The sequence below is a fragment of the Methanolobus tindarius DSM 2278 genome, from assembly GCF_000504205.1.
GTDB classification, from domain to species: domain Archaea; phylum Halobacteriota; class Methanosarcinia; order Methanosarcinales; family Methanosarcinaceae; genus Methanolobus; species Methanolobus tindarius.
Map to the genome: position 1 here is coordinate 1960831 of NZ_AZAJ01000001.1, position 57671 is coordinate 2018501.

58 protein-coding genes (2 of these 58 only partly in view) are annotated in these 57671 nt (G+C 39.6%); 21 read left to right on the forward strand and 37 right to left on the reverse strand.

The window, feature by feature from the left end; all coding sequences use genetic code 11:
- The 5 genes from METTI_RS09470 to METTI_RS09490 form a co-directional block, all read right to left on the reverse strand.
- A protein-coding gene (locus tag METTI_RS09470; protein ID WP_245596108.1) for a sensor histidine kinase crosses the window boundary here: on the reverse strand, positions 1–745 show its 5' portion. Its footprint begins 728 nt before the window's first position; 745 of the gene's 1473 nt are visible here — the first part of the coding sequence; its start codon is at positions 743–745; its stop codon lies beyond the left edge, outside the window.
- Positions 746–999: 254 nt separating this feature from the next.
- Positions 1000–1338, reverse strand: a complete 339-nt coding sequence (locus tag METTI_RS09475) for a P-II family nitrogen regulator (protein ID WP_023845599.1) — start codon at positions 1336–1338, stop codon at positions 1000–1002.
- A 6-nt stretch (positions 1339–1344) separates the two neighbouring features.
- The gene (locus METTI_RS09480; protein WP_023845600.1) at positions 1345–2760 is read right to left on the reverse strand and encodes an ammonium transporter; all 1416 of its coding nucleotides are present in this window, start codon (positions 2758–2760) and stop codon (positions 1345–1347) included.
- Positions 2761–3191: 431 nt separating this feature from the next.
- Entirely contained in the window at positions 3192–4166 is a 975-nt protein-coding gene (locus METTI_RS09485; RefSeq protein ID WP_023845601.1) for a DUF128 domain-containing protein, read from the reverse strand.
- A gap of 95 nt (positions 4167–4261) precedes the next feature.
- Positions 4262–5941: an ABC1 kinase family protein gene (locus METTI_RS09490; RefSeq protein WP_023845602.1), complete on the reverse strand. Its 1680-nt coding sequence runs from the start codon at positions 5939–5941 to the stop codon at positions 4262–4264.
- A gap of 218 nt (positions 5942–6159) precedes the next feature.
- Here METTI_RS09490 and METTI_RS09495 point away from each other — a divergent pair, with 218 nt between their 5' ends.
- On the forward strand, positions 6160–6429 hold the full coding sequence (locus METTI_RS09495; protein ID WP_023845603.1) for a DUF3303 domain-containing protein: 270 nt from the start codon (positions 6160–6162) through the stop codon (positions 6427–6429).
- A gap of 30 nt (positions 6430–6459) precedes the next feature.
- Here the strand turns inward: METTI_RS09495 and METTI_RS09500 are convergent, their stop codons facing one another.
- The 5 genes from METTI_RS09500 to METTI_RS09520 all read right to left on the reverse strand — a co-directional run bounded on the left by METTI_RS09500 (position 6460) and on the right by METTI_RS09520 (position 10259).
- Positions 6460–7071: a hypothetical protein gene (locus tag METTI_RS09500; protein WP_023845604.1), complete on the reverse strand. Its 612-nt coding sequence runs from the start codon at positions 7069–7071 to the stop codon at positions 6460–6462.
- Between the two features lie 14 nt (positions 7072–7085).
- Positions 7086–7430, reverse strand: coding sequence for a phasin family protein (locus METTI_RS09505; protein WP_023845605.1), 345 nt, complete (start codon positions 7428–7430; stop codon positions 7086–7088).
- Between the two features lie 116 nt (positions 7431–7546).
- Entirely contained in the window at positions 7547–9268 is a 1722-nt protein-coding gene (locus tag METTI_RS09510) for an ATP-binding cassette domain-containing protein (RefSeq protein WP_023845606.1), read from the reverse strand.
- 89 nt (positions 9269–9357) lie between these two features.
- A complete protein-coding gene (locus METTI_RS09515) occupies positions 9358–10101 on the reverse strand; it encodes a geranylgeranylglyceryl/heptaprenylglyceryl phosphate synthase (RefSeq protein ID WP_023845607.1) in 744 nt (247 codons plus the stop codon).
- 8 nt (positions 10102–10109) lie between these two features.
- The gene (locus METTI_RS09520) at positions 10110–10259 is read right to left on the reverse strand and encodes a 50S ribosomal protein L40e (protein WP_023845608.1); all 150 of its coding nucleotides are present in this window, start codon (positions 10257–10259) and stop codon (positions 10110–10112) included.
- A 209-nt stretch (positions 10260–10468) separates the two neighbouring features.
- On the opposite strand from METTI_RS09520, the gene METTI_RS16110 reads away from it, so the two are divergent.
- Positions 10469–11134, forward strand: coding sequence for a helix-turn-helix domain-containing protein (locus METTI_RS16110; protein WP_023845609.1), 666 nt, complete (start codon positions 10469–10471; stop codon positions 11132–11134).
- Positions 11135–11215: 81 nt separating this feature from the next.
- Here the strand turns inward: METTI_RS16110 and METTI_RS09535 are convergent, their stop codons facing one another.
- The 4 genes from METTI_RS09535 to gatC all read right to left on the reverse strand — a co-directional run bounded on the left by METTI_RS09535 (position 11216) and on the right by gatC (position 14711).
- Positions 11216–11482 (reverse strand): DUF3795 domain-containing protein, encoded by a 267-nt coding sequence (locus METTI_RS09535; RefSeq protein ID WP_048135347.1) that lies wholly within the window; start codon positions 11480–11482, stop codon positions 11216–11218.
- A gap of 89 nt (positions 11483–11571) precedes the next feature.
- Positions 11572–12993, reverse strand: a complete 1422-nt coding sequence (gene gatB / locus METTI_RS09540) for an Asp-tRNA(Asn)/Glu-tRNA(Gln) amidotransferase subunit GatB (RefSeq protein WP_023845611.1) — start codon at positions 12991–12993, stop codon at positions 11572–11574.
- Positions 12993–14420, reverse strand: coding sequence for an Asp-tRNA(Asn)/Glu-tRNA(Gln) amidotransferase subunit GatA (gatA, locus tag METTI_RS09545; RefSeq protein WP_023845612.1), 1428 nt, complete (start codon positions 14418–14420; stop codon positions 12993–12995). The genes gatB and gatA overlap by 1 nt, the downstream gene beginning before the upstream one ends.
- Before the next feature lie 9 nt (positions 14421–14429).
- Positions 14430–14711: an Asp-tRNA(Asn)/Glu-tRNA(Gln) amidotransferase subunit GatC gene (gene gatC, locus METTI_RS09550; protein ID WP_023845613.1), complete on the reverse strand. Its 282-nt coding sequence runs from the start codon at positions 14709–14711 to the stop codon at positions 14430–14432.
- Between the two features lie 256 nt (positions 14712–14967).
- Here gatC and METTI_RS09555 point away from each other — a divergent pair, with 256 nt between their 5' ends.
- Positions 14968–15300: a YkvA family protein gene (locus tag METTI_RS09555; RefSeq protein WP_023845614.1), complete on the forward strand. Its 333-nt coding sequence runs from the start codon at positions 14968–14970 to the stop codon at positions 15298–15300.
- Between the two features lie 59 nt (positions 15301–15359).
- Positions 15360–16055 carry a class I SAM-dependent methyltransferase gene (locus METTI_RS09560; protein WP_023845615.1) on the forward strand — a complete coding sequence of 232 codons (696 nt, stop codon included), beginning with the start codon at positions 15360–15362 and terminating at the stop codon, positions 16053–16055.
- Here the strand turns inward: METTI_RS09560 and METTI_RS09565 are convergent.
- Positions 16049–16930, reverse strand: a complete 882-nt coding sequence (locus METTI_RS09565; RefSeq protein WP_023845616.1) for a transglutaminase domain-containing protein — start codon at positions 16928–16930, stop codon at positions 16049–16051. The two genes, METTI_RS09560 and METTI_RS09565, sit on opposite strands and share 7 nt — an antisense overlap.
- Before the next feature lie 94 nt (positions 16931–17024).
- Here METTI_RS09565 and METTI_RS16010 point away from each other — a divergent pair, with 94 nt between their 5' ends.
- Positions 17025–17297, forward strand: a complete 273-nt coding sequence (locus tag METTI_RS16010; RefSeq protein ID WP_211232190.1) for a class I SAM-dependent methyltransferase — start codon at positions 17025–17027, stop codon at positions 17295–17297.
- Positions 17298–17619: 322 nt separating this feature from the next.
- On the opposite strand, the gene METTI_RS09575 is transcribed toward METTI_RS16010, so the two are convergent.
- Together METTI_RS09575 and METTI_RS09580 are read right to left on the reverse strand one after the other, a co-directional pair.
- Positions 17620–18594, reverse strand: coding sequence for a DUF4435 domain-containing protein (locus METTI_RS09575; RefSeq protein ID WP_023845617.1), 975 nt, complete (start codon positions 18592–18594; stop codon positions 17620–17622).
- On the reverse strand, positions 18585–19994 hold the full coding sequence (locus METTI_RS09580; RefSeq protein WP_023845618.1) for an AAA family ATPase: 1410 nt from the start codon (positions 19992–19994) through the stop codon (positions 18585–18587). The genes METTI_RS09575 and METTI_RS09580 overlap by 10 nt, the downstream gene beginning before the upstream one ends.
- Positions 19995–20552: 558 nt before the next feature.
- On the opposite strand from METTI_RS09580, the gene METTI_RS09585 reads away from it, so the two are divergent.
- Positions 20553–21371, forward strand: a complete 819-nt coding sequence (locus METTI_RS09585) for a nitroreductase family protein (RefSeq protein ID WP_023845619.1) — start codon at positions 20553–20555, stop codon at positions 21369–21371.
- A 127-nt stretch (positions 21372–21498) separates the two neighbouring features.
- On the opposite strand, the gene fae is transcribed toward METTI_RS09585, so the two are convergent.
- Complete coding sequence (fae, locus tag METTI_RS09590) at positions 21499–22002, reverse strand: formaldehyde-activating enzyme (RefSeq protein ID WP_023845620.1); 504 nt, start codon at positions 22000–22002, stop codon at positions 21499–21501.
- A 149-nt stretch (positions 22003–22151) separates the two neighbouring features.
- Here fae and METTI_RS09595 point away from each other — a divergent pair, with 149 nt between their 5' ends.
- Positions 22152–22529, forward strand: coding sequence for a winged helix-turn-helix transcriptional regulator (locus tag METTI_RS09595; protein ID WP_023845621.1), 378 nt, complete (start codon positions 22152–22154; stop codon positions 22527–22529).
- A gap of 127 nt (positions 22530–22656) precedes the next feature.
- Here METTI_RS09595 and METTI_RS09600 read toward each other — a convergent pair whose 3' ends face one another.
- Positions 22657–23463 (reverse strand): methyltransferase domain-containing protein, encoded by an 807-nt coding sequence (locus tag METTI_RS09600; protein WP_023845622.1) that lies wholly within the window; start codon positions 23461–23463, stop codon positions 22657–22659.
- Positions 23464–23510: 47 nt separating this feature from the next.
- Positions 23511–23813: a hypothetical protein gene (locus tag METTI_RS09605; protein WP_023845623.1), complete on the reverse strand. Its 303-nt coding sequence runs from the start codon at positions 23811–23813 to the stop codon at positions 23511–23513.
- A 165-nt stretch (positions 23814–23978) separates the two neighbouring features.
- Here METTI_RS09605 and METTI_RS09610 point away from each other — a divergent pair, with 165 nt between their 5' ends.
- The 3 genes from METTI_RS09610 (at position 23979) to METTI_RS09620 (ending at position 26663) form a co-directional block, all read left to right on the forward strand.
- A complete protein-coding gene (locus METTI_RS09610) occupies positions 23979–24347 on the forward strand; it encodes a transposase (RefSeq protein ID WP_048135209.1) in 369 nt (122 codons plus the stop codon).
- Positions 24348–24349: 2 nt separating this feature from the next.
- A complete protein-coding gene (locus METTI_RS09615) occupies positions 24350–24793 on the forward strand; it encodes a transposase (protein ID WP_245596172.1) in 444 nt (147 codons plus the stop codon).
- A 241-nt stretch (positions 24794–25034) separates the two neighbouring features.
- A complete protein-coding gene (locus METTI_RS09620; protein WP_023845624.1) occupies positions 25035–26663 on the forward strand; it encodes a TolB family protein in 1629 nt (542 codons plus the stop codon).
- A 56-nt stretch (positions 26664–26719) separates the two neighbouring features.
- Here METTI_RS09620 and METTI_RS09625 read toward each other — a convergent pair whose 3' ends face one another.
- Positions 26720–27031, reverse strand: coding sequence for a hypothetical protein (locus tag METTI_RS09625; protein WP_023845625.1), 312 nt, complete (start codon positions 27029–27031; stop codon positions 26720–26722).
- Between the two features lie 60 nt (positions 27032–27091).
- Entirely contained in the window at positions 27092–28252 is a 1161-nt protein-coding gene (locus METTI_RS09630; RefSeq protein WP_023845626.1) for a Coenzyme F420 hydrogenase/dehydrogenase, beta subunit C-terminal domain, read from the reverse strand.
- 256 nt (positions 28253–28508) lie between these two features.
- On the opposite strand from METTI_RS09630, the gene METTI_RS09635 reads away from it, so the two are divergent.
- Positions 28509–29363 (forward strand): 4Fe-4S binding protein, encoded by an 855-nt coding sequence (locus METTI_RS09635; RefSeq protein WP_048135353.1) that lies wholly within the window; start codon positions 28509–28511, stop codon positions 29361–29363.
- 24 nt (positions 29364–29387) lie between these two features.
- Here METTI_RS09635 and METTI_RS15175 read toward each other — a convergent pair whose 3' ends face one another.
- On the reverse strand, positions 29388–32003 hold the full coding sequence (locus METTI_RS15175; RefSeq protein WP_023845628.1) for a PocR ligand-binding domain-containing protein: 2616 nt from the start codon (positions 32001–32003) through the stop codon (positions 29388–29390).
- Positions 32004–32220: 217 nt separating this feature from the next.
- On the opposite strand from METTI_RS15175, the gene METTI_RS09645 reads away from it, so the two are divergent.
- Positions 32221–33204, forward strand: coding sequence for a radical SAM protein (locus METTI_RS09645; protein WP_023845629.1), 984 nt, complete (start codon positions 32221–32223; stop codon positions 33202–33204).
- 7 nt (positions 33205–33211) lie between these two features.
- Here the strand turns inward: METTI_RS09645 and METTI_RS09650 are convergent, their stop codons facing one another.
- From METTI_RS09650 to METTI_RS09670, 5 genes are all read right to left on the reverse strand, one after another.
- Complete coding sequence (locus METTI_RS09650; protein ID WP_023845630.1) at positions 33212–33748, reverse strand: GNAT family N-acetyltransferase; 537 nt, start codon at positions 33746–33748, stop codon at positions 33212–33214.
- 53 nt (positions 33749–33801) lie between these two features.
- The gene (locus METTI_RS09655) at positions 33802–34032 is read right to left on the reverse strand and encodes a hypothetical protein (RefSeq protein WP_023845631.1); all 231 of its coding nucleotides are present in this window, start codon (positions 34030–34032) and stop codon (positions 33802–33804) included.
- A gap of 15 nt (positions 34033–34047) precedes the next feature.
- A complete protein-coding gene (locus METTI_RS09660) occupies positions 34048–36816 on the reverse strand; it encodes a heavy metal translocating P-type ATPase (protein WP_023845632.1) in 2769 nt (922 codons plus the stop codon).
- A 40-nt stretch (positions 36817–36856) separates the two neighbouring features.
- Positions 36857–37066, reverse strand: a complete 210-nt coding sequence (locus METTI_RS09665) for a heavy-metal-associated domain-containing protein (RefSeq protein ID WP_023845633.1) — start codon at positions 37064–37066, stop codon at positions 36857–36859.
- A 75-nt stretch (positions 37067–37141) separates the two neighbouring features.
- Entirely contained in the window at positions 37142–38164 is a 1023-nt protein-coding gene (locus METTI_RS09670; RefSeq protein WP_023845634.1) for a restriction endonuclease, read from the reverse strand.
- Between the two features lie 243 nt (positions 38165–38407).
- Here METTI_RS09670 and trxA point away from each other — a divergent pair, with 243 nt between their 5' ends.
- Positions 38408–38800: a thioredoxin gene (gene trxA / locus METTI_RS09675; RefSeq protein ID WP_023845635.1), complete on the forward strand. Its 393-nt coding sequence runs from the start codon at positions 38408–38410 to the stop codon at positions 38798–38800.
- A gap of 9 nt (positions 38801–38809) precedes the next feature.
- The gene (locus tag METTI_RS09680) at positions 38810–40246 is read left to right on the forward strand and encodes a methanogenesis marker 14 protein (RefSeq protein ID WP_023845636.1); all 1437 of its coding nucleotides are present in this window, start codon (positions 38810–38812) and stop codon (positions 40244–40246) included.
- A gap of 457 nt (positions 40247–40703) precedes the next feature.
- Here the strand turns inward: METTI_RS09680 and polX are convergent, their stop codons facing one another.
- Together polX and METTI_RS09690 are read right to left on the reverse strand one after the other, a co-directional pair.
- Positions 40704–42434 carry a DNA polymerase/3'-5' exonuclease PolX gene (gene polX, locus METTI_RS09685; protein WP_023845637.1) on the reverse strand — a complete coding sequence of 577 codons (1731 nt, stop codon included), beginning with the start codon at positions 42432–42434 and terminating at the stop codon, positions 40704–40706.
- A 14-nt stretch (positions 42435–42448) separates the two neighbouring features.
- Positions 42449–43117, reverse strand: a complete 669-nt coding sequence (locus tag METTI_RS09690) for a DUF166 domain-containing protein (RefSeq protein ID WP_023845638.1) — start codon at positions 43115–43117, stop codon at positions 42449–42451.
- Between the two features lie 156 nt (positions 43118–43273).
- Between METTI_RS09690 and METTI_RS16195 the strand changes: the two genes are divergently transcribed.
- The 4 genes from METTI_RS16195 to METTI_RS09705 all read left to right on the forward strand — a co-directional run bounded on the left by METTI_RS16195 (position 43274) and on the right by METTI_RS09705 (position 44647).
- Positions 43274–43402 carry a hypothetical protein gene (locus METTI_RS16195; RefSeq protein WP_023845639.1) on the forward strand — a complete coding sequence of 43 codons (129 nt, stop codon included), beginning with the start codon at positions 43274–43276 and terminating at the stop codon, positions 43400–43402.
- 68 nt (positions 43403–43470) lie between these two features.
- On the forward strand, positions 43471–44076 hold the full coding sequence (tmk, locus tag METTI_RS09695; RefSeq protein ID WP_048136047.1) for a dTMP kinase: 606 nt from the start codon (positions 43471–43473) through the stop codon (positions 44074–44076).
- A gap of 71 nt (positions 44077–44147) precedes the next feature.
- Positions 44148–44384, forward strand: coding sequence for a DUF7557 family protein (locus METTI_RS09700; protein ID WP_023845641.1), 237 nt, complete (start codon positions 44148–44150; stop codon positions 44382–44384).
- Positions 44384–44647 carry a type II toxin-antitoxin system RelE family toxin gene (locus tag METTI_RS09705; protein ID WP_023845642.1) on the forward strand — a complete coding sequence of 88 codons (264 nt, stop codon included), beginning with the start codon at positions 44384–44386 and terminating at the stop codon, positions 44645–44647. Before METTI_RS09700 ends, METTI_RS09705 begins: the two co-directional genes overlap by 1 nt.
- A 52-nt stretch (positions 44648–44699) precedes the next feature.
- On the opposite strand, the gene METTI_RS09710 is transcribed toward METTI_RS09705, so the two are convergent.
- Both METTI_RS09710 and METTI_RS09715 read right to left on the reverse strand, forming a co-directional pair.
- On the reverse strand, positions 44700–44936 hold the full coding sequence (locus METTI_RS09710; RefSeq protein ID WP_048135356.1) for a hypothetical protein: 237 nt from the start codon (positions 44934–44936) through the stop codon (positions 44700–44702).
- A gap of 150 nt (positions 44937–45086) precedes the next feature.
- Entirely contained in the window at positions 45087–45797 is a 711-nt protein-coding gene (locus METTI_RS09715; RefSeq protein WP_023845644.1) for a HisA/HisF-related TIM barrel protein, read from the reverse strand.
- Positions 45798–45843: 46 nt separating this feature from the next.
- On the opposite strand from METTI_RS09715, the gene METTI_RS09720 reads away from it, so the two are divergent.
- Positions 45844–46542, forward strand: a complete 699-nt coding sequence (locus METTI_RS09720; protein WP_023845645.1) for a (5-formylfuran-3-yl)methyl phosphate synthase — start codon at positions 45844–45846, stop codon at positions 46540–46542.
- Between the two features lie 34 nt (positions 46543–46576).
- On the opposite strand, the gene METTI_RS09725 is transcribed toward METTI_RS09720, so the two are convergent.
- Together METTI_RS09725 and METTI_RS09730 are read right to left on the reverse strand one after the other, a co-directional pair.
- Positions 46577–47572: a hypothetical protein gene (locus METTI_RS09725; RefSeq protein ID WP_023845646.1), complete on the reverse strand. Its 996-nt coding sequence runs from the start codon at positions 47570–47572 to the stop codon at positions 46577–46579.
- A complete protein-coding gene (locus tag METTI_RS09730) occupies positions 47538–47930 on the reverse strand; it encodes a hypothetical protein (RefSeq protein WP_023845647.1) in 393 nt (130 codons plus the stop codon). Before METTI_RS09730 ends, METTI_RS09725 begins: the two co-directional genes overlap by 35 nt.
- A 347-nt stretch (positions 47931–48277) precedes the next feature.
- Between METTI_RS09730 and METTI_RS09735 the strand changes: the two genes are divergently transcribed.
- On the forward strand, positions 48278–50509 hold the full coding sequence (locus METTI_RS09735) for a CDC48 family AAA ATPase (protein WP_023845648.1): 2232 nt from the start codon (positions 48278–48280) through the stop codon (positions 50507–50509).
- Positions 50510–50578: 69 nt separating this feature from the next.
- Here the strand turns inward: METTI_RS09735 and METTI_RS09740 are convergent, their stop codons facing one another.
- From METTI_RS09740 to METTI_RS09750, 3 genes are all read right to left on the reverse strand, one after another.
- Positions 50579–52324 carry a hypothetical protein gene (locus METTI_RS09740; RefSeq protein WP_023845649.1) on the reverse strand — a complete coding sequence of 582 codons (1746 nt, stop codon included), beginning with the start codon at positions 52322–52324 and terminating at the stop codon, positions 50579–50581.
- Positions 52325–52337: 13 nt separating this feature from the next.
- Positions 52338–53471 (reverse strand): nucleoid-associated protein, encoded by a 1134-nt coding sequence (locus tag METTI_RS09745; protein ID WP_169729109.1) that lies wholly within the window; start codon positions 53469–53471, stop codon positions 52338–52340.
- A 112-nt stretch (positions 53472–53583) separates the two neighbouring features.
- Entirely contained in the window at positions 53584–55659 is a 2076-nt protein-coding gene (locus tag METTI_RS09750) for a methyl-accepting chemotaxis protein (RefSeq protein ID WP_169729110.1), read from the reverse strand.
- Positions 55660–56283: 624 nt separating this feature from the next.
- On the opposite strand from METTI_RS09750, the gene METTI_RS15180 reads away from it, so the two are divergent.
- Positions 56284–57671, forward strand: the 5' portion of a protein-coding gene (locus METTI_RS15180; RefSeq protein WP_023845652.1) for a methyl-accepting chemotaxis protein. It continues 664 nt past the right edge of the window; 1388 of the gene's 2052 nt are visible here — the first part of the coding sequence; its start codon is at positions 56284–56286; its stop codon lies beyond the right edge, outside the window.

Genomic DNA, 57671 nt, shown 5'->3' on the forward strand with positions numbered 1-57671 from the left:
TATCTTCTCCTGAAATCAGTATGTTTGTGATATTTCCTTTAGCATCTTTCAGGACTGAATAGTGCCATTTGAAAAGTTTCTCTTTACGTGTAATAGTCATTATAGGATATTCTGAGCATTCAGGTTCATCCATAATGCCATCTAAAAGCCTATCATATTTTTTCTTTACAAGGCTTGCATAACTCTCAGAAACGATAAGATCTATCCAGTCCCTGCTGATAATATTGTTCCTGTTGTATCCAAGGATATCTGCGCCTTTCTGATTGATATGAATGAGTTTGTAGTCTCTGTCCAGGACAGCAATTAATACGCCAACATAATCCAGGTATTCGTATGCTTTATTGCGGTCTTGCAGGAGTAAATCGTGTTGTTCTTTGATACGCAGAAGTGCTGTGATTTTCTTGTCAAGTTCAAACCTGTCAGCAGGTTTCTTCAGGAAATCATCTGCACCGACTTCTATACCTTTTTGGTGGTCATTTCTTGAAGTAAGGGCTGTAAGCATTATAACAGGTATAAAATCAAGTTTATAATCGTGTTTGATGGTCCTGCATACATCAAAACCATCCATTCCCGGCATGACAACATCAAGTAAGATCAGATCCGGCTCTTCCTTTTTCACTATTTTTAGTGCTTCTTCGCCAGTAGAAGCTGCAATTATATCATAATTATCTGTCAGGTATGATGTAAGAACAGCAATGTTGATCTTCTCATCGTCTACTATGAGTATTTTATCCTTCCCCGTCAAAAATATCACGAACAATACATATTGCATATTTATATATTATTCTTTTGATTTTATTTTTGAGAAAAACTATCAAAAAAGCTATTTAAAATTAATTCTTTTTAGGGAAGAGCCCCGAAACTATGGAAGTGCTATATTGTGACAACTGGACTGCAGAATCCTTTTACAATAGGTATATGTTGAATTCCCGGGGCTCACGGTGATTGTTTTAGATTAGTCGTAAAGTTAATGTTAAAAATAAAAAAGGCAGAGAGCACTTAGAGTGCTTCTCCGTCTGTTTCTCCTGTACGGATCCTGATGATCTTGCTTACAGGGGTGATAAAGATTTTACCGTCTCCAATTGATCCGGTTGCTGCAGTCTTCATTACAATGTCTACTACCTTATCGACATCATCTTCACCGACTACCATTTCCATCTTTATTTTTGGCAGCAGATCGACACAGTACTTGCGTCCTCTCCACTGCTGCATTACACCCTTCTGCTTTCCGCGACCTTTTACATCGGTCACTGTGACACTTTCAAATCCAGCTTCATCAAGGGCATCCTTGACTTCATGGATCTTTGTTGGCCTTATGATTGCTTCTATCTTCATCATATAACATCACTCCTTCAGGATCATAAATTCTGGGTATGCACTGATTCCGTGCTCAACTTCATCCAGTCCGGCAATCTCGTGTTCTTCTGATACACGGAGTCCTACTACTACATCGAGTATCTTGAAGATTATGAATGAGATTACAAATGCCCAGAGTATACTGAGTACTACACCTGCAAGCTGAATCATGAACTGTGCGTATCCGCCGTGGAGGAGTCCTGCGCCTTCAGCTGTGTATGCTGCAGTTGCGAGCATTGAACCGTCACCAGTTCCAAGTGCGAAGATACCTACTGCAAGAAGTCCCCAGCTACCACAGTATCCGTGAACTGCGATTGCACCTACAGGGTCATCGACCTTAAGGACATTCTCATTGAACATTACGCCTGCATATACTATTATACCTGCGATAAGTCCGATTACAATTGATGCTCCGTTTGTAACTGAACCACAAGGTGCTGTGATTGCTACAAGACCTGCGAGCATACCGTTAGCAGTAAGTGATGGGTCTGGCTTTCCTGTCTTCATCCAGGTGATGAGCATTACCATGATTGCGCCTGCACCTGCTGCAAGGAATGTGTTAACAATTACAAGGTTTGCAAATGGATCGTTTCCGTCGAGTGTACTACCACCGTTGAATCCTACCCATCCGAATGCCAGTATAAGTGTACCAAGGAATGCGAGTGGAAGACTGTGACCTGGAATTGCCTGTGCCTTTCCGTTCTTGAACTTTCCAATCCTTGGTCCTACAAGTAATACACCTGCAAGTGCTGAGTATCCACCAATTGAGTGTACTACGCCTGATCCTGCAAAGTCGTGGTGTGCTGCACCGAGTGCATCAACAAGGAATCCGCTTGTAAGAATTCCTGAACCGCTCCATACCCAGTGTCCGTATACAGGGTAAATGAGAGCTACCATAGCGATTGTGTAAATAAGATAAGCCTTGAAATCAGTCCTCTCAGCCATTGCACCTGATACGATTGTTGCACCGGTTGCTGCGAAGACCATCTGGAACCACCATCCGTTCCATGTTGCGTTGTCCATTGCGCCCATTAACATGAACTGATCAGTACCGAGAATTCCTGCTGCATCGGCACCGTACATAATTCCCCAGCCAACAAGCCAGTAAACAATGATACCAAGTGAGATTGTCATGAAGTTCTTCATGAGAATGTTAGCAGTGTTCTTTGTTCTGGTAAGACCGATTTCTACCAGAGAGAAACCTGCATGCATCAGGAACACGATTGCACCACAGATCAGGAGCCACATAAATGTGAGTGCTGTCTGAAGATCTGCAATAGCTGCTGCGTTCTCTTCCATTGTTTCAGCGGATGCTGGACCTATAAATACCATAAATATGACGCTCATTAGCAGTAAAACCTGCCAGATCATCTTTGAATTGAGTTTCTGTGATATTCCATACATGAGTAACACCTTTGTTTCGTCTTCTTAGGAAGACGGATGCTATGTGTAGACTTCATACTATTTAAACTATTTGGTTTGTGCAGACAACACTATAGTTTTTAGTACAAATTTTCATAAATAATTCTATAAGTAATGCGCGTTTGTCGCCTAAATTAGCTATGAAAATAGCAAATCCCACACATTATATATTTTTATCACTAAGTAATATAAAAAGAGTTCCCCATTTTTCGTGCAACTTATCCTCATTTGCTATTTATATGGGGCAAGACTTTAATATCGTCAAATTTATAAAAATTTTTAAGGAACAGGTATTTTCCAATAATCCAAAATTGAAAACCAATTATATTAAAAAATCTGATGCAAGTCTGGTAATTTATGCAGTTATAAAATTAACTGCAACAAATAAAAGATAAAGAACAAAACCCCGTTCTTCAAAGTTTCTTCATCTTGCTGTATTCCATAACTGCAGAAACAGGGTGAGTCTCTACATTTATGCCTGCTTCCTCTACAGCGGCAACAGAATTAATTCCAACCATTACAGGGATTCCAATCTTTCCTCTTTCAATAGGTGCGTAGAGGACATCTTCTCCCGGATCTCCTATTGTCAGGTGACCGGAAATGTCGTGTTTGCTTGCAACACTAAGAAGTTCTTCGGCTCTTGTGGCGGCTGATGCAGGGATCTGGCGAACATTAGCAAGCATCTTCCCGTTGCCGGTATCAATAGCTTCAAGAATGGATGTTGCTTTTCTTCTCAGGAAAATCTTGATAGGGTCAATTGATGTCCCACTATATGATATAAGATCCAGGAAACCTGCAGGAGAGTAATCTTCCATTTGCATAAGACCGCCAAAAACCGGTACTACAGGAATTCCATTGTTAAGGAGCAAGCCGTCAAATGTAATACTGCACACGGTTGCAATGGCCACTTTTCCGTCGGGGACGTAAATATCAAGGTCAGTGTCCTCTTCAATAATCCCAACTCTCGGGCTGATAGTGGCACCATGATCCATGGCATACTTTATAATGTCAGTGGCATTGTCAAAGTCATCTTTGTCTATATTGGTAACGTTGACTATCACATTTCCCTTGCCTGTTTCGAGGTCATAATCTGCCTTATAGATCAGCTCTTCTATCCTTGTGATGACAAAACCGAACCTGTCACTGATAAGGGCATCATTGAGTTCCTTCTTTCCACGTTCAGTTATGGTGCGCCCGATGTATCCGTGCTTCTTGGTAAAGCCCCTTTCATCCAGTATCCGCAAATGATACCTGACGGCCCTTTCTCCAATTGCATAACCACGGTTATGGAGCTCATCAGCAATAAGGCGTGCACCTAAAGGCTTGTCGCTTTCATTAATGATGCGCATGATTTCAACAAGCTTTCTTTCAACGTTTGGATCTGTCATTTTTTCACCCGAAGATGTTATTGAAGGACTCTTCAACGGCGTATAGTTATATTTTTGTCTATTTAAGATGTGCGATAAATATTTCTTCTTGCCTCTTATATTCTTCCGGTCCTCAGGATATAAACAACAAGCCACATTCCCAAAAATCCAGCCATGAGAAACCCGATAACTCCAAGCAGGGGGACTCCCCATATGTGTGGCTCCATGCCGGTTTGTATGATAAATGATGAACCAACAATTATGGCTGAAATGATTAGACTGAACGAAAGCCGGTTACTTGCAGCATCTATTTCAGATACGACCCTGTCAAATCCCTGCGGGTCAAAACGCAGTTTAAGGTAGCCTCTTTCAGCAATATCAAGTATATGCCCTATCTGTATGGGTGCTTTGTGAAGTACTCTTGCCCAGTTGCTTGCGTCCCTGAAAGTACTTCCTGCAATGTTAGTAAGTCTTAGTCTGTCTTTTATTGCTTTCTTTGCAAAAGGCTCTGCGATTATTGTCAGGTTGATATCCCTGTCCATAAGGCTTCCAAAACTTTCAGCGGTCATCGCTCCCTTGGAAAGCAGTGCAACATTGGAAGGCACTCTCACCTGGTATTTTCTCAGGAGATTTATCATTTCTTCAAGTATCAATGCAGTATCCAGTTGTCCAAGTGGCCTGCCATAGTACTTGTATATCAATTGATCAATATCTATTTTGAGTGCTGAAAGGTCGGTGTTTTCATCAATTGAACCCAGTTCCCTGAGAAGCTCTATGTAAAGTACTGTATCTCCTCTTGTAAGGGCTATCAGGTCATCGATTAGGAGGTTGCGCATATCCTGGGACAGGAACCCTGCCATGCCAAAGTCAAGAAGTGCAATCCTGCTATCCTTCATTATGAATATATTTCCGGGATGAAGGTCTGCATGGAAAAAACCATCATCGTATATCTGTTTCATGAAAGCTTTCAGGACATCGATTCCAATTTCCCGTCTGTCAACTTCCATGCGGTCAAGTTCTTTAAAATTGCTGCTTTTTACCCCATCAATGAATTCAAGTGTGAGTACTTTTGCACTGGTGCAGTCCCAGTAGACCTTTGGAATGTATATTCTCGGATCATCCCTGAAGTTACGTGCAAAATGATCCGCATTTCTGCCTTCCTGGGTATAATCCATTTCAGCCTTTATGGTGCGTTCAAACTCCTCTACAATTCCAACTGGCTGATAGAGTTTCGCTTCCGGAAGATGTTCTTCTGCAAAAGACGCGATACTGTACATGATGTCCAGGTCTGAATTAATTATTTTCCTGATGCCTGGTCTTTGGACTTTTACAACAACATCTTCGCCACTTATTAGTTTTGCACGATGTACCTGTCCTATTGATGCCGCTGCAATGGGTACCGGTTCAAAATACTGGTAAATATCTTTAATTTCAGAACCAAGTTCTGCTCTGATGAGTTTTTCCACTTCATTCATTTCAAATGGCTGTACATCGTCCTGGAGTTTTGAAAACTCATTTGCATACTCAGGAGGAATAAGATCCTGACGCATGCTGAGTATCTGTCCAAGCTTGATATACGTGGGGCCAAGTTCCTCAAGCATCATCCTTGCTTTCATCGGCCCGGTATCAGTATCCTTGAGAACTTTTTCCTGTCTTCTGATACGCGATCTAAGTGGCCTGAGATTGCGAAGTCCCATTCGGTCAACGATGTAACCAAATTCATATTTTATGAGTGCATCAACTATCTTGCCGTATCTTCTGATCATTGAGTATCTGTGGATCTTTCTCTGTTTCATGAGTCCCTTAACTTCGATTTTTATATTTAGATGTATTATTCAATTGTACTGGCTTTATTATTAAATTATCGCATAATGCAATTTATTACAATATTCTTCCAGGTCATCAGCCACTCCTCTTTTCTTAAATTAAAGGGACAGTTATATAATTGCTGAAATCCGATTATGTTTGCCAGCAATAAACTGGTTAATTAGCCACATAAATGGAGTGAGAAAAGATGTTATTTTTCGATATAAGTACATGGGATCCACAGGATAATGAAAAGGTAATTGAACATTTCAAGAATCTCAGACCACCTGCAGGAATTACTATAATCAACCAGTGGGTAGACCTCAACGGAGGGCGTTATTTCATACTTTACGAGGCTGAAAACAACGAAGCATATGCAGAATTCAATATTCCATGGTCTGATGTCTGCCTGATTGACAGTGTTCCTGTAATGGAATCTACGGATTTCATCAAGCTGATGATTTCAAAGGGATTATAATCCCCTTTTCTTAATTTTTTCCTATCTTCATTATTCTTTATTTCCATCTGACAGGCTAATCACTTTTTCACGATTGCCTACCTTTACTGTGAAATCACCTTCCGGTAAGGTGCAGGTGTCATATTTCTGATGAAAATTACCTGCTTCATCAGCTTTAATTGTCTGGGTTGCCAGGAAATCCAGTCTCACATCTCTTTCCCCTTCTATGGCAGTTCCATTGATGACGATTTCATAATTCCCATGAGGTACATTTTTTTCGTAGAACTGTGCAACTCCATTATCTGCATCGAAACTGCGTTTGAAGTCAACAAACATTCTCACAATAAAATTAAGATCGTGTACTTTCTGAGCCACGACCTGAAAACTATTGCTTCCTCCAGGTATTCCAACTTTATCAAACAGGTGTTCGTATCTGTTATCGCTAACCGGTACGGTTATTGAAAATACAACTGCCATTGTGATTGTTTCCCCTGGCTCTGTCTTTCCTGTAATATCAAGAACATCGCCTGTACAGGGGCTGAGTGGAAAAAAGCTCCACTCCTCCACTATTGCTTCAGGATTTCCTTCCCTGTGTTCAGTGGTTAAAGAATAAAGTGCCTTTGAAAAATTTAAAAAGAGGTTGTTGTCTTTGCTGAAGGGCACTCCTCCTTTTTGGTTTAAAGATCTTTTTCCTTGTCAGAGTCTACAAGTTTGTCTATCTTTGCCTCAAGACTTGAAATTATATCCTTAAGTTCCTTTACCTCATCCTTGGTTGCAACATCTGCCTTGTTTAGGGTTTCCTGAACCTTTGATGAGATCTTCTTCTCAATATCTTCCTTCTGCTTTTTCTGTTCATCCATTACTTCACGGACAAACTTTTTACCTTCTTCCTTTTTGATCTCCCCATTTTCGATAAGATCATCAGTAATGTCCTGAACTTTCTCTTCCGTCAGTGCCCATAAGCCAATTCCAAAAAGACCGACTTTCTTCATGACTTCTGTGATGTCTGTAACGTCTTTCATTTTAAACCTCCAATGATTAATTAGCAGGTGTTAGAATAAAAATCTTGTTCTGAAAAAAGACTACGTCTGGAAAACTGCCAACAAGAAAAAAGGAACTGGCCCGTAGGCCATTGTAATTAATTATCTACAAGTTCGTGCAGGTCATGCTCGAGATATTTTGCATGGCTCATTTCTATGAGCTTCTGGCAAACATCATCAGGATTTCCATCCATTGTAATTTCTGCATCATCCAGAAGAATGGCCCTATGTGCAGCTTCTCTCACAAAATCGGTGTGATGGCTTACAAACACAATTGTAGTGCCGAATTTCCTGTTAATGTTTTTCAGGGAATTGGTCACATCCCTGAGTGTTACTGGGTCAAGGTCACCGAATGGTTCGTCAAGCATGAGTATTTCAGGACTTGTAACAAGTGCCAGTGCGATATAAGCTCTGACGTGTTCTCCACCACTTATCTGGTATGGTGTTTTGTCCAGAATTGACATTGGAAGGTCAAGGGTTTCAAAAATCTCTGCAGCCTGTGTGTCAACTGTACCTTTGGTGATTGTAGGGAAGAGTTTTGCATAAACATCTACGGACAAACCAATCTCACGAAGTGTCTTGTCCTTTTCTTCCTCGGTAACTTCTGTAATTCTGTAAAGAGTATCGAGCTTTTCATCAGATATCCCAAATTCAGCAGCTTTTTGCCTTGCATAGTCCAGAGAACCTTCGCCTTTCAGACGAAGTTTAAAAGCAAGCTGATCTCTTATTGTAGAATGGGGTGATAGTGTGAATTCCTGATGCATAGTGCTCATTTTTCTGCGAAGATCCAGGCGCTGTATAGTAAAATCGATAATGTTAAGCCATTTTCCTTCGTGCAGGTAAGTTATTTCTCCTTCTTTAGGGACCCTGAGGCCTTCTATCATTTTAAGCAATGTTGTCTTTCCGGAACCTGATGGTCCGATAAGTGCAGTAATCTCTCCCTTGTTAATATCGAGGGAAAGGTCTTCAAATTTCAGGACTTCTCCTACACGCAGGAGTGCAAAACGGTTTGAAAGTCCTCTTACTTTTATAACAGGTTCTTTGCTTGTAATTTCTGCCAGAGGAGTCTGCTCTTTAATATCTTTGAGGAAATGTTTCAGCACATCTTTCGCTTCTCCTGTTTCAACGACCTTTCCCTCTTCAAGGTAAACAACCCTGTCTGCAAGGTAAAGGTGGATTTCCGGAAGATGTGAAACAACAATAATAGGAATATTAAGTTCTTTTCTGATGTCTTTTATTACATCAAGCATCTCCTGTTTAGTACCGGGGTCAGTCATTGTTACCGGTTCGTCAAGGAGTAGAAGTTTTGGTTTTGCTGCAAGCTGGCGGGCAAGTATGAGTCTCTGTTTCTCGCCACCACTTAACAGGTTGGATGAATGTTTTGCTTTATGTTCAAGCCTGACAAGGCTCATGTAGTACATTGCTTCTTCATAGATCCCTTCATAATGAAGTGATTCTGGTTCCGGTAATCCTTCATGGCCTTCTGCCAGGAAGTTCAGCCGACGTACAATGTTTTCAATAGCAGGTCCGTTCCAGAGCCCGAAATTGCGCTGAAGGTGTATAGCACTGTTACGTGTCAGGAATTTGACTTTTTCCCTTTCGGGATTTGGTTCTATTCTTTCACCATTAAGCTCAAAGTACCCGGAATCAAAGTCCTCAATACCACGAAGTATCTTCAAAATAGTAGTTTTCCCACTGCCGCTCTTTCCGGTAATTCCAATAATCTCACCGTCTGCAACATTAAAACTGACATTGTCAAGAACTCTTTTTTTTTCACCATTTAACTGGTATTCTTTTACGATATTCTGCACTTCAAGCATTGCCAAACCTCCATGGGTTATTTCGGTCTGAAGGTAAATAATAGATAAATATGGACAATTAATATCTGTAGAAAAGGAAAATCCTTCAATTACTTCTTTATGGCTGAAACCAGCTCTTCTATCTTAGCAGTGACGTTTGAACTCTCTTCCAGAATAGTTCCTGTAACAATCATGTCCGCTCCGGCAAGGGCGCACATTTTTGCAGTCTCACCGTCACGTATTCCCCCGCCAACTATTAACTTGTTGTTTCCAAGGACGTGTTTGACAGCACCTATCATTTCCGGAGTTACTGGTGAGTCCGCACCAGATCCTGCTTCAAGATACGTATAGTGCATACCAAGATATTTTCCTGCCAGTGCATATGCCACCGCAAGTTCCGGTTTGCGTTTTGGTATGAGCTTAGCGTCACCTACCCATCCAACAGTTCCTCCTGGTTCTACTATAATGTATGCCATGGAGATGGGTTCAATTCCACTCTTGTAAACAACCGGGGCACCCATTGCCTGATTGGTGGTGATGTAATTTATATCTCGGGAATTGAGTAAGCTCATGAAAAATATAGCATCAGCATGCTTGCTGACACCAGATGCATTTCCCGGGAATAATATTGTAGGCTTATCTGTTTTCTCTTTTATTTTAAGGAGCGTCTGATCAAGCAACACTCCTCCGGCTCCAGTGGAACCACCGACCATTATAGCATCTGTTCCTCCGAGTGCAGCTGCATGAGCTATCTCTGCAGCCTGATCCGGAGTCTGTGATGCCGGGTCGATAAGTGTCAAGTGAACTGTACCTTCGCTTTCAGCGATCTTATCAAGGTACTCTTCCACTTGCATGAGAACGATCAGCCACCCTTTGATTCCTTGGATTTCATGCGCAGGCTTTTGCCGCCGCATTTTCTACATCTTGTTGCACGTACTGCATTGCGGGCATTGCAGTCCATACAGATCTTCTTAATCAGTATTCTGTTTTCAGCTTCTGGAAATCTTGCCATTATTTTTCACCTGAATGATTGTAATATGTAATTAGGATAATAGGCTGCTTACATGATGCTCAAAACATATAATTGTTTTGGCAATTCCAACCTCATTTCATGTCCTATTGAATAATCCTGAGACTACTTTCTATGGTATAAACATTGCTGCTAGTTTTTCTCTTTTTCAGGACAAACTATTTATCAAGTATCATAATTAATAATGAACGATGGCTATGTCAAATGAGGATAAGGAACAAAGAAGACAGGAATGGTATGAAAGAGTCAAAAAAGAGGGTAAGCTCAAAAGAGATCCAAAAGAGGAACATGACGCAAAACTGAAGACCCTGCAAAATCCTGTCAGAAGGAACATTATCAAAAGCCTGAATAAAAAGAAAATGACATTTGACGAACTAAAAGCTGAGTTCAATCTTGATAATATGCCACTGAAGCTTCACCTTGGAATGCTTGAGGATATTCTGTTCGTTGAAAAAGAGGATGATACAACTTACATTATCACTCCACGCGGCGAAGACTATCTTGAAGCTGCAGACACCAATACTGAGACAAAAGATGATCTGAAGAAAAGATGGCAGGAATGGCACGAGAAAGCAGAGAAAGAAGGCAAACTCAAGGCAAATCCCACAGAGGATCACAAGGCAGGTTTGAAAGCCATGCAGAATCCTACTCGCAGGCACATTGTTGAAAGTCTGGGTGAAGGAAAAATGACCTATGATGAGGTCAAGGAACAATTCAACCTGAATGATATGCAGGCTAAACTAAATCTTGATATGCTTGTGGATACTCTCTACATTGAAAAAGAGGATGATACAACTTACGTCCTCACACCCCGCGGAGAGGCATTCCTTGCGAATGTGGATCATCATCATCTATAATTCTGTTTTTCCGGGCGGGCTTGCATTTGTTACCCGTCCGCGATAGTTTGATTACACGTAAGATACGATTTCTTCAATCTATCAGATTTCTTCTTCATTGGCCCATATTCTACATTGTTCAATTTTGATCAATGGATCAAAACCTTGTTCTTTTCCCATATTGGAGAGCATTTCACAGGGAAATATTTCACATTCACCACAATGACCGAGTTCTTTTGCTTCACAACATGTTTTTACACCACATTCTCCTCCCCAGAATGTTTTCTCCATGGTTAAGCATCCTGTGCATGAAACCTGTTCTTTGCGCTCACATGAATCACAAAGTACTCCGCATCTTGATTCAAACATAATATCACTAATTTTCCCAATAAAAATCGAATTAACTACAAAAAAGGTATAAAAAAGAGATTTAAATGAGGCGATGCGCCTCATTCTAATTACTCGTTCAATTTTGCAAGTACTTTTTCTCTTGCTTCACGGGCATCAGCACGTCCCTTTGTCTTCTGCATGACCTTACCAACGATGAAGTTCAGGGATTTTTCCTTTCCTCCAAGGTAGTCTGCCACAGCTTCAGGGTTCTCTGCAACTGCTTCTTCTACTGCCTTTGCAACGATATCATCTTCCACTTTAAGAAGTCCTTTCTTTTCAACAATATCCTGTGGCTTTCCACCGTCGTCAAGGACTGTACGGATGATTTCAACACCACTCTGTTCAGTGATCTTGTTACCTGTTACAAGCCCGACAACAGCAACAATGTCCTCTACTGTGAATGCATTGATGCTAAGTTCACGGTAGTTAAGCTCGCCCTTGAGGATATCAGAAACCCAGACCGCTGCATCCTTCGGATCGACTTTTGATGCTACTTCTTCAAAGAAGTTGGCTACCTTGATCTCGGTTGTGAGTGCTCTTGCATGAGTTTCACCAAGGCCGTATTGTTCCATAAAGCGCTCTCTCTTTGCGTCAGGAAGTTCCGGCAGCGTCTTGCGTACGTCTGGTACCCAGTCAGCAACTCTAAGTGGCACGAGGTCAGGTTCCGGGAAGTAACGGTAATCGTGTTCCTCTTCCTTGGTACGCATGGAAATTGTTACACCTCTTGCTTCATCGAAGTGCCTTGTTTCCATGACGATTTCCCCACCACGTCTGATGTGGTTCTTCTGTCTCATTATCTCATAAACGAGAGCTCTCTCAAGACCTTTGAATGAGGAGATGTTCTTAACTTCAACACGGTCTCCCCAGAATACGGAAACGTTTGCATCGGCCTTCATTGCACCTTCGAGGTCACCGTCAAAAACACCAAGATAATCAAGGATGCTCCTGAGTTTCTCAAGATAGCGTCTTGCTTCCTTTGGGCTTCTCATATCAGGTTCACTGACGATCTCAATAAGTGTCATACCTGAACGGTTGTAGTTGATGAGTGTACCCTTTGACCTGTCAATTGTACCCATGTGCTGCAATCTTGCAGGGTCTTCTTCAATATGTGCACGGGTAATTCCAACTATGTGTTCTCCGTCTTCGCCTTCGATGATAATTTTTCCATTGGCGGCGATTGGGAAATCGTACTGCGTTGTCTGGAAGTTCTTTGGAAGATCAGGATAGTAGTAGTTCTTCCTGTGGAACTGGGTTTGCTCCACTATGTTACAGTTAAGTGCAAGACCAACCTTTATGGCAAATTCCACTGCCTTCTCATTAAGGACTGGCAGCGAACCTGGAAGTCCGAGACAAACAGGACATACATGTGTGTTTGGTTCCGAGTCATGGTACTCTGTGGAACATCCGCAGAATAACTTTGTCTTGAGCTTGTTCAGCTGTACGTGAACCTCAAGTCCAATCCTGATTCCGTCAGGGTTCTCGTATACCATTATGCCACCTCCGGTGGTCTTCTGGTGTGATGATTGGTATTTTGTTCGAAGCTGTAAGCAGCTCTGATGATGGTGTTCTCATCGAAGTGCTTACCAATTATCTGAAGTCCTACAGGCATTCCATCTGATAATCCACATGGAACTGAGATAGATGGTACGCCTGCAAGGTTGATTGGTACTGTGTTGACATCAGCAAGATAAAGTGAAAGCGGGTCATCTATCTTCTCGCCGATCTTGAATGCCGGTGCTGGCATTGTTGGTCCCATGAGCACATCAACGTTTGCAAGAGCCTTATCAAAGTCCTGCTTCACAAGTGTTCTGACCTTGAGTGCTTTAAGATAATACTTGTCATGGTAACCTGCCGAAAGCGCATATGTTCCAAGAAGAATTCTTCGTTTTACTTCCGGACCAAAGCCTTCTGCACGGGTCTTTGATGCCATGACGTGCCAGTTCTCACCATCTGCACGGTATCCGTATCTTGTACCATCGAAACGTGCAAGGTTTGATGATGCTTCACTCATGGCTATAATATAATATGATGCAAGGGCATATTTTGTGTGTGGCATGGATACCTTTTCGTAAGTAGCTCCCATATCCTCGAATTTTGCGATTGAATCCCATACTGCCTTTTCGACTTTCTCATCGATGCCCTCTCCGAAATACTCTTCAGGAACACCTATTTTCATGTATTTCACATCGTCCTTCAGGGCATCACTGTAAGTGTTCTCCCTGTTGATTGATGTGCTGTCCCTGTTGTCGTAGCCTGCTACAACATCCATTATGTTTGCGATGTCTGCTACGTTTGTTGCAAGGGGACCAATTTGTTCCAGTGAGTTTGCATAAGAAATGAGTCCGTACCTTGAAATGCATCCGTAAGTTGGTTTTATTCCAACTACGCCACAATATGCTGCAGGACACCTGACTGATCCACCTGTGTCAGAACCAAGAGATACTGGCACTTCACCTGCCGCAACGACTGCTGCACTGCCACCGGATGAACCTCCGGGAACTCTGTCCATATCCCATGGGTTGAACGTTGGCCCGTAGTAGCTAGATTCTGTGGAAGTTCCCATGGCGAATTCGTCCATGTTTGTCTTTCCGAGGATAACTGCACCTGCTTCCTTGAGTTTCTCAATGACATGTGCATCGTATGGTGGCACATATCCCTGAAGTATCTTCGATGAGCAGGTTGTGGAGAGTCCCTTTGTGGAAATGTTCTCCTTGATCGCGATTGGTACGCCTGCAAGCGGTCCTTCGTGACCTTTTGAGTCTATCTCGCGGGCTGTGTTGATTGCCTCGTCTGAAAGAGTGGTAAATCCGTTAATCTTGCTCTTGCCAATGGTTTCAATGTAAGAGGCAGTGACCTCTTCGGCTGAAGAGTCTGCGATTTTCTTTCTGATGCCTGAAATGTCTGTCCATGCTGCCATTTGTCCACCTCACATGATTTTCGGAGTCTTGAAGTTGCCTTCCTGCTTGTGTTCGGTGTTTGCAAGCACATCTTCCTGTGGCATCGATTCTGTGACTTCGTCTTTCCTGAACACGTTAACAATGTCCGCTACGTGGTATGTGGGTTCTACGCCTTCGGTGTCCACTTCATCGAGCTGCCCGAAATATCCCAGTACGGAGTTGAGCTTCTCAGCATACGCATCGGATTCCTGTGCATCAATCTCGATACGTGCGAGCCAGCCTACGTGTTCTACCTCTTCTTTAGTGATCATCGTAAGTTCCTCTGATTTGAAATAGAGTATAGTTATAATATGTAATAATTTAAGTCTTAGAAAAGCAGGCGATTATATTAAAAATGTTGGTTAAGCAGGTTGCTTATGTCTGGTAGAATGTGGGCATGATTTTCAGTGTGGTCTATTAATCAGCATAAATTGAATTTCTAGTCCCGATTGATATATTAGTTCTAAAAACTAATATTAACAAAAATTAACAAAATAATTTCTCTAAAACAACCGGGAGTCAGATAATGTGGGTATAATAACATTCATCCTGAAAGCAATACTAAAGGAACGTTTTTACAAATTGCAATTGCATACAAAGACATTATCCATTGCCAGCAAACGCTCTGACCTGCCAATTTATACAAGGCTGCTTGCAGCTTTTGTCACCATCTATATACTAAGTCCAATTGACCTGATTCCAAGTTTTATTCCTGTCATTGGTGTTATGGATGATATTATTCTTATTCCTCTGGCACTGATACTTGCTATCAAGATGATTCCCAGGCCGATAATGAATGAGTGCAGGCACATGGCAGAATGTGAACTTTCTGCTAAGACCTCATCTGGTTCTGCATCTTAAATTTGTTAAATTATTCTATTCCTGATTGATTTTATTCGCACAAGGAGTATTGAGGTATTATGAGCAAACATGAAAACCCGTGGATGGATGTTGAAGGTGAGGATATTCCGGCGACAATCAAACTTGATCCTGTTCTTTTCAGGTACACACATCCCAATGCTCATGTTCTTGATGTTGCCTGCGCAACAGGAAAAGTGACCATTGAACTGGCATCACATGGATTTCCGGTCACAAGCATCGATATTAATCACGATGCTCTTGAAATGACTGCAAAAGCTGTTTTAGATAATGAAATTCAGATAATTCCTGCATTTGCAAGAGCCACAGCCCTTGCTCTTCCATTTGCAGATGGGATTTTTGATGTTGTTATAATGCAGGCTTTCCTCACGGTTGTGGTTTCAACAGAAGATCGCTCAAAAATTGTACGTGAAGCCTGCCGTGTTCTTAAGCCGGATGGTCATCTCTACATTGCTGATTTTGGACAGACGTGGCATTTGGATATCTATCGGGAACGTTATCTCAGGGATTTGCCAGTGACAAGGGAAGAAGGTTCATTTTTAGCTTATGATGAAAAGACCGGGGAGTTTGCTTATACTGCCCATCATTTTACTGAGAAGGAGCTTGTTTTCCTGCTGATCGAAAATGGGTTTGAGGTTGAGTTTTTCAAAAGGGATACATTTGTGACAAGAACCGGAAATAGGGTAAATGGGTTTGTTGTGGTGGGAAAAAAGAGAAAGAAGATGAAAAATCAATAATAACCGGAAGGAACAGAATACCAATTATCAGGTACGTCTCCTGTTCCTGAACTTACGTCAAGGATGTATTCATTGTTATAATAATACCAGATCTCTATCACAGAGTAGTTTTCATTCCGGAAGTAATCGAAATCAATGTCCTGGTAATTGTCAGGATAGATCACTTCCCCAAGATCATCGTCATAGTACGGACCTACTGTAGCATCCACAGGGAACCATTCTCCATCCTCGTAGACTTCAACCCATGCATGTCCACCGTTAATGTTACTGCTGGTCACCTGACCCATAACAACCCTTAAAGTCTCTTCATCATATTCACCGGAGCCTATCAGTAACGATGCAAGAGTATTAGCCTGTTCGGTACAATCACTTACTATCTCACCTGGCATAGGGTTTGAATCGAAGTCTGGAGTATCCTGCAGAAACTCCGTAGGAGTGAGCCATCCATCCGGCTGGTCGTTCAGGGTATTATCAGACACCCAAATCCATGAAACTGCAGTCTCATAGATCTCATCTGCATCATCAAGATCTTCATCCTTAAGATATTTCTGCACAGCATCAGCGTATGGCGTTACATATTCCTGAACCCGTAAAACACCTGTCGTTTCAGGAGTTTCGGCCTTAAGAAAATCACTGAGATCTTTTTTGCCAGCCGTTTCCTGCTGTAAACATGGAACCGAATCCATAATGATATTTTCACAAAGATCGTTTGAAAGAACAGCATTTATTGCATCTTCTGACCCCATGTCTGAAACATTTTCTTCAAGAGAGGTAGAAGGAAAAGATGTAGTTGAATCATCGTCCTCATCATATACAGCATAAACTGTGAACATCAGTATTGCTATCAGGAAAATAAGAAGTATCGATTTTTTCATAGTATTTAGCCTTGTATGACCACATGAATTCTGTTTGGTATGTTAACTACAACTCTCTTCATCTTATATAATTTTAGTTATTACAGTAATAAATTTGTGGTCTGATACTGGAATTAGCCATGTAAAGCGTCTTTCAGCTTCACATTCTACATTAGAATATCCTCGGTTTGCCATAACATCCGCAACATCCCTTCCGTTTTCAAATGAGAGCTTTGATATGGTTGTGATGCAAGCCTTCCTGATGATCATAGTCTCAAAAGAGGACCGCTCCTACATCATCCACAGTTTCATCTCCATCTGGTTGATTTCGGGCAGACCTGATATTCGTAGACCTGTCATGAACGTTACATCAGAGACCTGTTGGTAACAAATTAGATGGATTCATTCTTAGTCCATGATGAGAAGACTGGAGAAGTTGTTTACGTTACCTACCATTTTACTGAGAAGTAGCTTGTTTTTTTGTTGATTGAGAATTGATTCAGGTTGATTTCTTCAAGTGGGATGAATCTGTGACAAGAACTGGGAATCGGGTCAATAGGTTTGTAATTCTTGGGACTAAATATTTTAAGTCAACTTATTGATTGTAAAATCAATTTGTATTCGGAGTGCACATTATTAAGAACAAAATGTCGTACATATTCTTAAAAGAAGTATTAATTATTCGTAATCAACCTCCTTTAAATTAAATATTAAGTGTTTGAAATACACGATTCATATTCTTGTATGTATTCAATATAGTTGTTTCGAATAAAATTCTTCAGTGAATCTGGCATTCGGATTCTTGGTGCAATTGAAGTGATAGCATTTTTTGGTCCCCATGGGAGTATTATTTTTGGCGGTTTTTTGTATTTATTGGAGATTTTTGGAATTGATTTATGTATAGTAGTTGCGCAGCAATAAAAAAACCAAAGCATAAACTTCCCACGAATATATTTTTCAGCCCCATCTTTCTCGTGAAATTCCTTTTCAACTACACTTATACTCTCTGGTGTGTCACTTTTTATATTGCAGCAGTTCTCTATGTATTCAATGCGACTATCAACTGTTTCATATTGAGTTTTAAGAAAAATATATGCATTTTTGAATTCAAAAAAATCTTTTGGTTTAATTGAATCTAATTCTAAACGGCATCCTTTGCGTTTCCATAGTATTATTTGAGCCATAATAGGCGTCATTGCTTCCTTAAATTTAATTAGGTTATCATTAAAAATATCATGTATTTTCTCGATTTCTTCTTTTTCTAATCCAGAAAGATTAACATTCATTACTTCTGAAAGTATCTTTTCAAGAGTTTCACTATTTACAATGTAATTCTCTACAGAATAATCATCTGTAACAAATATGTTTTCAGCAACATCTCCAATATTATCAAGAAATTCTGCTAAGTCTCTATCGACAAAAAAACAAATTCTCTTTGTAGAGAATCGTTTCCAATCAAAGGTATCATGCATTTCAAAGACTTTATCCCTATTTCCTGGTCTATACAATTGTAATTTCCATTGGTCTGGAAAGAAATTGTCCATTCTTTGGTAAAAAGAAGGATCATCTCTTCCTTCAACAAATCCATAAACAATTTTGCTCTCTTTTTTGTAATGACCCAGAAATTCGTGATACACAACATTTGTACTTTTGAGAGCGTCATTGTGTATTTCTATCATTGACATTTATTCATATCTCCAAAAGAAATAAACTCTCCAAGAGCATGCGAATAACCTTTAAGCTCGTTGTCATAGATAAATGGTGAATGAGTAGCGGCCACCAATCCTGAACAAAAAGCTCCATTATGTATATCTGTTAGGAAGCGACGCTGCCATGGAACTGATAATGAAAGTTCTGGCTCATCAATTATTACAAAATAATGTTCTTTCCCAGAGAGGTATAGATGGCTAAACAAAGATACAATCTGCTTTTCTCCAGAGGATAAGTCACTAAGATTTATAGCATCATTTTCATTTTTTGTGCTTATTGGAACAATCGAAAAGCTAAAATCTGCGCTATTATATACAAATTTTTTATCAACAATATATTCAGAGCACAAATCACAAAAGTTGGATATCTGTTTTTCACGTTCCTGAAGACTTTCTTGGAATTTCAAAAGCTTTAAGAAGTAATGGCATATTATTTTACTTCTCTCATCTAATTCTTTAGATCTGCGAGCTTTATCTATAACTTCATATAAACTTTCTTTGGCATGTTTTGATAAAATTCTTTCGTCTATTCTGTTAAGAACACCTCGAATTGTGTCTTCAGAAGCATTAACAATCTGCAGGATGGTTACTTTATCATATTCTTGTTCTAAAACATCCCCTAAATAGCCAAGAGTAAGCTTATTTAAATTCTCACGAGCAAACTCTTTAAGTCTCAAAAGCGTGCTTTCAATTGCATTTTCAACGTCTTTCATCCCAAATTCAACTAATTCAATATATGACTCTTCTGTTTCACGATAAAAATTGCGATTTCTTTTAGCTGCTTGAAATTCATCAGAATCGACACCTTTCAAAATACTATTCAATTCTCTTTCAATACGCCTATAAGTGGGGAGATATATTATCTGGGCATTAATCAACTTTTGTATTTCTTTTATATCATTCCAAAACTTATTATCTGTGATGTCATATCTATGTTTTAGAATAGTAAATTCATCTTGCAGGTACCTTTTAGGGAATCCATATTTTGTAGCAAGTCTTTCTATTTCAAATGGTATTTGTTCATCTCTACCCGAAGCTAAAAGTTCTTCCAGTTGATGTATAATTGCTGAGGGCAAGTTTGGTCTCGTACGGGAATGTCTATAATTAGATGACATTATGCTATTATAGTTATCACTTAATTCCTCATAGTCAATTTCATATTTTTTGCCAGATATTTTAATATGGATAGAATCAAATCGATTCTGAAGCAAAGGACCCCATTTTCCAGATAATACATAAAAAAGAATTTGTAGAAAAGTAGTCTTTCCTGACCCATTTTCGCCTACAATAATAAGAGTATTGTTCTTTAGTTGAACATCGATATTACGATTTCCATGAAGTCCCTTTATATTGATATGTTCTAGTATTCCTTCCATGTAAGCTCCTCGACTCCTAAATAAATGTAAATACCGATGGTGTATTTAGCACAATTTTATATCTATTTTTCCTTTTTTTTATAAACCAAACAAAACTAATACGAGTTTATGCATATTTATTCACAATCTATATATTGTTCCAATTCGACCATTTTTATATGTTATTTATCTATTCTGATCCTACATTTCAATATGTAACAGGAATTATGTTTCACTCTTTCAAAATCCCATGAAGAACCAATTCAATAAAAAGCTCCACAACATCACGCTGCACTTTCGGGTCACTTTCACATGCAGTCATAAGAATAGAATCCAGTAGTGAGAATGAAACGATTGAACGTATGATTTCAGGAGGATGGTCCTATAATCATCCCTTTTTTAGTCATGTTTCAATATATTTTATTACAATCAGAAACGTAAGCAGTTTACTGATATGGCACACTTTTAGGGTGAAAATATCTGGAGAGAAAAGCAAATGAACATTGCCAGTTACTTATCTATCACAAAAAGAGCTGGTTGTGCATTTGCTTATCCGCTCTTAATCAGGACTTGATACTTATGACTCTCATTATTGTTGATCAGGATTTATGTACGGGATGCGGTATTTGTGCTAAGGTATGTACAACGCGTATAATCGAGTTGGTTGAAGAATCAAATCTTCCACAGGTGCAGGAAGCAAATGTTCTGCGCTGCATCAAATGTGGCCATTGTGAGGTTTTCTGTCCTTCTCAGGCACTTATTCTGGATCTGTGTCCTGACGAGAAAGTTACTCTGCCTGAAGATGTTGGTGATATCTCAACAGAAGATATAGGTCTTTATCTTAAGAAACGCAGGTCTGTGAGACATTTTACAAAAGAGCCTGTGCCACGGGAGAAAATACTTGAGATTCTTGATATTGCCCGCTATGCTGCATCGGGAACCAATGGTCAGCCGGTTCAGTGGCTGGTAATTCATGACCCTGAAAGAGTCCGGAAGATTGCCGAACTCACAATCGAATGGATGAAAAGCCTTGTGAACACCTCTCATCCCATGAGTGGCTATGTACCTTCACTGATTTCAGCATGGGAGAATGGAAATGATGTAATTTGCCGGGATGCTCCGCATCTGCTCTTCGCACATATTCCCGAAGAAAATCCTATTGCACCAGTTGATGCCATAATCTCCCTCACGCATTTTGACATCACAGCACCTGCATTTGGAGTAGGTACCTGCTGGGCAGGATTTGTTGCTGCGGCTGCTACATCTTATGTACCTCTTCAAAAAGAACTTGGTTTCCCGGCAGGAAGAAAAAGTGCTTATGCAATTTTATTCGGCAACCCTCTGTACAAAATATATGGCATCCCACGCAGGAAGTCTCTTGAGGTTATGTGGCAGTAATGCAATTTTGAGATTTGCTTGAATGCTCTTTAAAGTAGAATTTCTGATTGAACAATTAATAAATATCAATACATATCTATTCAAAAAAGTAAGTTAGTCCTGCAATAATCTTGCAGGAATACTTTGTTTATGCAAATGGGTGCGCAGCACTGTCTTTTTTAGCAAGTGCTTCATCAACGGTAGGAGTTCCATCAACTGCACGCTTGATTGCAAGTTTTGTAGCTTCGTAGTTGTACTCGTAGATCTTATCCTTGTCCTTTGCATCCCACTCGATGAATACAGAGACAATGATAAGGAGATCTTCAGCTTCTTCCTTTGGAATTACTCCTTCTTCAACACTGTCCATTACAGCTTTTGCAATTGATGCCTGTGCTGGTCCGAACATCAGGGATGCCTGTGCAACATTCTTCATTGTGACTTTGTTTACAAGGAGTGTTGCTGGTTTTGGTGTGACATTTGGTTCAAGTACGGCAAGCAAAGGAGAGTGCCCCTGTCTTGGCATTGCAAGGGAATTCATAAATGCATTCTCAACAGCGCTTCCTTTTCTACCTATCACAAGGTCTATGTGAGCAACTTCCGGTCCTTCACCAACAAGGGCTTCGCCTATCAGACTGTTTACTATCTTTGTCATATTATCTCCTCAATCAGGACTTTGCAGAAATGAATTGCATGGTATTCTTGATTCTTGATACATTTCTACTGTTCCTTATTTCACATCACTACATACCGGGAGAACATGTAAATACTTATTCTAACCATTTGGTAACCTGGTGAGAAATCATGGGAAACCTGGAACACAGTCCTATAGACCTGGCAATCAAACTAATAAGCAAGAAATGGACGCTAAACATCATCAGGGATATGTTCTGTGGAAAAAAGCAATTCAATGAATTCTTAAAAAGTAATCCGAAACTCAGTAGCAAAGTATTGTCTACTAAATTGCGTCAACTGGAGCAGGACGGGTTGATAGAAAAGGTAATTGTATCCAAAACACCGATAACCATAGAATATCACCTGACAGGTAAAGGCAGGAGTCTGAACAGGGTGCTTTATGAGCTTTCAGGATTTGCATATAAGGAATGTGCGGACGAGTCAACACCGGCATGTACAGAACGCAGCTATGAGTTGACTAAAGAAATCCTGAATATAGATGATTGAAAATTTGACTGGATTATTTTGTTAATCCATTCTTCTGCGGTAGCATTGGAATATGCCGCTTTTGGCGGATGATTGCCCTGTTTTTAATTTCAAAGCCTAAACAAATAATCAATTCAACAGTTTTGCTTTATTTTCTACCCACGCCTTTGAAGAACATATAATTGAATGTCCCGTACTCCGCCGCCGTCCTGTGTAAATCTTCAATTCCCCTGTCAAATGTGTCTGCATCAAGGATTCCTGTCTCAATGGCATTTTCCCTGACACCTTCAACCATCGGTATAATTGTCCTCCTCACAAATCCTTCTTCCATATGAGGCCGGCTGGAATCGCTGTAAACCATGCGTGGTGAAACAGCAATGTCAGAAAATCCTGCCTGTTTGATGAGCGGATAAATCTGCCTGCCAATGAGTGAATTTCCTCCAAGCCTTGCCTGTACTTCTATCAGACTGTTCCATGCTTTCACTGCCTCCTCGGTTTCGGGATAGAAGAAACATGAGCCGTGGTCGCCTTCGATGACAGTGATGGTGCCGCCTGATTTAAGCACTCGGCGCAGGTTGCTCAATGCCTTTACAGGCTCTTTGAGATGTTCAAGTACAAAACACACAAAAATATGGTCAAAGCTCTCCTCATCAAAAGGCAGGTCGAAGATATTCTCAACACTGAACTCCACATTCTTTACTCCCTCACTGGCAGCACGCTTTTTTGCAAGATTTAGGGATTCTCCAGAGATATCAATTGATGTAATCTGTGCACCCGGACTGTTTTTTGAAAGAATAACTGTCTGTGCACCGATACCACATCCGGCTTCGAGTACTTTGCTGCCTGCGGGATACTTTGTATCGCTGTGAAGGAGTTCTTCAAGTGTGTTTGCCTGATCGCAGAGACGGGATGCTTCTCTTTCGGAGTAGCCATGAACATAGTCATTGGAGACCATGCAGGAATATTGGGTGTCTGTATATAAATATCGAGAGGTTTTCTTCCTTATAAGATCCCTGCAACAAGTACGAGTACAAGGCAGGTAAATGTGGTTGTAAGCGCAAGAATTGTTTTGTCCTCATCTCTTTTATTTAGTACAGGTGGACTTGAACGGGAAAATAATACAATCAATACAGGCAACATCAGTGGAGCTATCCAGAAAACATATTTGATGCTTTCATAATCAACAAAACCATAAATTGTAGCAGAAATTGCTGCTATGATTGTCCATCCTGCCACTAGAAAAGACCTGATGACTGTCCTCTTTTTAACAATAGGAATCCATGATAAACTAACCTCACTTGCCATGTGTTATTGTTAACTTCGTCTATATATAAAAATATTGGTGAAGTTAGAATTAACAATATATAATCAAAAATTCCCGGTATAGTTGAGTGGATATATCCGTTTTTTTGTTGAACCCATATCAAAACTATAAATACTATCTCTCTGAATGTTATTATGGGGATATGAATGGAATTCAGAGAAATCTCTGATGATCAATGGAAATTTATTAAGCCACATTTACCACCACAACCAATAACCGGAAGAAAGAGGGCTGATGACCGTAAGGTCATCAATGGTATTCTCTTTGTTCTGATAACTGGTTGCAGATGGGGAGATATGCCAGCTATTTATGGTTCCCAGGCAACTGCCTGGAGAAGGCTGAAAAGATGGTCAGAGGAAGGTATATGGAACAGGATAATGGAATCCCTTCGGGATTCCGCTTACCAGAATGGTAAGTTCTCTATGGATGTTGTATGTGTTGATAGCAGTTTCATTGAAACTAAAAAAGGGGAGAAGACTCCACATACAACGGTCATAAAAAAAGGAAAGGCATAAAGATTCATGTTTGTGTAAGTTGTGACGGTTTTCCATTGACGATCCAAATTGCTTCTGGAAAGGAACATGATAGTCAACAATTTATCAAGATCATGGAAAGTATCAAGGTTAAGACTGATAGAAAACCAAGAACAAGACCATTAGAAGTACTTGCAGATTCAGCTTATGATAATGTTGCTATACGGAAGTATCTAAGATCCAGAGCTATAAAAAGTAACATTCCAGTCAACAGCAGGAATGAAAAACACAGAAAAAGAGGAAGACCTACAAGATTCGAGTATGAGTCATATCATAAAAGAGGAACTATAGAACGATTCTTTGCATGGTTGAAGATGGGATTCAGGAAAATAGCAAGTAGGTATGAAAGACTGAATATTGTTTTCAAAGGGTTATTAGATATTGCATGCTTCTTGTTATGCTGGAAAAAGATAGGGGAAAGGTTTTGAAATAGGCTCGTTAAATATAAGTTCTGTACAACATTACAATTAGTTGGAGATTTGGCCATAATTTATGTCAATTGTTATTTACGATTATTTGCTTGGAGTGTAAACGTCAGTCTTGCAGTACATGATAAAACTGTATCTTGTGCCTTTGTTTCATCTATGTATGACGTTTCAATATGTCGTTTCAGTCTAACTTTATCATTCGTTTCACCCATTAAACTATTTGTAAATATGAGGTATAAACATGAAATTTTCCAATAGGATAATTAAATCGCCAACGTTAAGATTCGGGATTAATTTGTTGATTCTAGTCGCTCTCACATGCATTTCTTTGCATCTTGCAGTTGCAGGTAGTAATCCGGAACAGGTAAATGCAACTATTGTAGCAGACCTCCAGCAAACAGTAGGTAAAGACCTGTTCAGTCTTGTGGATAGTGATGTTTATGAAGGCTATGACAAAAATACAACTCCTTATTTTAATGTAATCTGGAGTCCTGATGGTGATCAAATGTTAATTCAGACATCTGTTTTTCTTCACATAATAGGGGGAGGAGATTTTGGTAGTGCCAGAGTACACGCTCTTTATATTGCAGATGCAGATGGTTCAGATTTAAAGTGCGTTGTATGGGGTGAATCAAAATCCAGTGAAGGTCTGGTTATTAGATCGCCTTTATGGAGTCCTTCTGGTAATTATTTTGCATATGTTGAAGAATCAACAGGTGGAATGTACCGGGTAACATCTTCACAGCTTGTGATAATGTCAAATGAGCTTCAGCCTGTCCATAGGATTGATCAGGATCTGGACGTAAGCGGATCAATTTCTGAGATGCCTGTTAATTATAAATGGTCACCTGTAGAGGATAAAATTATTACTTTTATTCCGGGAAACTTAGTCGTTTTCAATTTAGAAGACAATACTAATTTCAGTTTGGACATAGGTGATAATTATTTCAAGATTAAAGATGTTACATTATCAGGTGATGGAAGCAAACTGGTATTCTCGATGCTGGAAGATGATTATACCAAAATCCATAAAGAAATGTTTCTTGTAGATATTGAAAACAGAGATATTGACCAGATATATTCCGCAGAGGGCGCAGATTTTTATTATGTAAAATGGAGTCCTGATAGTAAAAAGCTGGCATTCACTCAAAATAATATTACAGAAGGAGATGGCACCATTGTTTATGTTTTGTCCTTCAGCGATATGATCGGGGAAAAACCTGCTATAATGCCCTTATTAGATTATGGAAGTATTGAAGCGTGGTATCCGGACAGTGAAAGACTTTTAGTTTCTAATGTTTCGAGTAAGATGCATGAATTGTTAACAGTTTCAATAAATGGTGAAATTGATAAATTGTTCAGAGTTGATTCGGATTTTGATACAATTCTTAGTGAAAATGGATGTGTTCTGGTTGTCCGTCGTACTTTAGACCGTGATGTCCCATCAAGAATGTATAATCTCACTTTGCTCAGCGGGCAGGATCAGATGGAAATAGATAATGTGTACTATTACAGTCTGGAGGGTAACGATCTCATATTCGTTTCTGATTCAAAAATTTCCTATCTTAATACTGCTACGAATGAAGCATGGTCTATTCCAACACCAATAGCATACCCTGAAACAATAAGTCTGAATCCTTCAGGCCATTCCATGGCTGTTGATGGTTACATCATGGAACTTCAGGGTTTTGAAAAGCAGGCAGTTACATCAGTTGAAAATGACACTTACGGCTCAGTTCCCGATGAAGAAGATGTTATAAGTGAAATGAATGAGCAGGTAGAAACGGGAAATAATGGCAGTATTTCTTCTTTTATTAATGAAAAGGTGGATGCTTTTTTTGGAGCTGTCACGGAAATATTGGAGGCTTAAAAGCCTCTTCTATTTTGTTCTTTAAGACTGTGATATTTTTGGAAAGATATCAAAATTCAGATATTTCCCTGCAACATAGCTGCTATAGCCACAATTACAAAGATAGCAAAAGTAATTCCCATTTCTTTAATGGCTCTCTTTTCTTCCCTTTCATTTAAGTTCCTGGTATTTGGATTAGCTATAAGCAACACCCATATTGGAAGACTTATTGATATACCCCAGAACAAGTATTTTACTTCGTTGTAACTTACTATTCCAATTGCTGTGGCGGCAATAAGGGCAATGTAACTCCATCCTACAGCAATAAAACAGGTGATTACTGTTTTCTTATTAACAGGGGGAATCAAAGATAAGTTAACCTCACTCATGGTAAAATATTGGGCAACAACCTTATAAAAAGTTATTGCGCAACACAAAAATATTAACTATTACTTGCTTTCCCTGCGATGGATAGAATACATCTGGATCTTCTTCATCTTTGCCAGATTGAGGGCATTCTTCATCTCCTTTTCCTCAAGCAGACGTGCATCAATGTAACCGTTGTCTGCTGCCTCGTTGAAGATTTCATAGCCAATGCTGGAACGTGCAAGTACCGTGGTCCATCCCTGAGGCGTGCCAACACCACCAAACGAGATATCTGCGTTCTCAGCAGCCATATCTGTACAGTATTTGCATGAACTGCTCCTGTACTGGTCAAACTCATCAAGTGGGAATACCTTGAGTTCATCAGGTGTCTGGAATTCGAACTTACCCTTGCGTATCTTCATAGACTCAATATCAGCAAGGTTCATATTCCTGTTTTCAATGAATTCCTTGATACCTTCATAATAGAATGTGTCCATGCAGAACAGACCCATTTTAAGGATATTAGCTCTCATGAAATGGTGAAGGAAACCCTGTGGACTTTTCTGCATTTTAGTGACCGCATCGATATTACAACTTGGTCCGACAAAAGCAATGCTTCTCATGCCATCCTTAACAGCATCCATCAAAGGTTTAAGCGTCATACTGTGGCTGTAAATGCTACCTGAACCCTCAAGGATATCCTCGTATGTTTTCGCAATAACAGGAACTGGTTTCCAGGGTTCTTCTTCAGATTTTGTCGTTACAATGGCACAGTCTATGAGCCCTGCATCAAGTGCATATCCAAGCATGGCGGTCACAACACCTCCATCCTGACCATTCAGTCCGGGGAGGGTAGACTTTGCACAGTAAGCATTACGAAGCTTGCCGACAAGTCCGGCCTCAGTTGTGATTGTCCTTGGACATTGATTATAACAGACACCACATGCTGTACACTTGTCTACAAGAGTAGGCTGTTCATTCTTGATAACAATAGAATCGCAGGAAGCAGAACATGCCCCGCAAAGGGTGCATATCCCAGGCTTGATGATTTCTTTCCTGAGTTTTCCAAAAGAGATCTTTTCCTTTTCAGCAATGGACCTCTTCAGACGTACTACTCTTTTCTCAACAATGTCAAATTTATCTTTACATTCAGACGAGCAGAAACGATATTTTTTCCCTGCATAATCAGCAGAATATGAGGTGTCTTCCTGCACTTTGTTTTTACATATAGGATCGATAGGCATCTTAATCTCCCAGGATCGCGGATGTCCTTAGTATAAATCTGTATATTGTTCTTATTGTATAAAACTAAATTTGAATTTAATAATCGTGATGGTTCTCTGCATAATGATTATTAGTTATAATTATTATTTATGAGAAAATTTAGGGCACAATGTTTTTACATAATATGCTATATCAAGTAAACTTGTCTTCAAATAACTGGATATGAATTTCATCACATTATCCAGTAAAATACCAACTGGAAAAGAAGTGACCCAAATGGTAAAAACAAATTCTAACAAAGACCTGCTTAAAGAGAAAGGCTTTCTTTCACAGAGGCAGGATGATTTCTTTTCAATGCGCCTGCATGCTGCAGGTGGAAATCTTACATCCGACTACCTCAGGGCAGTTGCGGATGCAGCAGACCGTTATGGTAAAGGCTATGTTCATGTGACATCACGTCAGGGAATTGAAATTCCGTTTGTCCACCTGGACAACACCGAAGCCGCCAGAAATGATATGGATTCTAATGATATTGGTCCCGGAGCTTCAGGAAAAAAAATTCGTGCTGTAGTCGCATGTCAGGGGGACAGGGTCTGTAAACGCGGACTCATCGATTGTCAGGGAATCTGTGAAGAAATAGATGAGCTCTATTTTGCAGAACCTGTGCCATACAAATTCAAGATAGCAGTAACAGGCTGTCCTGCATCATGCCTTAAAGTTCAGGAGAACGACTTTGGTATCATGGGATTCTGCGAGCCGGTTTTTGTGGAAGAGAATTGTGTAATGTGCAGGGCATGTGAGAAAGCATGTGGCTCCTCTGCCATTACGATAGAAAATGGAAGTCTCTATCAGGATATGGATAAATGCGTCTCCTGTGGTTCATGCATCCGGGTATGCAGAAAAGATTCTATGCAGAATCAGCAGCAGGGATATACAATATTTGTAGGTGGAAAAGTGGGTAAAAAACCACGCATGGGTGATATGTTGCTCAGGACAACAGATAGGTCTGTAATTTTTGATGTGCTCGAAAAATCCGTGAATTACTATCGTGAGACTGCTCTGGAAGGAGAAAGACTCGGTGATGTTATTGACCGTGTAGGTCTGGATGAGTTCAGAGAAACAATAAAGTGATCAGGACAGATTACAATTATTGCTTTATATTTTATCAGGAAGTTCTAAAGGGATAGTGAAAATAAAATTACTGCCTCTTCCGAGCTGGCTCTCAATATGGATATGGCCGTTATGAATCTCGACCATTTTTTTAACCAATGCCAGTCCAAGCCCTGTCCCTCCGAATTTTCTGGTGCTTGAGCCGTCTATCTGGACAAAAGGTTCAAAAATAGTCTCTATTTTTTCTTTTTCCATTCCAATACCTGTATCATTCACTGAAAAAAGAATCTCATCCCCATTAATTTTTGCTTCTATTTTCACCGAACCTCTGGGTTCTGTAAACTTAATGGCATTTTCTATAAGGTTGAACAGTATTGTCTTGAGTTTATAAGGATCTGCAATAATAACACCGAGTTGCGGATCAATTATAATATCGGTATCTATGTTTTTTCTCAATGCTTTTGTAAAAAGAAGATCACAGGTTCCGTGAATTAGTTTATTCAGGTCAACTTTTTCAGAGTAAAGTGAATACACATTTTCCTGTTCTAAATGTACCAGATCCAGGAATTTTTCAATCATGTTGTCCAGGTTATTCCCGCTTTCGTGAATATTTCGCAGGAATTTCTTCTGTGTTTCAGTAAAGTTATCGCTATCATTAAGCAGCACATCCGAAAAACCCAGAACTGCTATTAAAGGTGTCCTGAGTTCATGGGAAATGTTCTGTATCATCTCTGTCTTCATACGGTTTGACTCATCCGCAGCAGCCCTGGCGTACAAAAGAGTTTCTTCTGCCTGCATTCTGGCAGTGATATCAATAAGTGTTCCTGCAATACGATGGGCTGTATCATCCTCATCCACATTGATAGGTTTTCCTCTTATCGAAACCCATTTTATTTCTCCGGATACATGTTTAATTCTGAAGTCCAGATTAATTGGTTTTAATGATTTAGTGCTTTCCTCAACAGCCATAAAAAGGCTATCTCTGTCATCAGGATGCACAAAATTCATCAGGATTTCATCAAAAGATGATGGCGATTCTTCAGTTTCGAACCCTACCAGTGAGTATATAGCGTGACTCAGGTATAGTAGGTTTTTATCTGTATCCAGATCCCAGAAACCCAAGCCCGAAGCTTCCATTGCAAGAGACAGTCTTTCCTCATTCTTCTTAAGTGCATTTTCTGTCTGCTTTATTTTTGTAATATCCCTGCAGACGCTAAAATGCATTTCCTGTCCGTCTACAATAACTGCATTTGTACGAATTTCCACATCATAGACGCTCCCATCCTTACGTTTGTGTTTTGTTTCTAATTTTAAGTGTTTTACCGGATTCTCGTCTGAGAATGGGTTTTTGAAAAAACGTTCCTGCAAATTGTCTCGTGTCCATTCTATTTCCCAGTCCCATACATACATCTGCTTGAGCTCTTCAGGAGTGTATCCAATCATATCCGCAAATTTTTGATTTGCTTCAAGTACCCTGCCATTTTTATTGAGAACTACTATTCCGTCATTGGATTGCTCAAAAAATATTCGTTTCCGTGTCGTCTCTTCAACAAGTCTTTTCTCTGCTTTTTTTCTTTCATCCAATGTTCTTGCAAGCATAATATTGCTGTAGCATAAGGAAGATATAATATCTGTCAGTTGAGTGTAAAAAGCCATCACTGCATCCACTGTTTTGTGGCTCCAGCGTGGAACACTGTTAAGTGCCTCCATGTATTCTTTCTCTTCAAATCCGTATTTTTTTGCCTGAAGCCTGAAGGTATCAAAGGAAATTTCCTCTTCTTCATAGAAAAACTGTCCGAGGAACAGATTTCCCATATGTTTTTCACCAACTATAATGGGAGTAGCGAGATCCCACATATTATTCTTACACTTGTAAGATTTATATGTCCCAGGAGCTACATTTCCTGATAATTCAAGATCACTTTCAATACAGTTTCTGCATGTATCAGGGTGTACTCTGTGGAAGTTTGTGCATATATCCTGCCATCCGGTACCTACCAGAACTTTTCCTTCCAGGTCAATTATACCAACACCGATGTGAGTGAGCTCATAAAATTTATCCATGAGTGATTGCAGTGATTCCTGGTCAAGGATGTCTGCAAGTTCAAGTTTGTCTACGTCTTTGTTGAATGGACTATTATATTCCTGCCTGCATACTGGCAATTCAGTATCTTGCTGTTCAATATGCTTATGGTTTGTAATATCCGTGATAACTCCGTTTATCTGTACGGGTTTTTGATTACTGTCAAGGACTATACAGGAATATTCGTGGACTGTAAGGACAGTTCCATTGTCTTGCACGATTCGGTATTCTACGGATACATCACCATTGACTTCTCTTTGCCTTGCCGCTTCTTTTAAAATGTGGATGTCTCCATGATGCACATATTTCTCAAGAACACCAATGTCTGTGAGAATCTGGCCATTTTTCAGATTAAAAGTACTTTTATCTGACTGGCTTATATGGGTAAGAATTCGACTGGAGTAGGTAGCAGACCAGACTATCATTCCCAATGAAGCGAGAATCTTGTCTAAGCTTTCCGTTTTCTCATACCTGTCTTCAACATATGATTTCCTCTCGCCAAACCGGGCATCAGCTCTATCAAGAGTTTGATATTTTTTGTTGTTCTTGTAGTTTTTCTCTTCTAAACCATGACCCATCAATCTTCACTAAAAATATATACCAGTTTATTTTATATAAAATAATATATTCATATTTTTAATAAAGCTATAAACTTTAATATATTTCAAAATACAGATTCTCAACTTTATCTTCTTTAAGGATGTCCTGCTCATTTTAACAATAAAATATATCACATTAGAGTATTCTAGATATATAGCTATCAAAAACGACAGTAATTCTGTTATCGGAGCACTCATGAACGCAGAAACCAAAGCTCAACTTATTTCAGTGGGTTCCGTAAATATGGACCCATCACTTATCCACTGGTTAACTATTCCTACAGCAGGCCCTGGGGCCGGGAACGTTGCTTTCTTTTTTAATTCAGAAGGACACCGTGTCCGTCTTGCTGTAAAAGAGACATCTCCTCTTGAAGCTAAAATGGAAGGAGAGGAGCTTGTAATAAGAAAAGATGGAACTGAGATTGCAAGAGGCAGTATTGAAGAAGAACTTATCCACTGTCCTGACCAGGCGTTCATAACCATGTGTGAACAGTGTGTTTTTGACTGTAAGTTCTGTCCGGTTCCAAAACTCAACGGAAAAGTCAAGAGTATGGATCAGATGCTTAAGATGATAGATGATGCCAATGAGACCGGCAGGATGAAAGCTATTTCCATTACTTCAGGTGTGGAAATTTCAGCCGAAGATGAAGTTGAAAGAGCTGAAAAACTCATTCGCAGACTCAGGGCAAAGTACAAAGTTCCAATTGGGGTTTCAGTCTATCCAACCGAAGACTCAACCAGCAGACTAAAATTTGCAGGTGCCACCGAGCTCAAATACAATGTTGAAACCATGGATCGCAAACTCCATGCAGAATTATGTCCTGATCAGGACCTTGAATACCTGCTCAATGCCCTCAGGGAAGGTGTGAAGGTATTTGGAAAGAATAAGGTTTGTTCCAATGTAATTATTGGTCTTGGAGAATCAGATGAATCTGCAAAGAAAGGAATCGAAGAACTCGTTTCCATCGGTGTTGTCCCAATTCTCAGGGCAGCAGCCAGACATCCTCTGCGAGAAGGCGAGGTTACTGTGGAAAGACCATCTGCAGAAAGGCTACTTAATCTCAACCGTTTCCTGAAAGAGAAACTGGATGAATACGGCCTGCGTGCAGATAAATTTGAAACAATGTGCCTGCCGTGTACCGGATGTGACATCAATCCTCACATTGATTTTGAGAATTGAACTTCAATCATGGTTCAGTTTCAAATTCGTCTTTTAGAATGGCATAGATGCAGTCATCCTGCACAACACCATTTTTGATAATACTGTTTTTAAGAATGGCTTCACACCTGAAACTTGCTTTTTCAAGCACCCGTCTTGAACCCATGTTCCTGGCAAACGGGAGTGCATAAATTCTGATCACATCATAATTCTCAAACAGGTATTTTACAAAGCATCTGACCGCCTTTGCCATTATTCCCTTTCCCCAGTATTCTTCAGCCAGATAATATCCTATTTCTGCATTCATCTGGTGCACATTCTCCTTGAAGTATGCACCAATGCTGCCTATGATGACACCATTCATCTCAATAGCCAAACGCAGGTGAGTGGGATCTTCTTTCCTGGAATGTGAAATGAATTGTTTTGCATCCTCAATTGAATATGGATAAGGAAATCCATCATTAAGATTATCCACTATCTTCTTGTTGTTTGCCACAGATGCAAGTCTTTCTGCATCTTTATTTTCCCATTTCCTCAAAATAATGTCATCTGCGATAATCTGCATTTCATTTTAAATCAATGGGATTATTCTATAAAAAAACTGATGAGGGCAAGATTTTATTTCATCTTTTTCTCAATAATCCCCGGCCAGACTGAAGCCGCTACGATCATACTGAGAATAAAAACGAATATCATGCCTGCAATGATGTCGACCTGACTGTACAGTGCAACATCTCTCGAGCTATTCACTGCAAAGGAGAGCAATGAAAAGATAACAACAAGCACAAGTGAAGAGGCAAAGCTGGCAATAAAAGCATACTTTCCTTTATTCTCTGCAATAATTTCCATATTTTCCTCTCCTCCTCATTTAATCCTGCTTCTCTTCATAAGCAGTGAATTAGTCGTAACCGATACTGAACTCATAGCCATAAAAGCTGCTGCCAGTTCAGGAGTTATCACGATCTTTGCGATGAATGGATAAAGCAGCCCTGCTGCAAGGGGTATTCCAATACTGTTGTAACCTAAAGCCCAGAACAGATTCTGTTTTATTTTGTTCATTGTCAGACGACTAAGTCTAATGGATGCCAGCACATCCCTGAGATCGTTCTTTATCAGAACTATCTGTGCAGATTCCATTGCAATATCAGTTCCTGCTCCCATGGCAATACCAATGTCCGACTGCGTTAGTGCAGGTGCATCATTGATACCATCGCCAACCATTGCAACAATTCTGCCTTCATCCTGAAGCTTTTTAATTTCTGAAGCCTTATCTCCGGGAAGAACCTCTGAGAGCACTCTCTTAATTCCGAGTTGTGATGCAATGGCGTCGGCAGTTCTGCGGTTGTCACCGGTTATCATTACAACTTCAATGTTCATCTTCTGAAGTTTCTCGACAGCTTCCTTAGAGTTCTCTTTGAGCGTATCCGCAACGGCGACAAGTCCGATTACGTTGTCTTCTGTTGCAACTATCATGGCAGTCTTGCCTTCAGATTCAAGCTTTTCCATATTTTCATTGATGGAAGACACATCAATTCCATTGTCTTCCATGAGCTTGCGGGTTCCTAGCAAAATCCTGCTTCCTTGAATTGTAGCTTCAACTCCATGTCCTGCAATTGAATTGAAATTTTCAATGCTTTTCAGGGAAAGTTGCTTATCTTCGGCAGCTTTTACAATTGCTTCTCCCAGTGGATGCTCAGAGCCTTTCTCGGCACTTGCTGCGATAGAAAGAACTTCATTTTCATCATGTTCTGAAGTAATTATGATATCCGTGAGTTCCGGCTTGCCTTTTGTGAGTGTGCCGGTTTTATCAAACACAATAGTGTCTATCTTCAGTGTCGTTTCAAGGGCTTCTCCGCCTTTGATAAGAATACCATTCTCGGCACCTTTTCCAGTACCAACCATGATAGCGGCAGGAGTTGCAAGTCCAACGGCACATGGGCATGAGATTACAAGCACTGTGATTGAAATTAGCAGTGAGAACAGGAAAGGACTTTCGATTCCTGAATTAATAGCAGCATTAAATGCTTCATATCCAATGAAATACCAGAAGAAGAATGCTGCAAGTGCGATAATATGAACAACAAGAATAAAGTGGCCAGCGACAACATCGGCAATACGCTGTATGGGTGCCTTTGAGTTCTGGGCATTTTCCACAAGTTCGATGATTCTTGCAAGGGCAGTATCTGCACCCACATTTGTTGCCCTGAATTTAAGAGCTCCTGACTTGTTGATAGTAGAACCGATAACCATGTCCTCAACATTTTTCTCAACAGGTATACTCTCTCCTGTTATCATTGATTCATCAATTGCAGAAGACCCTTCTATAACAACACCATCAACGGGAATCTTCTCTCCTGGCCTGACAAAAACAATGTCATCAACTTGAACATCCTCAACGGGAATTTCCTTTTCCTCACCTGCAACTATGATGCGTGCTGTCTTTGCCTGCAGGCCAATGAGCTTCTTGATGGATTCAGATGTCCTTCCTTTTGCCCTTGCTTCAAGGTATCTGCCAAGGGTTATGAAAGTGATGAGCATCACAGCTGTGTCATAGTACACATGCTCGTAACCAGGACCAAGGTTCAGGTAGGTTGCTGCAATGCTGATAACATAAGCAGCACCGGTTCCGGTGGCAATGAGCAGGTTCATGTCAGTGACACCGTGTTTCAGGCCTTTGTAGGTACCGACAAAGAACTGTCTTCCCGGGAAGACCATTACAATAGTTGCAAGCAGGAACAGCAGGTTCTTGTCTGAAAAGAAATCAGGTACAAATCCAAAGTATGCCGGGAACATGTTGCTCATGTTTCCAAGCATTATTGGAATAAGAATAACAATTGATATCAGCAGATTATTTCTCTGGCTACGTATCTCTTTTTCTCTTTCTTTTCGTTCCCTGTCTTCAGCTTCATGCCGGTCAGCCGGCAAAGAGGCGGTGTATCCTATGCCTTCAATGGCTTTCCTCATCTCATCAACTGAAACAAGTGATGAATTGTACTCAATCTGTGCCCTTCCTGTTGTAACGTTAACATTTACGGAACTGATACCATTGAGTCTTTTAAGCACTTTCTCTACATTCTGAGAACATGCAGCGCATTTCATGCCCCCTACTTCAAGTACAACTTTATCCTTTACGACATGGTAACCAATTCCATCTATGGCTTGTTCCATATCTTCAAGCGTGACAAGTACAGGGTCATAGCTTACGGATGCTCTTTCCATTGGTAGATTTACTGAAGCCGATGCCACACCATCAAGCTTTTTCAATGTCTTTTCTACATTCTGTGAACAGGCAGAACATTGCATTCCTGATACTTTGAATGCAATTTCCTCAACAGATCCGGGTTCGTGTTTGCTTTCTTCCGCCTCCTCATCCTCTATTATGATAGGACACGCAGCTTCATCATCAGAATCCTGGACTGTGCAGGTATCTTCCCCAACTTCATATCCTGCGGCTGTAATTGCTTGTTTTATTTCATCCAGGCCAATTGTTTCCGGATTGAAATCAACAGAAGCATTCTCATCTTCAAGGCTGACTTCTACTGAGTTCACACCTTCAAGTGACATTATTGCATCACTGACACGTTTGTGACAATGCATGCACATCATGCCATAGACTTTGATAGTAGCTTTCATTTGTTAAAAAGAAAAAGGGTTATTATGTGATTTTCAATTCTCAGGCTACAACGGTGTAACCGGCATCTGTGACGACTGCCTTTATGGCATCAAGACTTACAATATCAGGGTCAAAGGTTACTGTTGCCTGCTTTGCTGCAAGGTCAACTTTCACTTCGCTGACACCTGTTACAGATCCAACGGATTTCTCCACATTTGCCTGGCAATGTCCGCACATCATTCCTTCGATTTTGATAACTTCTGTTGTCATAGTTTTTGAATCTCCTACATTTTGTAAGGAGTGCTAAATATATATGTTTCACGCTTGTGAAGTATCTGCCCTCCTTCAGACAGTTCTCACACATTGCTCGATGAATTCTTTCCATTTTGCAGGATTTTCAACCATCAGAGAATGCTTCTTCATGTTCCCGGAATCTTCTGAAATAATAAGCTGTTCTTTTTTCAGGAATCCTCCCTTCAGTTCCACACCAACTATCTTTTTGTTAGGTATGTCAAGCTCTGTGTTTTCTGAAATATCAAGGACGATAAGACGTTTATTAGTGAGCAATGTAAGCTCTGTCCCGTTTCTGGATGAAATGATAAGATGTTCTCCTCTGACGTATTCTGGACGCATACTTTCCAGTGTTTCCTCAATTACCTGAATTTTTTTGGAACTCAGGGGATACAGTTTCAGTTTCTTGTTTCCAGTTACAAGAATAATCCTGCCGGGTTCACAATGCATGCCTAAAAGGTTTTTAAGTTCTATTCGCTCCTCGATATCAGAACGTTTTGAGAAAAGACCGGTGCTTACCCTCTTCAAAAATATATTCTTGTTTGTGATGCTAAGGATGAGTTTCTCATTTCCCAGTATTACAGTTTCATTGGCAAGAACCTGTTCTCCTTTCTTAAGAATTGCTCCTGCATTATTTTCTTCATTTTTTGGAGATGAATTATTCTCATGATGTAACCCGGAATTTGCACATTCATCCGTCAGGTAATGGTTCAGCATTTCCGTAAGCAGATAACCATCAATGAGTTTGAGGTTGTGTTGTTCCGCTTCTTCAATAGCTTCTTTAGTAAAAGAAGAGCTTGTAACAATTATGACACCGTCAACATGGTCACGATACCTGATGCTGCTGTATTCCCTGATGTCTTTTACGCCAACCGGGTTGCTGTATCTTTTTGCCTGAACGTTCCATGTGTGTACGAGTCCGAAATTCTCTATTCGGATTACCAGATCAATTCCTTTGTCCCTGGAATATTGGGTAAGTTCGGTATGGTATCCCATTTTGGAGAAAAGTTGTGAGAGCAGAACCTCAAAGTCCTGCGGGTCGGTTTCAAGCAGATGTTCAACAGTCCATTTAGCCATGTTTCCATCCTTAATTATTTCTGATTAGCCTGTTAGTCTAATTTATCTGTTTTATTGTTAAATATCTATCTTTTGAATGTTAATCTCTTTTCTTCTGTCCAAATCGGTATTGTTGAGTTATTGCACAACCATGCAAATGCTTAAATGCATTGAAGGTAGATGGTAGGAAGAATTAAAACTTCTATATTAAATCATGTCTACAGTTAAATATCTGTAAATTATATTATTCAAAGGGTGAATCGTATGGATGATATAGAATCTATCAGGCAGAAAAGAATGCAGCAACTGCAAGAGTCTCTGGAAAAGAAGGAGTTTCCTTCAGATCCTGTAACAATAAATGATGCTTCCTTTAATGAATTCGTATCGAAATATCCGCTCGTTCTTGTGGACTGCTGGGCACCCTGGTGTGGTCCATGCCGCATGCTTTCCCCGGTTCTTGATGAGCTGGCAACTGAAATGCAGGGAAAGGTTGTGTTTGGAAAGCTGAACGTGGACGAGGAAAAAATGACGGCTGTTAAGTTTGGAATCACAAGTATTCCTGCAATGTTGATTTTCAAAAACGGGGAATATGTCGATAAACTTATAGGCGCTGTACCGAAACAAAATATCATCCAGAAACTTCAGCCTTATATCTGAGGGATATAAATGTCACATAAACCAAGAATTGCAGAAAGTCCTTCTGTCCGTTTACTTGACTTAAAGGACAAATCAAAATCATATTTCATTGTAGCGTCGGTGGAAGTAGGTAATACCACCACAAAGTGCATCCTTACCGCAACTAACCTGGAAGATGGTAAGACCAGGCTTGTTAAAAAATCAGTTAGCATGACAAGGGATGTGAGGCCTCCAAAGCCGGAAGAAGAAGTGTTCGGAAAGACACTTAATGGAGTTGAACTTACAAGGGAGTCTGTTTCCGAATTGGTTCGGGACACTTTACTTGGTGTTGTGAAAGAAGCCAACCTTGACATTAAGACTGACGTTCATTTCGTAGTCCGCTCAACTGGTGTTGTAGCGGGTTTTGATTCACCTGATGAGGTTGGAGAATTCATCAAGGCATTGGCAGACGGGTGTCTTCTGGCAGGTGTTCCACCAAACCGAATGACCCCTCCAATGTCAATATCAAATATTCCTGACAGGTTCCAGAAATATTCCAAACTCGAGAAGGTCATATTTGATGGTGCAGTGGCAAGTGTAACTCCTCCTGTTGGTGCAACAGGTGTTGAGATTGTTGCGAATGAAATGGAAGGAGAGCTTGCAACAGCCGGAATCAAGGAAGGTGCAAAGTGGGTGGATGTTGATTTCCGCAACCCCTGTTTATCCATGGACTTCGGCACAACCCTTGATGGAAGGATTATCAGTCCTGACCTTCCGTATGCTAAAACCATAGGGAACTTCTGTGGCTATGCAGGTGCAATTCCTGATACCATTATTAAAGGAACTGGAATGGTGGATTCTAAAAAAGGTACTGCTCTTGATATTTTCGATGGCAAGTCACTTGATGGTATTGCACTGAAACTAAAAAGCAAGATCATACATGAATATGCTGAAAAAATACTGAGCTATATTATTATTGAAAAGGTGCCAAAAGGCCGTACAAGATATGGTAGTGTGCCGGTCAATTCCGAAGCTGCCGATGCAATCAATGTTGTTCTTATCGGTTGCGATGTAGGTGAGAATGGTACTGATCTTGACAAACTTGCAGCTCTTGGTGCTGAGATATATGAAAAGCACAATGTTAAAGTTTTGTTTGCAGTTATTGACGAAGTAATGGCACGTGTTGTCCAGCGTCTTGTAAAGGTAGCACAGGACGAAGGTCTTGTTTACGAAGATAGTGCAATAGGTGTTACTGGAAGGGCAGGTATTACAGGAAACAAGCCAAAGCTTATACTCAAGTATCTGCACGATCTTGGCATCAATAATAAGATAGAAGAGCATGTTGTCTTTGTAGATGATGGTCTTGCACGTGGTGCAGCCGTAATGGCAAGATGTATGAATTCCCTTGGAACGACCTTTAATCCTCTTGGTGGACACAGGGGTGGAAAATGTATTCTTGCACAGCGTATTAAACTACAGAATAAGTAATCATCAGAATAAGAATATGAATTGGCAGGTTTCCCTGCCATTTGATATTTGAAATTAATTTCCAAGCGGCTTTGAAAACAGCCTGGTTTAAAAACAGCTTCAATCTAAAATCTCAAGCTCTTCTTTTTTGCTGCCTTTTGCTCTCTTTTTGGAACTCGATCTCATGTTTTTTCATAGATCTTTCATGCCTGTTGGGTTTTGTACCTTTCAAAATTGCACCTCATAAACAGTTACAGTGATGCGTTTAACTACCGGCGAAGCATTAAGCCCGGGAACTGAAAATAGCCTGTAAACCTTTACTTTTTAGCAATTCTACCTCTTTCAGTATTTATCAAAAAGAGATTTGCACAAGAGGAATTTATATTTTTTGTTTTCTTCCGTAAGAGTAGCAGCAACAATGTAATTTATATATTTATTTCAGAATGAATATGCAAAAAATTGCATTCGCTATCTCAAATCATTCTTTAGGAATGTCAAGTCTGGAACAAATTTGTTTCAGGCTCATAGTATTGAGCACGTCATCAGGTTCAACCCATGCCCTTCTTGCCATATTTATCCCATATTCAATGTTATCCAGTTGTTCAATTGCATGAGTATCAGTATTGATGGCAAGCATTACACCATGCTCTTTTGCCCGCTTTGCATTAATGTCGTTGAGGTCAAGTCTCCAGGGAGATGAGTTTATTTCAAGGACTTTTTCATTATCCTTTGCAGTCTGAATCACCGTTTCCATATCAACATCATAAGGTGGTCGCTTTCCAAACTTTCTTCCGGTTGGATGTGCCATTATATCCACATGTTCATTTTCAAGGGCAGAAACTATTCTTTTTGTCATCTTCTTCCTGTCCTGCTCAAGTCCTGCATGAACCGCAACAACCACAATATCGAGCTGCTCCAGCAGTTCATTATTGTAATCCAGCTTACCATCTGCCTTAATATCGCACTCGGTTCCCGAAAGAATTCTTATCTCCTCGTATTTTTCATTGAGCCTGTCAATGGCATCGATATGTTCAAGCAATCTCTTATCAGACAGGCCATTGGCCACACCTGTTGAGTGTGAATGGTCAGTGATTGCGATATATTCATATCCTCTCTGAATAGCAGCTTCTGCAAGCTCTTCCATGGTGTTGGCACCGTCACTCCAGTTTGAGTGTACGTGAAAGTCTCCTTTGATATCCTTTCTTTCGATAAGCTTCGGAAGTTTTCCTCTGAGAGCAGCTTCGACTTCTCCCCTGTTCCCACGAAGTTCAGGTGGCAGGTATTCAAGACCCAGTTCATCGTACAGTTTCTCTTCACTACTGAATTTTGTGAGTTCACCTGAATTCTCATCGGTCAGTCCATATTCATTCAGACTGTATCCTTTTGATAGTGCAAGCTTTCTGAGATGGATGTTATGATCTTTTGAACCTGTGAAATGTTGCAGCATTGAGCCATAGGAATCTTTCTTTACAACTCTAAGATCAACATGGAAATTTCCCGGATACATAATTGATGCTTTAGTTATTCCCGATTCCAGTATTTCTTCAACCTTCTCAATTTCAGTAAAATAGCTGATTGCTTTCTCTGGTTCTTCGGAGATAGCTATAAGGTCAATGTCACCGACCGTATCCTTCTTTCTTCGAAGGCTGCCGGTAATTGCAACTTTTTCAATATCAGGGCTCAAGTTTAGAATATCTGTAATTTCCCTTGCTACTTCCTTTGCCAGAACGTAAGGATGTCTTCCGTGATCTTTATCCTCTTTTTGTCTGGCAATAGAGCGCAGTATTTTCTCTTCCTGCTTTTCTCCCATGCGTGGAAGTCTTCTTATTCTATGTTCCCTTGCAGCCCTGCTGAGTTCGTCAACGGTCTGCACACCCAGTTTCTCATAAAACAATCGCGCAGTTTTAGGCCCAATTCCGGGGATGTTCATTATTTCAATGATTCCTGCGGGAATCTCATCCATTGTTCTCTCATAAGCTTCAAAAGTTCCGGTTTCAAGCATTTCAACTATTTTGCTTTTGAGAATCTTCCCAATTCCCGGGATGTCTTCAAGGCTTCCTTCTCTGTGAAGTACCTGAAGCTCCTCATCAAGTCCTTTGATTGTGCGTGCTGCATTTGTGTAGGCTCGTGTCTTGAACTGGCTTTCACCTTTGAATTCAAGCATTTTCGCCATATGGTTGAACTTTTCAGCTATCCGGATGTTGTCCATGTTATCCCGTTGGATTATTTTTCTCTCTTTCTTTTAATGGCATCTTCAACGGCTTTTTTGTGAATATCGCCTGATTCGTGGATGCCACCCATGCCGCCCCGTACAGCCCTGCATGGATATTGCTGTATCAGAAGTCCGGCTCTGGCAGGTGCATCTTCTACTTTTGTTCCCACAAGTTCTTTTGCCATGTGCCATGTGCTTCCACAGGGTGCCCCGCATAATACTTTGACCGAACTGATTATACCTTTATCGATGTCAACCTCAAGTTCTGGTATTGACAGGTATTTGCAGAGTTCTTCTGTTTCAGGTTCAGACTCAAGGGTGCAGCAAATGTCTTCCACTTCTATGAGCATTCCATATTTTTTCGCTAATCCTTCTAGTTCCACAACAGGTGCTTTAGAGGCTCCTCCGGGAATAATCAGGGCTTTGACACCTGCTTTTCCTGCCATGTGCGCTATTGCAACTGTAAGATCGGGGTGAAGGGAGTAAGTTATCACAATGTTAGAATCAAATACCGAAGTATCTATGTTGAGTCCTTCCAGAAATTCCTCTGGCTCATCTATGAAATCGGGCAATAATTCTGGAACTGCTGTTTGAACAACCTTCATGTCAGTTTTTGAGAGGATGGTCTCAATGAGCCTATTTCCGTATTTTCCTCTGGTGATTACTCCGATGGTGGTCATTTTTTATCTCTAAAAAGTTTACTTCCTTTGCATATATTCCTGCCGGAACATGTACCAGTGATTATTTCGGGAAGATCCATGTCCGGGATGCATGCAGTATTATATGACCGATTAGTATATTTATTATGATAAAACATATTTCCATGAGGTTTGATTATGGACGAATACGACCCGAATAAAGTTTATTTCAGATGCAACACCTGTGAGTTTTTATTTATGGAAGACCCTTCTCTGTTCCCTGTGAGATGTCCACAGTGCGGTAGTGAGGATGTTGTAAGGACCTGATTTGTCTGGTAACTTCTCATCCGGAACAAATTCTAAATAGTATTCCTTTGCTTTCATTGTTGATGTCAATGAAAGGTAAACTCATTACTCTGGAAGGTATTGATGGCTCCGGTAAATCCACTATAACAGAGCGTCTGCGCTCTAATCCTGAGTTTAAGGATTTTGTTTTCACAAGGGAGCCAACCACCGGCTGGATAGGTGATGCCGTAAACCGTGCTATCCATTCGGATACAGACGACCTTGCAGAGCTTTTGCTTTTCACCGCAGATCATGCGGAACATATTTCAAAACTTATCCTGCCTGCACTTGAAAGTGGCCAGAATGTTATCTCTGACAGGTATTCAGGAAGCAGGTATGCATATCAGGCTGTGACGCTTAAAGACAAGTTCCCTGAGCCAATGGAATGGATACAGCAGATACACCACGGCTGGACAGTTGACCCAGATCTTACAGTTCTTTTTGATATTGATCCGGAAATATCAGTTGAGAGGTGTGGTAACCGTGGTGAGCAAACCAAATTTGAGAAGATAGATTTCCTGGAGGAAGTACGGGCAAATTACCTGAAGCTTGCAGAAGCACATCCTAAAAGGTTTGTTATTATCAATACCGATAGAGCTGTGGATGAGATTGAGAAGGATGTTCTGGATGCGATTCACTCATTGATTGAAGGATAATTTTCAATCTTTTTTTGTTTTCTTTGAATAAGGATCATCAATATATAGTATACTTGCGTATACTGCAGTATATGTCAGCAGCTACGACCATAAAGATAGACCCTCAACTGAAAGATGACCTTGACAGATTGAAATTATTTCCTCGGGAAACGTATAACGATGTAGTCTCACGTCTGGTTGATATGGCATATGATTCTGAACCCATTAGTGATGATACAATAAGAAGGATTGAAGAATCACTTGAAGACTTCAAGCGTGGAAAATACTACACGCAAGAAGAAGTCGAGGCTGAGTTGGGGCTTAGGTAATGTATACTATCCTGTACTCTACCGGAGCACTGAAGGATATTAAAAATCTCCCGGCAGATATTGCGCAAAAGATAGTATTGTCTATCAAGGAAATCAGCGATAACCCAAAATCGCATGTTAAGAAGCTTAAAGGCTTTCCTAAATCGCCTTTGTATTCACTAAGGGTCGGTGACTATCGTGCAATAATGAGTATCGAGGATGATAAGCTGGTTGTGTTTGTTATTGAGGTTGGGCATCGGAGCAAAATCTACCGCAAGTATTGAACTAACTCTAATAAACGAAAGAAAAAAGTAAAAAATGGAGTAACCGTTAGGGTTACTCAAGTCCGTTCTCATCAGCGAATTTGATGAGAGCTTCTCCAAGAGTTCTTGTGTATTTTGGGTTGAGGTTGAAACGTGATTTTTTCTGTCCGCCTCTTTCCTTTGCGATCTCTATGTATTCGTTCTCGTATCTCTCGCTTGTTGCAAGTGTGATGGTCAGGAACCAGCCTGCTCCCATCTTAATTTCTCCATAGTTCTCGCCAATATCTATATTTTCTTCGTTGTCTGCCATGATTACACCGATAATCAAAATTGAATTAAAATTTAAATCTGAATTCAATAATCTAAATTGAACTTTAGTTCAGATTATTTTTATTTGTATATAATATTACTCTGAAAATCGTAAAAGGTGGATAGCTTGAAGTGTTTGATATATTATAACTTACTGCCTGACCATTTCCAGCGGAATTGAGCCGTTATGCAGGGCTGTTGCCACAAGTGCGCCCTTTATTCCGATATCTTCCAGAGTTTTAATGTCTCCTACGTTGCTTACACCGCCACCAAGGAGTACATTGTGCCTTGAGATAGAAACGATTTTACTTAAGAATTGTGAATCCACGCCGCTTGCGGTTCCTACTCTGTCAAGGTCGAGGATTATGATATCTGCAAGTTCGTAGTCGTTGAGGAGTTCTACGATCTTGAATGGGTCATCGGGCATATTCGGGTCGTTGGTGAGTATCCTGCCGTGCTTCTTGTCGATGCTGACGCTGATTCTTCCGGGGTAGAGGGAGCTTGCCTCTTTTATTGTTTCAAGTGAGGAGGTCTCGGTTCCAAGGATTACGGTTTGCACAATTTCCATTACATCTTCGGTTTCCGCGACTGAGCTTATTCCGGGGTCGAGCATTACTTTTGCTGATTCTGCAACGGCCTGTATGATGTCGAAGTTCTTTTCCCTCTTGCCGATTTTCTCAAGCAGGTTGAGGTCTGCGATGTAGACTTCTGCCGGTTTTACGGTGTCTACTATCTGTGTTGCATCGGATGTGTTGCATATGTGACTTGAAAAGTGGATGGGCTTGTATTCACTACGGTTACCACCCTGCGCATGGACTACTGTCTTGTTGAATATGTCGAGAACGAAGATGATACGAAACATATATAATTGATACATCTGTCATGCTATAAAAAAAGAGGTTAAAAAGATGAAATTACTTATCAGTCCGATCAACCCAGAAGAGGCAATTGCAGCATACGAAGGTGGTGCTGACATTGTTGATGTGAAGAATCCTAAAGAAGGTTCACTTGGTGCAAACTTCCCGTGGATTATTAGCTCTGTAAAGGAGTCTATTAATGCTGGAAAGCCAATAAGCGCGACTATAGGTGATTTTAACTTCAAGCCGGGAACTGCTTCCCTTGCGGCACTTGGGGCAGCAGTTGCAGGTGCAGATTATATTAAGGTCGGTCTTTATGATGTCCAGACCGAAGAGCAGGCTCTTGAAATGCTTACTAACATCACAAAGGCTGTAAAGAACTACGATTCTACAAAGAAGGTTGTTGCATCAGGTTATTCTGACTACGAGCGTATCAATTCCATCAACCCACAGCTCCTTCCAGCTATCGGCGCAAAGGCAGGCGTTGATGTTGTGATGGTCGATACAGGTATCAAGGACGGACGCTCAACCTTTGAGTTCATGGATGAGGAAGAGCTTACAAAGTTCACAACTGCTATCCGCAAGGAAGGACTTCTTTCCGCACTTGCCGGAACCCTCAAGTTCGAGGATCTTCCAGTTCTTAAGCGCATCCAGCCTGACATCATTGGTGTTCGCGGCATGGTATGCGGCGGCGACAGGACTTCCTGTATCAAGGCAGAACTTGTCGAGAAGCTAAGGAATGAGATGTAACTTCGGTTACTTCTTACTTTTATTGATTTTTGTTTTAATAATCATTCTGTGATTCAATTATTTTGATTACCTTTGATATTGAATCTAAATCACTTACTGCTTTTGATTGAACAAAAGTTTGATTGAATATTTCGGAGTTTCCAACAGTTGATATGAAATCTTTAGTGAAAAGAATCCCTTTATTAATTTGTAATAAGGTCATTAAGCCTTTTAGTTTCATCACATCTTGCATGTTAGACTTTTTATTTTTGCACTCAATAACACACATAGGCTTTTTCTGGTAGTTAATTAAGATATCAATTTCTGATACTGTAAATGAATTATTTTCATTTTCAGAATCTAAAAGTTCATCTATGTTTTCGACATCTTTCCCCTCTTTTCTCAAATTAACACTGTGGTATATATCATAATTTGGATCGTCATTGAAATGCTCTTTTAATGAATGATAAAGCCAAACTTCCAATAATAATCCAGCTTTTTCTCTTTTAATCCATAACTCATAAAAACTGTCGGATAGTTTATAGAAATGTATCAAGGGAATCAATTCATGGCTAACTGGTAGACTCTCATATTCTTCTTTTGAACAAATAATATCGGTGGATTTCCCCTCATGTTGTATGGAACATAGGCAAGAGTCAATTTCAATAATTCCTGTTTTTTTGGCTTTTTCGCATACGTCATCTATATTTCTATTTAAAAGTGAATTAAACATTAAATTAGCATGCTTTGACAGCGTTTCAAAATAAGTATGCAATGATTTACTTTCTATTTTCAAAATTGAATGAGGAATAATCTTTGAATTTTTAACAAATGCTAAAAATTGTGTAGTATCATTGTCTTCTTCAGTTCCATCTTCACCATTCTCCCTATTATTTTGTATGAAGAAATTTCTTAATGCTATGTCATCTTTTAAACATAGCATCAACTCTTTAACTTCTGGAGAGTTTATAAAAGTGGTCCTTGGAACCAAATCTAAAGAAAAAGAATCACCATCATCAGATGCGATGTGGTAGGTATTTTCGATACACATAATCTATAATTCTACTTCTTGGCATTTTTGCTAATCTGCATAGTTTGCTCATGGTGGTTTCCGGTATATATTTAGAGGAGACGCTATCGTAACCAGGTGCAAGTTTGTAAGAGTACTGTATGTAGTCCCCCATTGCAATCTTATCTTCAATGATTTTTCCTTCACTAACAAGTTCGTCTAGTGAGGATGTCAAGTCTTGCGCATATGGTCCATAATAATACTCGTCGAAATCGAAAATCTCGCGTAAACCTAGTTCTTTTTGCCCAAGAAATATTATTTTTTGCAGTTTTGTTCTTCCTCTTATTTCTCCAATTCCTGCAAGTAATTCCAGAATAAATTCTTTTTTGTCTGCACCCACTGTTTCCACCTCCATATGCTTTGTTATGATTGTTTTAGTTAATAATTCTATTTATTTTTGCTTAATTTATCTTGCTAATTCTAAATATCCTTATTTAGACTTTTTGTAAGAGCAAAGTGAAAGTATTTTTTACATTATTTTTACATTATAATTTATACACAATTAGATATTTATATTTTTATATTTCTCACGTGCCATGATTTTTAAATATCTATTTTTATCACTCTTTGTATCTCAACTTTGTCATTACAGAAAACCCCAGAAACGTTAAATCATACTTCTGCTGAATATATTATTGATGACGACCGTCGATACCGTATTCAAAAACAGTCCCGTGGTGATATGGCTTGACAGATGAAATAACTGTAAAAGTAGGTCAGGCTTATCCAAGGGATGCAGGCAGGGGAATTGCCAGGCTCGATAAGACTCTCATGCAAAAGATCGGTGCCATAAGCGGCGATATAATCGAGATCAAGAGCAAGGAGAAATGCTATGCAATAGTCTGGCCGGGTTATCTTGAAGATGCAGGCAAGGACGTTGTACGCATAGACGGTAACCTGCGTAATAACGCCAAAGTAGGTATCGATGACACAGTTACACTCAAAAAAGTGCAGGTCGTGGAAGCAGAAGCTATCACCCTTGCACCGACAAGGGAAACTCACCTTGTAGGCGGAGCACGTTTCATATTAAGGATACTGGAAGGTCGTCCAGTTGCAAAAGGACAGAACATCCGTGTCGAGACAGTGAACAACCCCATCTCTTTTGTAGTACTCTCCACCAAGCCATCAGGTCCGGTGGTAGTGACCCGCAACACCCAGATAAACCTGCGTGAGAAAGCTGCCATAGCAGAATCAGCCGCAGGTCAGGTCACCTATGAGGACATCGGAGGTCTGCAACGTGAACTCGGACTTGTGCGTGAGATGATAGAACTCCCACTGAAGCACCCGGAACTATTCAACAAACTCGGTGTTGATCCTCCGAAAGGAGTATTGCTCTTCGGTCCTCCCGGGACTGGAAAGACCATGATAGCAAGGGCAGTTGCCAGCGAAACCGATGCAAATTTCATATCCGTAAGCGGACCTGAGATAGTCTCCAAATACTACGGTGAGAGCGAGCAGAAGCTCCGAGAGATATTCGAGGAAGCCCAGCGCAATGCTCCAACCATCATCTTCGTAGATGAGATAGATTCCATAGCTCCAAAACGAGATGAGGTAGTTGGGGAAATGGAACGCAGGATCGTTGCTCAGCTACTCTCCCTCATGGACGGACTTGCATCAAGAGGCAAAGTAATAGTCATAGCCGCCACCAACCGTCCTAATTCCATTGATGAAGCCCTGCGCCGTGGAGGAAGATTTGACCGTGAAATAGAGGTAGGAATTCCTGATTCTGACGGAAGGCTGCAAATACTCTATGTTCACACAAGAGGTATGCCTCTAGAAAAAGACCTTGAGCTAAAGGAAATAGCAGCAGTAACTCACGGTTTTGTAGGTGCTGACCTCTCATCCCTGTGTAAAGAGGCTGCAATGCACGCCCTCAGGAGATTGCTTCCGGAACTTAAGATCGATGACGTTGAAGATGAGATCCCGCCGGAATTCATGGAAAAGCTGGAAGTCACCAGAAAGGACTTCGATGAAGCCCTTAAAAACATCGAACCATCGGCCATGCGTGAGGTTTTCGTGGAAGTACCTCATGTAAAATGGGATGACATCGGCGGCCTTGATGGAGCAAAACAGGAACTTGCAGAAGCAGTTGAATGGCCTCTGAAATATCCTGCTCTCTTTGAGACTGTAAACACCAAACCACCAAGAGGAATCATGCTCTTTGGTCCTCCGGGAACAGGAAAGACCATGCTCGCAAAAGCTGTTGCAACAGAAAGCGAGGCAAACTTCATCAGCATTAAAGGACCGGAACTCCTCAGTCGCTACGTTGGAGAATCCGAGCGAGCAGTGCGTGAAACCTTCAGAAAAGCAAGGCAGGCTGCACCTACTATCATATTCTTCGATGAAATAGATTCAATGGCATCAGAACGTGGTTCAAGCGTGGATGCACATGCAACCGAGCGTGTTGTAAGCCAGATTCTTACAGAGATTGATGGAGTCGAAGAACTCAAGGATGTAGTTATAGTCGCAGCCACCAACCGTCCTGATATTGTAGATCCTGCGCTTCTGCGCCCGGGAAGATTTGACCGCCTGATATACGTCCGTCCTCCTGACAAGCAGAGCCGCGAAAAGATATTCAATATTCATCTTGCCGACAAGCCTCTTGCAAAAGACGTAGACGTGGAAGAGCTTGCAGAAATAACCGAAGGTTACGTTGGTGCTGATTTGGAGTCCATCTGTCGTGAAGCTTCAATGCTGGCTCTGCGTGAAGTGATAACTCCAGGTCTCAGTCAGGAAGAGGCTCTCAAAAAAGCAGAAGGCATCAAGATTACTTACGACCACTTCCTCAAATCCAAAAGCCGTGTAAAACCAACAACATCACGCAGTGCTATGAATTTCTATGAGCAGGCTGCCGAATCATTTGCAATGTATGCAGCTAACGAGGAAGAAAAGGATATTGATGAAAGGGCGTATCAGTGAAAAGTTAACTCTTTAGTTAATGTAGAATCTACCATTTCCTCTTTTTTTATTCCTTTAGTTCCATAGCCATCATTTATTTAGCGTTGAATTTATTATCTGCATTTTTATAGATGAAGTAATGGGGAATACATTATTTTCTATCACATTCCAATTTGCATATGTCCAAAATATAGCACAAACAGCAAGCAGTATTAAAAGCACTCCTAAATTTACATAATATTCTCGGTTGAATATGCAATCGTTTATCGTTTCTCCTAAATCCTCTATATCTCCAGCATTTAAATAGCGGTTGAAATAGCTTTCATATTTACTTTGATGTTTTTGACTTTCATAATAGAGCACTTTGATTGTATGCAATCTATATATTGAAAATAGAATGAATAATCCTAATAGGAAAGGCACAATTAACATGTATTCATCAATCAATGTTTCATCTACTTTAGCAATTAATCCTATTATAAATACAAGAATAAAACCAATAATTTTAAAGAAAGTGCTGCTTAACGTTTCACTTAAATTTGAATTGAATTTTATTATTTCTTTGTTCTGATTAAACCTATAATTTATCAGTTGCTCTTTAAAAGCTATAAAATCATCAACCCTTTCTCTAATATATAGGTTATATTCTGAACTAGCAGAGTTAATGATGTCTTTTATATGGGTTAATATATCAATATAAGTTCTGGAATAAATCGATATTACTTTTTTGGCTATAAGGACTTTTGTTTCGTCAATTTCTTCTGTATTCATCAATCCAAAACTTTTCAAGTAGAAGTGATATAATTCCTCGATTTGAGTTATATAATCGTTGAATTTTATTGTGTTTCCATTGATATTGTATTTTAAATACTTTCTATTATCAAAAGTAAACTCGCTGTATACGGTTCTTTTACTGTTTATTCTTAACTTGCAAGAGCTTTCAGTAAATTCCATTGAATCTGAAAAAGATATGTACAAATTGAATAACAATGCTGGATAAAATAGAGCTTTTAAGTTATCAATACAACTATCCGATTTCAGAAAATCGAAATATTGAGGGGGTATGAAAAAATCATCATTTATTCCTGCGATAAGTTTTCCCAATTTATCCCTGTACGAAACTATATCTTTCTTCGATGATTTTACGTAATCTTCGATTAGAGATTTATTTTCAATAGCTTCTTCTAGATCAAAGGTTGCAAAGTAATTACCAAAACAATTGGAATTTAATCCTTCGATTAAGATTAATGTATTTAACTTGTCATTCAGCAATGTTTTTTTCAAATCTTTGAAGGATAATTCTCCCATATACTTTTCAAAATTTGGGAATGACAAAAATATGATTATATTGTATTCTTCCAATGAAGGTTCTGAGAATTTGGATACAATAATATTCTTTTCAAATGAAAAGGAGATACTAACTGAATTAGTTTCACTGTAATTGATATATTCTTCTATTATTTTCTCAATCTCATCCAAATGCATTGGTTTTGAATTTTCATGCGCTTCTCGGCATTTTTGCAATTCAAGTATCAACTGTTCGTTCGCAAAAATATTTTCCAATTCAATTTCGGATTCAATCTCAAAACTATGGATAATTACTCTCTCTTTACTATATATGTTTAGTTCAAGTTCAAATCCACTTTCTTTATGCTCAATTTGATATGCAAAGTGCATTTTGAAGTCATGATGTTGACTACTTAAATCTAAAACAATATTATTTAACTTTTTGAGTTCTTCAATATTGTTAATGTTTTTATGATTAATAGAAAAACTAGTAGGTGATTCTTCTCCCCATTCTAAATAGTTTCTCACAAAGTTATCATAAATCGTCATCAATACATTTCTCTTATCTTTTTATTTTCTTTTTGCATGTTGAACCTTTCACACTTATTAGATATATTCCGTCGCCAGGTTCGATTTTAACTTTATCTATCATGGACTGGTAAGGGCCCCTTATTGTTATATCACCAATTGTGATTTCTATTTTATTCGTGAGTGTAGTATTTTTTGGAATATAAATGTCTGGCATACTTCTTGCTTCAAGCTCGCGAGTAATGACTCTTTTAATATCCTCATCGTTTGTGTGTGGAGCTACTTTCTTACCACATTCAATCAGGTCATTTCGATCAAATATTTCATCTTCCATGTCTTTAAAATATTCATTTACTATTAAGTCTGGTTGAATCATTTCATTTTCGCTATCAAATTCATTTCTAACAACCTTCACTACATCGTTTACAATTTTGAACTGCTTGTATTCAGGTTCTTCTCTGTCACATTGTAAGAATTTATCAAAATAACTAGCAAGATAGCTTTCTTGGATTATTTTATAATCTTTATCATATGTTGGATGTGGGTATGCTGCCCCTTTCTGTAATTGTTCAGGAGTAGGCATGGCATTTTTAACTTCATCAATGTTCAAATTTAAATTCTCTTCGTCTACCCATATTTGAATGATTTCTTTTTCTAAATCAACCTTCAATATAAAAACATGATTTACCTCACTTACCTCTGCAATCATTACGAATAATATTCCAGGTTTTGGAGTGGTGGAGCGACTCATATGATAAATAAGATTTTGTGCAAGGTATTTTGAAAAATGTTGGAACTTATCTTTATCTTCATTTTGAGTAAAATCATATCCAAGACATTCATCAAGTTTTTCTTTAATATCAATCTCAGATTCTTCGCAAGATTTAATATCTGCTGAATATGATCTTTTATCGTGGTTAAACAAGTACTTTATATATTCTTTAAACAGGTCTAGTATTCTTTCATCTAAATTGGTTGTTTGAATTATTCCCTGTCTGATTTCATTTGTTTCTTCTTCTTCTTCTTCCTCAGTTTCTTTTTTGCTGACTGGTGAAAAAGAAATTGATGTAATGGTTATATCTTTATTTTCAATTGGCAAACAAATTCCTCTATCATATTGTATACTTTGATATAATATTGCAAGATATACTATTTCATTTTTTTCCAAATAGACAATTTTGTTTTTAATTGTTAATTAATAATTGAAAATAAAAGATCAACTATATGTATACATAAAACTAGATCCAAAAAATCATCAAAAAACAAAAAAAGAGGGACAATCAGAGTCCCTTCTTATTTTCTTCTAATTTTGGTGCATCTTCATGCATCACATGTTCTTCGCTGGCAAGTACGAACTTGCTGACCATTTCCTGCATTGCAACTGCCATGCCTGCAAGCTCCTGTGAGCTTTGTGCCAGTTCGTGCATGGAAGCGTTCTGCTGTTCCACGGATGCAGAAGTCTGCTCGGTTCCTGCTGCTGTTTCCTGGGATATGGATGTAACATCCTCGATAGAAGCAGTTATTTCCTCAATGCTGGCAGACTGCTCCTGTGCTGCAGCAGCGATATTCTGGACCATTTCTGAAACTTTGATTGAACCTTCAACAATGTCTCTCATGGCTTTGACAGTTTCATCAAGTGCAGCCACACCTTCATGGACAGTGCTGTTTCCTTTCTCAACTGAATCAACCACAACATTTGTCTCAACCTGAATCTCATTAATAAGATCAGATATCTGGCTTGCTGCATTTCCTGATTCTTCTGCAAGCTTGCGAACCTCATCAGCTACAACAGCAAAACCTTTTCCATGTTCTCCTGCCCTTGCGGCCTCAATAGCAGCATTAAGAGCAAGCAGGTTTGTCTGGTCTGCAATATTGGTAATAAGACTGACAATCTCACCAATCATCTTGGATTTTGATTCAAGTCCCTTTATGGCATCGACTGATTCCATAGAACTCTTCTGGATTTCTTCCATCTGTCTCATAAGTTCTTCAGACCTGTCCCCTACATCCTTTGTCTTTTCACTGGATTCACTTGCAATCTCAGCAGATATCTGTGCATTCGTAGCAATATCCTGGACATTCTGGGACATATCATTCATTGCACGGGAAATATCATCAGTTTTAGCAGACTGTTCATTTGCTCCTGTTGCAATGTCTGTTATTGTCTTTGAAACGTCTTCTGATGTAGCAGTAACTTCCTCAATTGCAGCAGACATCTGTTCTGATGTACTTGCAATGACATTTGAATTCTTGCTTATATCAGAAATAATATTATTCATTGTGTGCATGATCTCATTGAGCCCTCTTGGTATTGCTTCAAAGTCAATGCCCACATTAGTCTCTGCTTTTCCGTTAATCTTTCCTTCAAGTGCATCATTTGATATCTTTTCGAAATCATCAACGATGTTCTCTATAGGTTTTGTGATTGAACGTGCGATAAGATAAGCAATTCCTGCCATTGCAATAATAGCAATAATTGAAATTATTATTAATTGATTCCTGAGTTCCATTGCACCTGCAAACATCTCATCCTGTGGTACAGTCAGTACAAAAGCGAAGTCAGCAGTTTCAATAGGACTGTATATCATAGCAACATCTTTTCCGGTTGTAGGGTCAACAACCTCAATATGTCCGCTAATTCCATTTTCAATATCATCTGCCATTTTGTCGATTTCAGGATTATTAAGGTCTGCAAGTGTCTTTGTGCCTATCCATTCCTTTTCAGTTGGATGTGACATAAAAAGACCTGTGTTACTGACCATGAATGCATAGCCTGTATCAAAGATACTAACCTTTGAAACCTCATCATCTACATAGTCTAGAGATACGTCCGCACCGGCAATTCCCACAAAGTCCCCGTCCCTGATTATCGGGGAAATGTAACTTATCATCATAATTCCGTCATACATAAAAGGCTCAAGTATGACGTCCTGCTTCAGGGTTTTAGGAAGCTGGTAATAATCATCTGTTTCATAACCAGCAAGTGGGTCTAAAGCAACAGAACCACCGCTTCTACTCCAGTATGGAATAAATCTTCCGGTGGTGTCATGTCCCTGGTTATTTACATATTCTGAATCTTTTCCATCAAATTCGTTTGGTTCGTAAGCAACATACGTTCCAAGAAGTCCCTGATTTTCTTCGAGCAGATTTTTAAGAACTGAATTTATTTCCTCTCTGTTTCCGCTGTCATAGTTTTCCATGGTGGTAGCCATGGTCTGAGCAAGCATCTGATTAGACCGCATATCACTGTCATATTGGTATGCATAGCTTTCTGCAACACTTTCAGATTCAGCATAAGCCATTGTCATTTCTTGTTCTGTAACTTTATCCACTATAACATATGTGCTTACAGCCATTAGAATAGTGACACTCGCAACAATGTATAAAAGTAATTTAGTTTTAATATTCATTTTTTCGAAGTTCATGGTTATCTCTCAAGTACATGATATATAGTAAAGTGCAACACCATCACACAAAATATAAATAGCGAATTTTAAATATATATTTTGCGCTATATTTACAATATTATAAATTATGCTGGGCGGTATATTTTTATATATCTTATTGAGCGATGACATGCGATAAATATATATATGAAAATATTTCAAAATATTTGAAATAGAATTATTTAATTGACTTGTTCTTCAGGTCCTATTTTTTAAGTGCATCCGTTTTTAATATTAACAAAAGTTGTAGTAATGATTGTACATTTTAGCTACTTGTTGTGTGTAAGTATAAATAATAATTATAACTTTTTGCATTTTGATTTTTATAAATTGTTTTTATGTTAAAGTGTGTATGTAAAAAGTATAATGAAAATATATTTATATATTTTAAATTATGTATATAAGTTGTATATTATGATGTGATATTTGCTCATAATTTGAACATAAAATATGGTTAATAAACAAGTGAAAAAGTTCCTTCATATGCAGGCGATTTCACTTTAAGCACTAAAATATATAAGGGAGTTCCAATGCATGCTGGATGATTTTAAAACAAAATTGGAAGAAATGAAACTTAAACATATCCTTGCAGGTTCCTTCGCAATCTTGCTATTGCTTACTGTTTTTGTTGGTTACAGTGGTTATAGTGGAATGCAGAATGTTGATGACAGGGTTGTCAAAGCAGATGACATGAACCGTCTGGTCAAATACATGAAAGACGCTCGTTTTTCAGAAGCAACATATCAGTTGACTTTTGATCCGGAGTATGCCGATGAAGTAGATCAGCACGTTGATGAAATGGTGACACAGACCGAATCATCTAAGGAACTATTTACTGACTCTGTAAACGATCAGCAAATGGATGATGTGAAAGCGGCTGCTTTGAGCTATCAGGCAGCATTTGACAACTATGTAGAACTTGAGGAGCGGAAAGAAGAAGCAGAAAAGGCCCTTGTTGCGCAGGGACTTGTACTTGAAGCCTTAATGAATGATCTGATAGTCAGTCAGGACGAGGATTATGTCCAGGCACTTGAGCAGAATTCAGGAACTGCAGTTCTTGAAGAGGAGTTTGAAAATATAGAACTTATTAATAAAATGATTCAATTGAATCTTGAGTCCCGTGGCGAAAGACTGCGTTTCATGTTACATGTTGATCAGCAGTATTCAGATAATGTCAATGACAATATGAACGAGATAATAGCTATCGGTAATACTCTTGATTCAAGCTTCCAGAATCAGGAAGACAAGGAAGCTGTAGAGGCAATAATTGCAGCAACAACAGCCTATAAAGCTGATTTTAATGCTTATGTATCATTTGCGGAACAGCAGGTAGAAGCAAGTGAAACAATGCATGAAGCAGCACTTGAAGTAGAGTCCATAACAGAGGAAGCCCGTGCAGATCAGAAATCAAAGATGGAAGAAGAAATGAGAAATTCCACCTTGATGATGGTTGTGTCTATCCTTGTTGCTCTGGTTCTTGGCATCATCATGGCTTCTGTCCTCATTAAGATGATTACAAAATCAGTTAGTGTGGTGATTGATGCAGCTAACAGGGTTGCAGATGGAGATCTTACTCTTGAACTTGCAGATGCGGCTGACAACGAGCTGGGACAGCTTTCAAACGCCATAAAGAAAATGGTTGGAAACCTGACAAGTCTTATAGGCGATGTCCAGATGGGTGCTTCAAAAGTAGCTTCTACAGCAGAAGAAATTTCAGCATCATCAGAAGAAATGACTGCAACTTCAACCCAGATATCTGAAACCGTAAGTGAGATATCAAACGGAGCACAGATCCAGTCTTCAAAGGCAATGGATGTTTCAACTGCAATGAACGATATGTCAATAAGCGTTCAGGAAATTGCAGCAAATGCCCAGAATGCAGCTCAGAATGCAGGCATGGCAAGTGAAACAATCCGCGAAAT

Coding starts and splice junctions, on each gene's coding strand:
- gatB (WP_023845611.1), bottom strand. CDS start 12,993: ATGGTATACGAGAACCCTGACGGAATCAGGATTGGACTTGAGGTTCAC.
- METTI_RS09710 (WP_048135356.1), bottom strand. CDS start 44,936: ATGGCAGACAACGAAGAAAATATAGATATTGGCGAGAACTATGGAGAA.
- METTI_RS09580 (WP_023845618.1), bottom strand. CDS start 19,994: ATGGAAGGAATACTAGAACATATCAATATAAAGGGACTTCATGGAAAT.
- METTI_RS09750 (WP_169729110.1), bottom strand. CDS start 55,659: ATGGCTGTAAGCACATATGTTATAGTGGATAAAGTTACAGAACAAGAA.
- METTI_RS09490 (WP_023845602.1), bottom strand. CDS start 5,941: ATGAAACAGAGAAAGATCCACAGATACTCAATGATCAGAAGATACGGC.
- METTI_RS09515 (WP_023845607.1), bottom strand. CDS start 10,101: ATGCAAGTGGAAGAGTACCTTGATAAGATCGCTGAAAGCGAAGGTACA.
- METTI_RS09655 (WP_023845631.1), bottom strand. CDS start 34,032: ATGGAAATTATTGCAGAGAATAAAGGAAAGTATGCTTTTATTGCCAGC.
- METTI_RS09650 (WP_023845630.1), bottom strand. CDS start 33,748: ATGCAGATTATCGCAGATGACATTATTTTGAGGAAATGGGAAAATAAA.
- METTI_RS09595 (WP_023845621.1), top strand. CDS start 22,152: ATGGGAAACCTGGAACACAGTCCTATAGACCTGGCAATCAAACTAATA.
- trxA (WP_023845635.1), top strand. CDS start 38,408: ATGGATGATATAGAATCTATCAGGCAGAAAAGAATGCAGCAACTGCAA.
- polX (WP_023845637.1), bottom strand. CDS start 42,434: ATGGACAACATCCGGATAGCTGAAAAGTTCAACCATATGGCGAAAATG.
- METTI_RS09660 (WP_023845632.1), bottom strand. CDS start 36,816: ATGAAAGCTACTATCAAAGTCTATGGCATGATGTGCATGCATTGTCAC.
- METTI_RS09475 (WP_023845599.1), bottom strand. CDS start 1,338: ATGATGAAGATAGAAGCAATCATAAGGCCAACAAAGATCCATGAAGTC.
- METTI_RS09690 (WP_023845638.1), bottom strand. CDS start 43,117: ATGACCACCATCGGAGTAATCACCAGAGGAAAATACGGAAATAGGCTC.
- METTI_RS09630 (WP_023845626.1), bottom strand. CDS start 28,252: ATGCCTATCGATCCTATATGTAAAAACAAAGTGCAGGAAGACACCTCA.
- METTI_RS09625 (WP_023845625.1), bottom strand. CDS start 27,031: ATGAGTGAGGTTAACTTATCTTTGATTCCCCCTGTTAATAAGAAAACA.
- METTI_RS09645 (WP_023845629.1), top strand. CDS start 32,221: ATGAACGCAGAAACCAAAGCTCAACTTATTTCAGTGGGTTCCGTAAAT.
- METTI_RS09575 (WP_023845617.1), bottom strand. CDS start 18,594: ATGTCAATGATAGAAATACACAATGACGCTCTCAAAAGTACAAATGTT.
- tmk (WP_048136047.1), top strand. CDS start 43,471: ATGAAAGGTAAACTCATTACTCTGGAAGGTATTGATGGCTCCGGTAAA.
- METTI_RS09635 (WP_048135353.1), top strand. CDS start 28,509: ATGGTAAAAACAAATTCTAACAAAGACCTGCTTAAAGAGAAAGGCTTT.
- METTI_RS09720 (WP_023845645.1), top strand. CDS start 45,844: ATGAAATTACTTATCAGTCCGATCAACCCAGAAGAGGCAATTGCAGCA.
- METTI_RS09705 (WP_023845642.1), top strand. CDS start 44,384: ATGTATACTATCCTGTACTCTACCGGAGCACTGAAGGATATTAAAAAT.
- fae (WP_023845620.1), bottom strand. CDS start 22,002: ATGACAAAGATAGTAAACAGTCTGATAGGCGAAGCCCTTGTTGGTGAA.
- METTI_RS16195 (WP_023845639.1), top strand. CDS start 43,274: ATGGACGAATACGACCCGAATAAAGTTTATTTCAGATGCAACACCTGT.
- METTI_RS09520 (WP_023845608.1), bottom strand. CDS start 10,259: ATGGCAAGATTTCCAGAAGCTGAAAACAGAATACTGATTAAGAAGATC.
- METTI_RS09560 (WP_023845615.1), top strand. CDS start 15,360: ATGAGCAAACATGAAAACCCGTGGATGGATGTTGAAGGTGAGGATATT.
- METTI_RS15175 (WP_023845628.1), bottom strand. CDS start 32,003: ATGGGTCATGGTTTAGAAGAGAAAAACTACAAGAACAACAAAAAATAT.
- METTI_RS09565 (WP_023845616.1), bottom strand. CDS start 16,930: ATGAAAAAATCGATACTTCTTATTTTCCTGATAGCAATACTGATGTTC.
- METTI_RS09700 (WP_023845641.1), top strand. CDS start 44,148: ATGTCAGCAGCTACGACCATAAAGATAGACCCTCAACTGAAAGATGAC.
- gatA (WP_023845612.1), bottom strand. CDS start 14,420: ATGGCAGCATGGACAGACATTTCAGGCATCAGAAAGAAAATCGCAGAC.
- METTI_RS09740 (WP_023845649.1), bottom strand. CDS start 52,324: ATGACGATTTATGATAACTTTGTGAGAAACTATTTAGAATGGGGAGAA.
- METTI_RS09585 (WP_023845619.1), top strand. CDS start 20,553: ATGACTCTCATTATTGTTGATCAGGATTTATGTACGGGATGCGGTATT.
- METTI_RS09715 (WP_023845644.1), bottom strand. CDS start 45,797: ATGTTTCGTATCATCTTCGTTCTCGACATATTCAACAAGACAGTAGTC.
- METTI_RS09600 (WP_023845622.1), bottom strand. CDS start 23,463: ATGGTCTCCAATGACTATGTTCATGGCTACTCCGAAAGAGAAGCATCC.
- METTI_RS09680 (WP_023845636.1), top strand. CDS start 38,810: ATGTCACATAAACCAAGAATTGCAGAAAGTCCTTCTGTCCGTTTACTT.
- gatC (WP_023845613.1), bottom strand. CDS start 14,711: ATGATCACTAAAGAAGAGGTAGAACACGTAGGCTGGCTCGCACGTATC.
- METTI_RS09605 (WP_023845623.1), bottom strand. CDS start 23,813: ATGGCAAGTGAGGTTAGTTTATCATGGATTCCTATTGTTAAAAAGAGG.
- METTI_RS09505 (WP_023845605.1), bottom strand. CDS start 7,430: ATGAAAGACGTTACAGACATCACAGAAGTCATGAAGAAAGTCGGTCTT.
- METTI_RS09480 (WP_023845600.1), bottom strand. CDS start 2,760: ATGTATGGAATATCACAGAAACTCAATTCAAAGATGATCTGGCAGGTT.
- METTI_RS09620 (WP_023845624.1), top strand. CDS start 25,035: ATGAAATTTTCCAATAGGATAATTAAATCGCCAACGTTAAGATTCGGG.
- METTI_RS09665 (WP_023845633.1), bottom strand. CDS start 37,066: ATGACAACAGAAGTTATCAAAATCGAAGGAATGATGTGCGGACATTGC.
- METTI_RS09495 (WP_023845603.1), top strand. CDS start 6,160: ATGTTATTTTTCGATATAAGTACATGGGATCCACAGGATAATGAAAAG.
- METTI_RS09725 (WP_023845646.1), bottom strand. CDS start 47,572: ATGTGTATCGAAAATACCTACCACATCGCATCTGATGATGGTGATTCT.
- METTI_RS09510 (WP_023845606.1), bottom strand. CDS start 9,268: ATGCTTGAAGTGCAGAATATCGTAAAAGAATACCAGTTAAATGGTGAA.
- METTI_RS09535 (WP_048135347.1), bottom strand. CDS start 11,482: ATGTTTGAATCAAGATGCGGAGTACTTTGTGATTCATGTGAGCGCAAA.
- METTI_RS09485 (WP_023845601.1), bottom strand. CDS start 4,166: ATGACAGATCCAAACGTTGAAAGAAAGCTTGTTGAAATCATGCGCATC.
- METTI_RS09610 (WP_048135209.1), top strand. CDS start 23,979: ATGGAATTCAGAGAAATCTCTGATGATCAATGGAAATTTATTAAGCCA.
- METTI_RS09670 (WP_023845634.1), bottom strand. CDS start 38,164: ATGGCTAAATGGACTGTTGAACATCTGCTTGAAACCGACCCGCAGGAC.
- METTI_RS16110 (WP_023845609.1), top strand. CDS start 10,469: ATGGCTATGTCAAATGAGGATAAGGAACAAAGAAGACAGGAATGGTAT.